The sequence below is a fragment of the Nocardia vinacea NBRC 16497 genome, from assembly GCF_000308835.1.
Taxonomy (GTDB): Bacteria; Actinomycetota; Actinomycetes; order Mycobacteriales; family Mycobacteriaceae; genus Nocardia; species Nocardia vinacea.
Window position 1 is genome coordinate 1 of record NZ_BAGN01000425.1, and the last position, 56,976, is coordinate 56,976.

Below are 56,976 nucleotides of genomic sequence, written 5' to 3' on the forward strand. Positions count from 1 at the left end.
GCATCCGTTCGGAGGGCACCTGCGATCTGATCGCCACCGCACGGGTCGCGGGCGCGAAACGCTTTCTCGCCCAGAGCATTGCATGGATGCGCATCGACCTCGTCGCGAGCGATGGTGCTGAAACCCGGACCCGCACATATGGTTCGCCGATCGTACCGACGAAATGACAAGGGTGAGTGGGCATGAGCGTTGTCGCGAATAGTTCGGAGTTGGTGCAGGAGCTGACCGCGCGCACCGCCGCCGCGGTCCGCGGTTGGGCACCCGGCGCGACCGTAGTGGGTGTCGAACCACTCACCGGCGGAACGTCGAGCCTGACGTACGTGGCCGAATTATTCGGTGCCCCAGCCGGATACGAGCGTGTTGTGCTGAAGGTCGCGCCCCCGGGCCTGGCGCCGGTCCGCAACCGAGATGTCCGGCGCCAGGCCCGGATCATGGAAGCGCTGGCGGATCGGCCAGGGGTGCGGGTGCCGACGGTCCTGTTCCACGATGCGGGCGCACCGCCGACGGTCCCGCCGTTCGTCGCCATGGACCTGGTGCCCGGCACCTGCGTCGAACCGGTGCTCGTGCCGCGCGGCACCGTGCCCGCCGACCAGGTCCGGACCCGAGCATTCGACGCGGCCGGAATGCTCGCCGATCTGCATCGAGTGAACCCGGAGCACACCGCGCTCGCGACCGAGCCGGCGGTTTCCCTCGACGCTGAGATCGACCGCTGGACAAGGGCTTTCACCACGGTATCGGATGATCTGCGCACCGGCTACGAGGCGGTCGCGGACCGCCTGCACGCCACCGTGCCCGCTGCCATGAAACCGGTCTTCACCCACGGTGACTACCGGCTCGGCAACACACTGTGCGAAGCAGACCGCATCACCTCGATCATCGACTGGGAAATCTGGTCCCTCGGCGACCCCAGAATCGATGTCAGCTGGCTGACCTTCTTCACCGACGAGGCCGCGCATCCGGCGTCGGTATCCGATGAGCCGACCGGCATGCCGGGTATGGCCGAACTGGTCGACGCCTACCAGGAGGCGCGTGGCGCCGCCCTGCGGGACCTGCCATGGTTCGAGGCGCTGACCAAATACAAGGAGTCCGCCGCGACTGCACTGCTGATCAAACGCGGCCGCAAGTCCGGCCAGTGGAACGATATGCACCAACGCATGCTGCCCGCCCTGCCGCTGCTGCTCGACGAGGCGATGGAACTGCTGGGCTGATGCCGATGTAGACGGGGGCCGATATGGATCGGGCGCGCCGATAGCCCGAACGCGGTGAGGCGCACCCCGGAACGTCGGTGACTATCGCCGCGTTCACAATGCGGGTCGGCGGCCTCGAAATATCCTCGGCAACTGTGTATTCCGTGGCTTTCGCTATCGTTGCGGCCAGCGCCGCCGTCGCCGTACGGCCATCGTGGGGGCCTGCGACGTAGGCAGCGAAGACCGCTGTCGGTGCGGTGGATCCGTCGGTTACTTTCGGGCGTGCCGGTACCGATCGACCAGCGCAGTTGTCGAGCTGTCGTGTGCACTCGACTGATTCGTGGTGAGTTCGGCGTAAATCTTTGTGGCGAGGACCTTTCCGAGTTCGACGCCCCATTGGTCGAAGGAGTTTATGCCCCAGATCCAGCCCTGGGTGAAGATCTTGTGCTCGTAGACGGCGATGAGCTGGCCGAGCGTGTACGGGGTGAGGTGGCGTAGCAAGAGGGTGTTGCTCGGCCGGTTTCCCGGGAAGTCGCGATGGCCCCGCAGTGGACCGGTGTCATCGGCGCTGCCGAAGGCCAGGGCTTCGGTCTGTGCGAAGAGGTTGGCCATGAGCAGGTCGTGGTGCTCGGTCAGATCGTGCCGCGGGCGCAGCACTCCGATGAAGTCGGCGGGCACGGTCGTGGTGCCCTGGTGCAGAAGTTGATAGAAGGCGTGTTGGCCGTTGGTACCCGGTTCGCCCCATACGATCGGCGCGGTGTCGTAGCCGAGCGGAAGGCCTTGGCGGTCGACGGATTTGCCGTTGCTCTCCATATCGAGCTGTTGCAGGTAGGCGGGCAGTCGCGACAGCCGCTGGTCGTAGGGGAGAACGGCGTGGGTATGGGCGTGCCAGAAGTTGCGGTACCAAATCCCGATGAGCCCGAGCAGTATCGGAATGTTCTGTCGCGGTGGGGCGGTGCGGAAGTGCTCGTCGATCGAATGCGCTCCGGCGAGCATGCCGCGGAAGTTGTCCGGACCGATGGCGAGCATGAGCGATAGACCGATCGCCGAATGCAGCGAATACCGGCCGCCGACCCAGTCCCAGAACTCGAACATATTGGCCGGGTCGATACCGAACGCGGCGACCTGGCGGGCATTGGTCGATACCGCGACGAAATGCCGGGCGATGGCGGCCGGGTCGTCGAGCGCGGCCAGTAGCCATTCGCGGGCGGTGCGGGCGTTGGTCAGGGTTTCGATCGTGGTGAAGGTTTTCGACGACACCACGAACAGGGTGGTGGCCGGATCGAGGTGGTGCAGGGTGCGGGTGATGTCGTGGCCGTCGATATTGGCGACGAACCGGACATCCAATGTCTCGGAGGCGAATTCGCGTAGGGCCTGGTAGGCCATGGCGGGCCCGAGGTCGGACCCGCCGATGCCGATATTGACCACCGCCCGGATCGGCGCACCGGTGGCGCCGCGCCACTGCCCAGAGCGCACCCGCTCGGCGAATGCGCTCATCCGGTCCAGGACGGTTCGTACGTCGGTGACCACATTGCGTCCGCCGACCTCGATGCTGCGTGCCGCGGGCGCGCGCAGCGCGGTATGCAGTGCGGGACGCTGCTCGGTGGTGTTGATCGGCTCGCCGGTGAACATGGCGCGGATGCCGGTCCCGAGTTCGCGCTCATCGGCCAATTCGACGAGTAGGTCCAGGGTTTCGGCAGTGAGCAGATTTTTGGAGTAGTCCAGTACCAGGCCGCTGTGCTCGATGGTCATCGCCGGTCCGCGCCCCGGTTCCCGGTCGAACAATTCGCGCAGCCGGGTTTCGCGAAGGTCACGCTGATGGGTCCGGAGCTTGGTCCAGGCCGCGGTCTCGGCGAGATTCATGCGCTGATCGTGGACCTGTCGAGTAAGGCGAGTATCTCGTCGGTGGTACCGGTTTCGGCGATCTTGGGAAACACCTTGCGCAGCACGTAGTCGTGATCTTCCTGATCCAGATCGGTCACCGCGTCGGTGGCGATCGTGACGTTGAAGCCGTACTCGTGCGCACCACGCGCGGTCGATTCGACGCCCATACTGGTGGCGATACCGGTAACCACGACCTGGGTGACGTCGTGCTCGCGTAGCCACGCCGCGAGCGCGGGGTCGTGGAACGCGCCCCAGACCCGTTTTATCACGGTGTGATCACCCGGCCGCGGCCCCAACTCGGCCAGCAGCGCGACGGCCTCGGCCGCTGAACGCGCAGCCGCCGAGCTGGACTGTCGGCCCGCCCCGCCACCGCGGCTCGCCTCGGTGCGGCCGGGCGCGACACCGGCCGCCGTCACGATCACGACCGGGAGGTTGCGTTTACGGAAGGCGTCGGCCAGCCGGATCGACTGCTCGACAATCGACTTCGCGGAGTGCACGGTCGGCAGCGCTACCACCGCATCCTGCAGGTCGACGACGACCAGCGCGGTGTTCGCATCTATTTCGGTCAATGGCATGAGGTCACCTTTCGGTCCAAGATCAACATTATTCTCCACCGAGAATGTCAATTGCGCTCTCCGGTAATCGGATCAGCCCTCAGTACAATCCGCCGTCGACCCGGATCAGTGCGTCGGTGGTGTAGCTGGAGGCGTCGCTGGCGAGATACAGCGCGGTGCTGATGATCTCCGCCGGCTTACCCGGCCTGCCGAGCGCACTACGGGTGATATGTCGCTTCTCCTCCGCCCAGGCCTTGGAGATATCGGTGAGGAACGGCCCCGCCGAGATGGTGTTGACCCGCACCTTCGGACCGTACTCCTGGGCGAAGACGGTGGTCAGCACATTCAGGGCGGCCTTGGCTCCGGCGTAAGGGCCGAATCGCGGTTGCGGCAGCAGTGCTCCCGAGGAGGAGATATTGATGATCGAGCCGCCGTCGCCGTCGGCCATGCGCCGCCCGATCAGCGACGCGAGCCGGAACGGGCCCTTGAAATTGACCCCGATCACCTTGTCGAACAGCTCTTCGCTGGTCTCCTCCGAGGACGGCGCCAGCGGCGACATACCCGCATTGTTGACCAGGATGTCGACCTTGCCGAACTCCTCGTAGGCCGCGTCGGTGAGGCGGCCGAGGTCGTCCCAGTGGCCGACATGCGCGGCGAACGGCAGTGCGCGCCTGCCCAGTTCGCGGACCTCCTCGGCGGCCACCTCGCAGGCGTCGAGCTTGCGGCTGGTGATCACCACGTCCGCGCCCGCGGCGGCGAAGGCGCGCACCATTTCCAGACCGAGGCCCCGGCTGCCGCCGGTGACCAGCGCGACCTTGCCGGACAGATCGAACAGTTCCGCCGTCATGCGTTCACCCCGCCGCTGAGGCTGTCGTCATTGATGATGTGCGCGTAGCGCTTTCGCGCATCCTCGAGCTTCGGTGGGATGTGTTCGCTGGGGAACAGTCCCTCGGCGGGCCGGTACTTCTTCAGCATCTGCTTGGCGACCGTGGTGCGGTGCACCTCGGTCGGGCCATCGGCCAGGGCGAGATTCGGGGCGGCCATCCACCACTTCGCCAGCGGCAGTTCATTGGTGGTGCCGAGCGAGCCGTGCAGGTGCAGCGCGCGCTGGATGATGTCGTGCAGCACCTTCGCCATGGCGACCTTGCACATCGCGATCTGCGTGCGGGCGGCGCCGTGCGGCTGGGTGTCGATGATCCAAGCGGTGTTCAGCACCAGCAATCGGTACTGCTGCAATTCGATCCAGGAGTCCGCGATGAACTGCTGTACCGCCTGCTTATCGGCGAGCAGGGTGCCCTGGGTGCGGCGCGAGATCGCGCGCTCGCACATCATGTCGAAGGCGCGGGTGCATTTGCCCACGGTGCGCATGGCGTGGTGGACGCGGCCGCCGCCGAGGCGGGCCTGGGCGACCTTGAAGCCCTCGCCGGGTGCGCCGAGCATGGCGTCGAGCGGGACCCGGACCTGGTGGTAGCGGATATAGCCGTGGATGCCCTCGTCGAGGGCGTCGCGTTCATCCATGGTGCCGACATTGCGCTTGATCTCGATGCCGGGCGTCTCGGCGGGCACGATCAGCATCGACATGCGGGCGTGCGGCGGCGCATCCGGATCGGTGACGGCCATCACGATGAGGAATGACGCGTACCGGGCGTTGGAGGAGAACCACTTCTCACCGTCGATCACCCATTCGTCCCCGTCGCGCCAGGCGCGACATACGAACTCCTTGGGGTCCGCGCCCGCCTGCGGCTCGGTCATCGAGAAGGTGGAGACGATCTCGCCGTCGAGCAGCGGCTGCAGGTAGCGGGCCTTCTGCTCCTCGGTGCCGAACATGGCCAGGATCTCCGCATTACCGGTGTCCGGTGCGGCGGTGCCGAAAACCGTTGGCGCCCAATAGGACCGGCCCAGAATCTCGTTGAGGTAGGCGAGCTTGACCTGACCGTAGCCCGGCCCGCCCAGTTCCGGTCCGAGGTGACAGGCCCACAGGCCCTGCGCTCGGACCTGTTCCTGCAACGGCCGCAGGATCGCGCGGGCCTTTTCGTTACCGGTGTCGTACGGGTCGCCGCCGTGCGGGAACAGCAGGTCGAGCGGCTCGACCTCCTTGCGCACGAACTCCGCGGCCCAGTCCAGCTTGGCCTGGAACTCGGGTTCGATCGTGAAATCCAGCATCGGTCCTCCGAAAGGGATCAGTGGGTGAGGTAGGTGCGGGCGGCCATGAGCAACGGCGGGATGCCGTGGCGCATCCGTTCCACCCGCTCGGTGACCTGGCCGCGGCGCTCGGCGTTCTTGACCAGCAGCGCGGATGCGGCGGCCTGTTTGTAGCGGACCAGGGCGTCGAACCAGCCGAGGTCCGCGACCGGTGTGCCGCGCGCCGTCTCGTACGCGGCGAGCAGTTCGTCGGGTTCGAGCGTCGGGGCCGCGGGCGCGACGGCCGTCGGATGGGCGGGATCGGACATCAGTCGCAGCCACGCCAGGTCCAGGCGCGGATCGCCGACCGACCAGATCTCCCAGTCGATCACCGCCCGGATCTCGGTCCCGACGCATTGCATATTGCCCAGCCGCCAGTCGCCGTGCAGTAGCGCGGGCGGCAGTGGCTTCGGAATCGCCGCGGTGAGCAGAGTCCGGCACTTGACTTCGTCGAGCTCCGCGTCCGGTTCGAGCGCACAGGTGGCGAAGGCCCGCTGCCACCGCTCGACCTCGGTGTCGAGGGCGACCGCGGGTTCGTCGATGCCCAATTCGGCGGGCCCGACGGTGTGCAGGGCTGCCAGCATGCGGGCGGCCGCCGCGGCCCGCGCGCGCACCTCGTTCGGAGCGGGGCGACGTTCGAGCGCGATATGGCGGGGTTCGTAACCTTCGCCGTCCGCGAAAGACATGACGAACAGCGGCGGGATCTCCGGCGGTGCGCCGACGTCGGAACCGAGCACCTTCGGCACGGCCACATCGGGCACCTCGGCGAGTGCGGTGAGTGCGCGGGCTTGGCGCAGCACATCCCGGTTCCGGACGGGTTCGAGACCCGGCGGGGCGACCTTGACCACGACGCGAACCCGCTCGTCGGTCACGGCCGAGTAGGTGAGGCTCGAGGTACCTCCGGTCAGCTGCGTCAGGTCGTGCAGTGGACGGCCGATCGCCGCGGCCGCGCGACGCGCGATATCGGCGGGATCGGCAATGCCCACTTTCGGTCCTACCACCTGTGACCCGTCGGCCATGCCCACTCCGTTCGACAGAACGCCATACCACCGTGCAAGAAAACGATTCTGGTGAATCGGTATTCGAACAGTACACTCTTTTATATGACGAGTCCACACGTCGAGGACGACCCGGTCGGTGGCGAATCCCTGGTGGCCCGGGCGGTGCGGCGGCGTACGGGGGATCGGTACGCGATTGCGCGGGATGAAGTGCGCCGCCTGCTCGACGCCGGCATGGAGCTGATGCGGGCCGATCCGAACGGGAATCCGCGAATCGTCGAGATCGTCCGCCGGGCAAGGGTTTCCAACGACGCCTTCTACCGGGCATTCCGGAGCAAGGACGATCTCATGGCCGCGATCGCCGACGACGGGGCCAGGCGATTGCTCGGCCATATCCGGCGCCGCTGCGCTCGGCACACCGACCCGGTCGACCAGGTCAGGGCCTGTGTTCAGGTGGTTTTCAAGCAGGCGGCCGATCCGGAGGTAGCCGCGACGACCCGTGCGGTGCTGCGGAATACCTCCCGCGACGGCCGGTCGGCCTTCGGCGGTGTTGAGCTGCGCCGTCAGATCGCCGAACTGCTCGCGGTGCCACTCGGTGCGGGTGGAAGCCCGGATCCGGACCGTGACGCCATGGTCGCCGCCTGTGCGATCTTCGCCGTCATGGAGCAGTTCCTGTGGACCGAACAGGTGCCGACGGCCGCGGATGTCGAGCATCTCGTGGCCTGGATAGTGCCACCGAAACCAGGGGTGACCGATGCGGTCTGACCCTGCACAACCTTGTGGTGTCCGTTGAATAGCGGATACTCTTCTTCAAATACCGACGCTAAGAGGAGCTGGTTCGATGCACAAACCGATGCAGGGCGTGCGCGTACTCGAGGTCGCGCAATTCACCTTCGTCCCGGCGGCGGGTGCGGTGCTCGCGGACTGGGGCGCCGACGTGATCAAGATCGAGCACGCGGAACGCGGTGATGCCCAGCGCGGACTGGTCCGGGTGCTCGGTTACGAGGCGAACAGTGCCGGGTCGTCCTTCTTTCCGATCATGGAGGGGCCGAACCGAGGCAAACGCAGTGTCGGTCTCGCACTGGAGAAGCCGTCCGCGCGCCGGGTGTTGGAGGAGTTGATCCGCAGCAGCGACGTATTCCTCACGAACTTCCTGCCGGAGGCGCGAGCGAAACTGCGGATCGATCTCGAGGACGTGCGCGCGATCAATCCGGATATCATCTACGTGCGGGGCAGCGGCTTCGGTGTGCGCGGCGCGGAGGCGACCAAGGGCGGCTACGACAGCACGGCATTCTGGGCGCGCGGCGGCAGCGCCGCCGGGGTGACCCCGCCCGGCGCCGACCGGATGACCCGGATGCCCGCGGGCGCCTACGGCGATTCGATCGGTGGCATGACCATTGCCGGTGGTATCGCGGCTGCGCTCTACTCGCGCAAGATGACGGGGGAGCCGTCGGTGGTGGACGTCTCGCTGCTCGGCGTCGGCGCCTGGGCCACACAGTTCACGGTCAATCTCGCATTGATGAACGGTGGTCCGCTGCCGGTGAATTCGCCGCCGCGGCACGGTTCGGCCACGAATCCGCTCATCGGGGCGTACCGCACCTCGGACCAGCGCTGGCTCGAATTGTCGATGCTGCAGCCCGGCCGCTACTGGCCCGAGTTCTGCAGGCTGGCCGGTCGCGAGGAATTGGCCGCCGACGAACGCTTCGACAACACCGAGAAGCTGATGGCCAATGCGGCACAGGCCGCCGAGCTCGTCGCCGAGATCATCGCGGCGCGGCCGTTCGCCGAGTGGGTCGAGATCCTGGGCAGTGGGGAAGGGCAGTGGGCGGCGGTGCAGAACGCGTGGGAGGTCGGCCAGGATCCGGCGCTGCGTGCCAACGATCTGATCGCCTCGGTCGTCGATGCCGACGGCGTCGATCGTGAACTGGTCGCCAACCCGGTCCAGTTCGACGAGACGCCGGTAACTCTCACGCGGGCACCGCAATTCGCCGAACACACCGACGAGGTCCTGCTCGAGATCGGTCTCACCGAGGAGGAGCTGATCGCGCTGAAGATCGACGGCGCGGTCACCTGATCGCTTCCGCATCGCAGGCATGCGGAAGTAAAAGTGTCCTCTTCGAAGCTGAACGTCCATCCCATGGGATAGCGCCCAGACTCGTATCTGCCATCAAATAGGCTGCTAATTGCGAGTTGTTTCAGAGGGTGACGAGCAAGAGTTCGTCGACGCTAGGCAAAAGAGGTTACGAAATAAGGGCTGGCCGGTATATTGGACCAGCACGACGAGTCGAGGCATGCCGGGTCACGGTATGCGCATGACGTACTACGAGGCTGCGACGCGGCACGGGTGCGGTCGTAACGCCCACCGGCCCGCGGAGACGCGAATACAGCGCCCGGCGCGGCGGCCTTCCAGAGAGGATCAGCGATGAGCGAGCGAGCAATAGGCACAGCCACGTCAGTGGTCATGACGGAGCCGAGCGACAGCGAGGCGCAGTTATGAGCACTGCGCTCGAGCCCGAGGGCACCTACGAGGGTGTCCCCGCCTATCACTTCGACAACCGGCTCGGCGGTCCGGTCCTGAGTCATCAGCAGCGATGGGATGAAGTCGCCCGCACCCATTCCGGATTCCGCAGCACCATCGCGCGCGGATACTGGGTCGTCACGGACGGCCGGGCGGTGCAGGAGGCGCTGCAGGACTGGCGAACCTTCTCGAACACCTCGGTGACCGCGCTCGAGCCGAATCCCCGTTTCCTGTGGATTCCGGAGATGCTCGATCCGCCCGTGCACACGAAATGGCGGCGACTGCTCGGCAATGACTTCTCCCCGAAGACCATCGCCGCCCGTGAGGAGGAGATCCGGCAGGTCGCGATCGAGCTGATCGATCAGCTGAAGGACAGCGGCAGTGCCGATGTCCTGGACGAATTCGCCCGCCGGTTCCCGACCATCATCTTCATGCGGCTGGTCGGCCTGCCCGAGGCGGATCTGCCCATATTCCTGGACTGGGTGCACGACATGCTGCACCTGCCCTATGACGAGGATCCGGAGGGGACCAGACAACTCGCCGCGATGCGCGCCGTGTCGGACTATTTCGAGGAGCAGATCGCACTGCGGCGCGAGGCCCCGCGCGACGATCTGCTCTCGCGTGCACTGGATTACGAGATCGATGGCGAGCCGATCAGCGATGCGGATATGCACGCATTCTGCATTCTGCTGTTCCAGGCGGGCTTCGATACGGTCCCGATCTCCATCGGCTGGGCCCTTTATCACTTCGCCACCCATCCGGAGCAGCGCGACGCGATCATCGCCGACCCGTCGCTGATCGCGACGAGCGTCGAGGAGATCCTGCGCGTCTACTCTTTCGTGGTCCCCGCGCGGAAAGCTATGCAGGACACCGAGATCGGTGGCTGCCCGGTCAAGGCGGGCGAGATGGTGATGCTGCCGCTGGCGGTCACCAATCGCGATCCCGAGCGGTTCGAGAATCCGCTGGAGGTTGATCTGCACCGCACCGCGACCAACCACATCGCCTTCGGCTCGGGTCCGCACCGTTGCCTCGGCTCGCATCTGGCGCGCTTGGAGCTCAATGTCGCGGTCGAGGAGTGGCACAAGCGGATTCCGGAGTATCGGATCGTGGACGGACAGGAGCTCTCGCAGCACGGCAATATGTACGGCATCCAGTCGCTGCGATTGGAGTGGTGACCGCCATGGCGAATTCCACTGTGACACAAATACTTCGCGCGGCGGATCTCTACCACACCGGGATCGTGGTGCCGGACATCGAGGCATGGAAGACGCAGATGACCGAGCTCGCGGGCTACCGGTGGACCGCGACCCAGACCGCCGAGGTGCCGGTCCGGCTGGCCGACGGCGAGCGGGTGATGCAGCTCAGCTTCACGTATTCGCTCGACGCCCCGCACATCGAACTGGTGCAGGAGATCCCAGGGACACCGTGGACGGCGGCGCCGCCGCACGTCGCGACGCACCATCTCGGTTACTTCTGCGATGACGTCGCGACCACATCGAAACGGTTGGTGGCGGCGGGGTTCGCCCTGGAAGCCTGCGCGGTGGTCGACGGCGAGCCGTCGATCTTCGCCTATCACCTGTCGCCTTCGGGTGTGCGGCTCGAGATCGTTGACCGGTCGCGGATGCCCGATTTCGACGTCTACCTGCGCTCGAAGCTGCAGTGATGGCTTTCTCTTTCACGGCGGAGCAGGAAGAACTCCGCGCTACCGTGCGCAGATTCCTGGCGGACAAATCGCCGAGCGCGGCGGTGCGGCACTGGATGGAAACCGAACCCGGTCACGATCCCGCGGTGTGGCAGCAGATGGCCGAGCAACTCGGCCTGCACGGCCTGGCACTGCCGGAGGAGTACGGCGGTTCCGACGGCGGACCGGTCGAGCTGGGCATCGTGCTCGAGGAGATGGGGCGAGCGCTGCTGCCGTCGCCGTATTTCGCGACGGTCGCACTCGCCGGTCAGGCGCTCGCCACTTGCGGTGACGAGGCGGCCAAGGCGCGCTGGCTGCCCGCGCTCGCCGACGGGTCGCTGACCGCGACACTGGCGCTGGCCGAGGAGAGCGGCTCGTGGCGGCTCGCGGACGTCAGCACCGTGGCGACGCGGGTGGGCGAGGCCTGGACCGTGTCCGGCACCAAAATGTTCGTCGTCGACGGCGACTCGGCCGACCTGCTGCTCGTCGTGGCAGGCGGCGAGGCCGGAGTCGGACTGTTCGCCGTGAACGGAACTGCGGCCGGGGTGACCAGAACCCGGTTGGAGACACTCGATCCGACCCGCCGGCTGGCCAAGATCGACCTGAACGATGCTGTGGCGCAACGGATCAGCCCACCCACTGATGCGTCGGCATACCTGCAGGGCGTGCTCGATCTCGCGGTCGTCGCGCTGGCCGCCGAGCAGGTCGGTGTGGCGCAGGCATGTCTGGACGCCGCGGTCGAATACGCCAAGATCCGGGTTCAGTTCGACCGGCCGATCGGCTCGTTCCAGGCCGTCAAACACAAGTGTGCGGACATGCTGCTCGAGGTGGAGGCCGCACGCTCGGCCGCCTACCATGCCGCGACCGTGGCGGCCGCCGGTTCGACCGAGCTGTCGACGGCCGCGGCATTGGCGGCGGCGTACTGCTCGCAGGTCGGCACCCATGCGGCCAAGGAGAACATCCAGATCCACGGCGGCATCGGATACACCTGGGAGCATGACGCGCACCTGTATCTGAAGCGCGCGAAGTCGTCCGAGCAGTTGTTCGGCGGCCCGGCTTCGCATCGGGCGCGGCTGGCCGACCTCGTCGGAATTTGAGCGGTTCGGGCCGGGGGACGTCGACGGCGTTCGCCCGGCCTGGAATCCGCACTGCGCCAAGTCTTCTCGTAGCGACTCGCAGGTGGACATCGGCGAAATGATCGGTCGCCCGCCATATCGGTGCCCTGAAATAGATCGCTGAGCGATAGCGTGTTGGTGTATCGCATCAGTTCGCCGCCATCCGATCTGGCGTTGCGATTGACTGAACAATGCTCGAATCGTGTAGCGCAGAGGCGAGATTTTGTCGCCTGCATCCGCATGTTCACACCACGGATGTGATCTATCAGGCTCCCCGGTTGTCTGTTCGATCCAATAAATCAGTGTACTCTTATCTCGACGGTGAGCTCGTGGACTCGATCTCCGCGCACACGGAGTGGTCCGAGCAACGCACCCGATGCGGCGTTATCGCACGGAGTCGAACACCATGACCGACGTTCTCGCCGAGCAGGTGCTCGGCCTTCCGAAAGGCTGATCACATGGGAATTCGCGACCGACTGTCCCTGTTGCTCGCCGAGGCGCCCGCCGATGCCGAGGCCATCGAGCACGAGGAGCGGTGGTGGACCTGGGGCATGGTCCAGGAGACGGCGCGGGCGGTGAACGGTGCCCTCGATGCCGCGGGTCTGCATCCCGACGCCCGCGTCGGCGTGGTGCTCGAGAACCGGCCCGAACACGTCGCGGTGGTCGCCGCCGTGATCGCCTCCGGGCGCTGTGTGGTGATGCTCAGTCCGCTGCAGCCCGCAGCCCGACTCGCGGCCGATATCGCCCGCTGCGAGGTCCCCGTCGTTATCGCCGGGGCGGAGGCGCTGGCCCGTGCGGGCGTACTCGCCGCGGTGACCGCGCACGGCCTCGCTGTGGAACTCGGCACCGACGGTGCACTGCGTCCTGCGGGTGGTACCGCCGCACCCGACGCGCCCGGCAATCCGGGCGTGGCCGTCGAAATGCTCACCTCCGGCACGACCGGTCCGCCGAAGCGGGTGCACCTGCGGGTCGGACAGCTCGACCAGGCGCTCGCTTCGGGCGGGCAGACGCCGAAGCCGGGTCGGCTGCTGACGCGGTCGGCGGCACTGGTATCCGCGCCGCTGGTGCATATCGGCGGACTGTGGCGCGCGTTGGCCTGCCTGGCCACCGGCCGTCGCATGATCCTCATGTCCAAATTCGCCCTGGAGCCGTGGCTGCGTGCGGTGGAACGCCACGAACTGCGAGCGGTGAGTTTGGTGCCCGCGGCCCTGCGCACCGTGCTGGAGGCCGATGTGCCGAAGCAGCGGTTGGCGAGCCTGCAGGTGGTCACCTCCGGCACCGCGCCCTGCCCGCCCGAACTCGCCGACGCGTTCTTTCAGAAATACGGTCTGCGCGTCCTGATGACATATGGCGCAACCGAATTCGCCGGTGCGGTCGCCGGGTGGACGCTGCCGATGCACGAGCAGTGGTGGGATCGCAAGGTCGGCAGTACCGGGCGCGCCCTGGACGGCGTCGAGCTCCGGGTGACAGACGAGAACGGCAGTGAACTGCCGACCGGGCAGACCGGACGGCTCGAGGTCCGCACCGAGCAGACCGCGCAGGGCGGCACGGTGTGGGTGCGCACCAGTGATCTGGCCCGGATCGACGCGGACGGCTTCCTGTGGATCGAGGGGCGCGCCGATGACGCCATCATCCGCGGCGGCTTCAAGGTGCAGCCGGAGACGGTCCAGCGCGTGCTCGAAGCGCACGACGCGGTGCGGGAGGCAGCCGTCGCCGGTCTGCCCGATCCGCGGCTCGGCGCGGTGCCGGTGGCGGCGGTCGAAGTCGAACCCGGACGCACGCCGCCCGCGGTGGCCGAACTCGTCGCCCTCTGCCGTACTCAGCTGATGCCCTACGAAGTGCCCGCGCACATCCTCGTGCTCGACGCATTGCCGCGTACACCGTCGAGCAAGGTGAGCCGCGTGGAGCTACTGGACATCGTGCGAGCCCAGCTCGCCGAACGCACGACGGCCTGACCGCAACGATCGAGGAGGATCTGTGACGAGCACCGAGGACAAGCCCGCTGAACAGTTCGGTGTGCTGACCGACCAGGCGATCGAGCGGTCCCGCCGCCGTCTCGGCATACCGAATCCGCAGCGCAATCCGCCGCACAACTACCAGGTGACCTGGGATGGCGTGCGCCACTTCGCATTCGGCTACGGCGACGACAATCCGCTGTACTGCGATCCGGACTACGCGGCGCAGACCCGCTGGGGTTCGCTGATCGCGCCGCCGACCTTCCTCTACACGATGGGCGAGGATGCCGCGCCGAAGCCGGACGCCGAAACCAAGGCACTGCTGAAGGGTGACCCCTTCGCCGGGCTGGGCTCCTATCAGGCGGTAATGGAATTCGAGTGGTGGCAGCCGCTGCGCCTCGGTGACCGCAGCCGGGTGCTGCAGACCCAGGTCGGCGTCCAGCCCAAGCACAGCAGCTTCGGCGGCCGCACCGCGCACGTCACCCAGGATTACCTGTACACCAACGGATCCGGTGAGATGCACGCTGTGCGGCGCGGCACCTGGATCAATGCCGAGCGGCACACCTCGAGTAAGCGGGCCAAAGAGAAACTGGAGCAAACCCCTTATACACCAGCACAACTCGCCGAAATCGACGCGGCGTACGCGGCCGAGACCAGGTGCGGCGCCGAACCGCGCTACTGGGAGGACGTGGCGGTCGGCGAGGTGGTGCAGCCCAAGGTGAAAGGGCCGCTGACCACCACCGATGTGGTCGTCTGGCATCTGGGCTGGGGTATGCAGCTCACCCCGCCGGGCGCATTCAAGATCGCCGCGAATATCCGGCGCAAAGCCCCGGGCCTGTACCCGGCCAACGGGTTGAACATTCCGGATACCGTGCAGCGCCTGCACTGGGAACCCGCGCGGGCACAGGAACTCGGGCTGCCGAACTCCTACGACTACGGCGGCATGCGCGAGACCTGGCTGTGCCATCTGCTCACCGACTGGGTCGGCGACGACGGCTGGCTGTGGAAACTGCGCTGCGAGCACCGCAAATTCAATTACATCGGCGACACCACCTGGGTGCGCGGCACGGTCGTCGACAAGCGACAGGTGGACGGGCGCAACGAGATTCACCTCGAGGTGCGCTGCGAGAACCAGCGGGGTGAGATCACCACACCCGGTACCGCCGTCGTGCTGTTGCCGACGCGGGACCGCGCCGTCGAACTGCCCGCACCACCTGCCCCGGATCTGGACGGCATGGTGGCCCACGAACTGGCCCGGTTCAGCGTCAGCGGTTGATCCGGACCCGGCGGCCGGGACGCGGACAACGGAGTGGATAGCGTCCCGGCCGCCGAAACTTCAGTGGCGCTGCGGAATTCGGTCCGGCTGGAGGGTTCAGTGCCACCAAGGAGCGAGTGCGTCGAGGTGGCGGCGCATGCGGTGCCGGGCGATTCCGGCATCGCCCTGGACGATCGCGTCGAGGATGAGCTGGTGCACGTGCTCGACCTCCTCGGCGGCGGTGTCGCCGGGCAGCGGCTGATCATGTCCGGCCGCATGGCGGCGGAACAGTTCGGTGATGATCGACAGGAACAGCGAAAGTACCGGATTGCCTGCCATATCGGCCAACTCGGTGTGGAAGAGGTCGGCCTTGCGCGGGTCGTCGGCCGGACCCTCGGTCGGCCACCGGACCGCCGCCGCGAGACGTTGCGCCACTTCGTTATCGCCGTCGGCGTAGCGGGCGGTCACCCGGGCGACGATGCCGAGTTCGATGGCATTGCGGACGATTCGCAGATCGTCGGCGGTGACGCCTTCGTATTCGAGGAACAGCGCCATCGTGTCGATGCTGGCCTGCGGTTCGGGCTCGGTGACGACCAGTCCACCGCCCGGTCCGCGGCGCATCTGGGCGACCGCGTGGTATTCGAGTAGACGGACGGCCTCGCGCAGCACCGCTCGGCTGATCCCGTAGCGGGCGAGCATATCGGTCTCCGAGCCGAGCACCATACCGACCTGCCAGCCGCGCGCAGCGATATCGTCGTGGATCCTGGCGGCGACCACTTCGGCCAGCTTTGCCCGCGGCCCCTCGACCATTTCGGGCTCGATCACATTGCCCGCGACCCGCGGACCGCGACGCACCCGGTGCTTTTCGATCCAGGCGGCCACCGACTCCAGATGTGCGGTCAGATCCGTCTGCGCCCGCGCGCCGTCGCCATCGATGACCGCATCGATGATGGCCCGGTGCGCGATGCGTGAGGTCTCCTTGGAGCTCAGGATCTCTGCCTTCGAGAGCCTGCGTGAGGTATTCGCATATCGTGCGGTGAGGCGGGTCAGCACGTCGATGAACAAGTGCAGCACCGGATTTCCGGATAATTCGCCGAGCATGGGATGCAGCGGATCCTGGGACTGAACCCCGGGTTCGTCGGCGTGCCGGACCTCGTATTCGAGGGCCGTTCGCAAGGTATCGATACCCTCTTCGGTGATCCGTTCCGCGGCCAGCCCCGCCGCGATCGGCTCGAGCAATAACCGGGCCTGCAGCAGGTCCGACACACTGGTGCCGACGTACTCGAGGTAGATCACCATGGCTCGCGTCGCCGGGCCCGCATCAGGAGCGCAGACGAACAGGCCGCCATTGGGACCGCGCCGCATCTTGGCGACCTGGTGATGTTCGACCAGCCGCACCGCCTCGCGCAGCACCGCGCGGCTGACCCCGAAGCGTTCGCGCAGGTCCACCTCGGACCCCAAGGACTCACCGACCGGCCAGCCGCGGCGCATCACATCCGCCTCGATACGATGGGCGATCTGGGCCGCGAGTTTGCCGACCGGTGCGCCGGTCTCGACGGTGGTGAGGTCGGAGTCCTGCTCGCTGTCGGCGGGCTCGACGTCGACGGCAGTCACTATGGGCCAACTCCTCAATGCGGACTTTGCGGATCCTCAGTCTACTGGCCGGTTGGCCAAAAGTGCGTGCGACGTGCGGGGGAAAGTGGGTGAGTGACGAGATTAGGGCCACTGTTTGTCACTCACTCACCGGGCATCAAGCGCCCAGCATCTGCAATCCACCGCTGACCGCGATCAACTGGCCGGTCATATAGCGCGATCCCGGTCCGGCCAGGAATACCATGACCGGCCCGAGGTCGGCGTACGGATCACCGAGTTCGCCGCGCAGCGGGATGGTCTCCCGCAGGCGTTCGGCGAGCGCGGCCGAACCCGCGGGGCCGAGATGCTCCCGAAAGCGGTCGGTGCCGGGAGTCTCGACCGCTGGTGCGAGTGCGTTCACCGTGACGTCGAACCTTCCCCACGCCGCGGCCGCGGACCTGGTCCACGCCTGCACACCGGCCTTCGCGGCCGCGTAGTGCGGCGCGAGCGGATTTCCGCGAATCGCCTCGCCCGAACCGAGATTGATGATTCGCCCACCGGCGTCGCGCATGCGCTCGAACGCCGCCTGGTTGGTGAGGATCGTGGTCCGGAGATTGGCGTCGAGGACGAAATCGAACTCGTCCTCGGTCAGCTTCTCCGGGGTGCTGGGCTGCCAGACGCCCGCCGCGTTCAGCAGGATGTCGAGTCCGCCGAGGATCGCGGTCGCCGATTCGAAGGCGGCGTCGACGGAAGCGCGGTCGCGCGCATCGCAGGACAACCAGTCGCAGCGCCCCTTCAACTCGTCCGGCGGCGGCGTGTGGTGGAAGAGACCGACGACACTGGCGCCGGCGTCCAGGAATGCGGCAACGGCCGCGGCGCCGACTCCGGTGGCCGCACCGGTCACCACGGCGCGGCGGCCGGTGAGTGGGCGGCCCGCCGATACCTGCTCGGGCTCGAGGGTCGTACTCATCGCGGATCCTTTCATTTGATAAGGAGTATACTCTTTTGAGTGTTCGATCAAGATGTATCGCGGAGAATGGCGCGAATCCTAGGTTGAACAGTGGGTTAGAGTGGCCCCATCGCGAGGTCGTGGTGCCCGACGATGAGGAGTAGATAGCGATGCAGCTGGAGTCCACGCCGGAACTCGAAGCGTTCCGGAAGAAGGTGCGGGCATTCGTCGCCGAGCACGCGCCGGGAATCAAGACCCACACCGGTGTGCGCGCGCCCGAACCCGAACTCATGCCCGCCATCCGCGAGTGGACCGCGAAGCTGTTCGACGCGGGCTTCCTCGGCATCAACTGGCCCGCCGAATACGGTGGTCGGCCCGACGCGCATCCGCTCGAACCGTTCATCGTCGTCGAGGAGATCACCCGCGCCCGCACCTGGCAGCCGATCGGCGCGGCCGCGCTCGCCTCGGCCGCGGTGATCGACTTCGGCACCGACGAGCAGCGGGCGCGCTTCCTGCCCCGCATCCGCACCGGCGAAGACGTATGGTGCCAGCTGTTCAGTGAGCCGGGTGCGGGCAGTGATCTGGCGGCATTGCAGACGCGGGCGCGGCTCGAGGGTGAAGGCGATGACGCGGTATTCGTCATCGACGGCCAGAAGGTCTGGACCACCAACGGGCAGCACGCCGATATGGGATATCTGCTCGCGCGCACCGACCGCGATGCACCGAAACACAAGGGCATCACGGCATTTGCGCTCGATATGCGCAGTCCGGGCGTCGACATCCGGCCGCTGCGCGAGATCACCGGTACCACCGATTTCAACGAGGTATTCCTCGACGGTGTCCGGATTCCGGTGGCGAATGTGATCGGTCGGGTGGACGACGGCTGGCGAGTGGCGATGAGCAGCCTCGGACACGAGCGCTCCGGCGTGGCCGCGCGCGGGGTGGAGTTGTTCGCCGCGCTCGACGATCTGTTGCGGCTGGCCGGGGCGACATCGGTCGGCGGCGGGCCCGCACTGGAGGATTCCGCCACGCGGCAGGCGATCGGTGAGCTCGCCACGCGGGTGTATGTCAACGCGGCAATGGTCGGCCTCGCCCAATCCCGGATGCTGCATCACACCGAACAGCCCGCCGACGCCCCGATCGGGAAGATCTTCTTCAGCGAACTCAATTACGACCTGGTCGAATTCGGGATGCGGCTGCAGGGCACGGACGGGCTACTGACCGAGGCCGACCCGGATGCGGTGGCGGCGGGCTGGTGGCAGGACGCGCACCTGTATTCGCGTGCCTACACGATCGCCGGTGGTGCGAACGAGATCCTGCGGACACAGGTCGCGGAGCGGGGATTGGGGCTACCCCGGGAATCCCGGTGACAACCAGCGAGATCCGGACGCTGATTTCGGAGATCGAGCGCGGCGCCGCCGAGCACGGGGGAGTGCCGGTGGTTTTCGCCGGAACCGAGCGGACGGTTTCGACGACACTCTGTGCGTTGGTCTCCGACGCGACGCGGGTGGCGGGTGCGCTGCAGGGGCTCGGGGTGGGGCCGGGCGACATCGTCGCGGTGCAGCTGCCGAACTGGTACGAGGGCGCGGTCGCGCAGACAGCCGTCACACTGTGCGGTGCGGTGCTGCTGCCGATCGTATTGAGTTACCGCACAAGGGAACTCGGCTTCATACTCCGGTGGTCCGGGGCGTGTGTACTCGTGGTGCCCGGTGTCCGTCGCGGTCGCGATCATGCGGCAATGATCGCGAGCCTCGGAGAACTGCCTGGGCTACGTGTTGTCGTGGTGGATGAGCAGGCGGCGGAGGGGATGATCCCGTTCGGTGATCTCACCGACCACCCCTACCTGCGCCCCGAGGTGCGCCCGTCGGATCGTGCGTTGCTCGTCTTCACATCGGGGACGACGGCCGATCCGAAGGGCGTACAGCACTCGCATGCGTCACTACTGGCCGAGCTGGATTCGCAACTGACACTGCGTGAAAGCGGGCACGCGGCACGGCATCTGGCGTTGTTCCCCGCCGGACACGTCGCCGGACTGCTCGGGCTACTGCGCATCGTGATCCACGGCGACGAGACCGTCGTACTCGATGCCTGGCAGGCCGCCCGGGCAGCCGCGCTGGTCGACGAATACGCCCTGACGTCCGGTGTCGGCGCACCGATATACCTTTCCGGACTGCTCGACGAACGCGACCGCGGCACCGCCTCCCTCACGACATTGCGTGAGTTCCTCGTCGGCGCCGCCGGGGTAGCGCCCGCGCTCATAACCCGTGCCGATCGCGCCGGTATCGCCGCATTCCGTTCCTACGGTTCCAGCGAGCATCCCACCATCAGTTCGGGGCGACCGTCGGATCCGCTGATCAAGCGGGCCAACACCGACGGCCGCGTGACCCATGGCAACCAGGTGCGCCTCGTGGACGCGGACGGCATGGATGTGCCGGAGGGGGAGATCGTCACCCGTGGCGGCGAGCTGTTCCTCGGCTACACCGACCCGGAACTGGACGCCGCGGCGTTCCTGCCGGGCGGCTGGTTCCGCACCGGCGATATCGGCCGCCTCGACGCCGACGGCTATCTGACGATCACCGACCGCAAGAAGGACATCATCGTTCGCGGCGGGGAGAACATCTCCGCGAAGGAGGTCGAGGACGTCCTCGCACAGCATCCGGCGGTGGCCGAGGCGGTCGCGGTGGGCTTACCGGATGAGCGCTACGGCGAGCGGGTCTGTGCCGTTGTCGTGCTGCGCGCGGATTGCGCACTGGATCTCGACGAAATCGGAAGGCATTTCGCCCGAACCGGTTCGGCACGGCAGAAGACACCCGAGCGGCTCGTCATCGTCGACGAACTGCCTCGAACGGCCGCGGGCAAGGTGCAGAAGTTCGTGCTGCGCGAACGGATGCGCGGCCAGCGGTAGCCGCGCATCCGCCCGCCATCAGCTGGTGGCGTCAGAACGAGTACGGGCCGAACCGGCCCCACGCGATCACGGCGGCAAGTACGAACAGCACCACGCTGGGCGCGATTTCGGCCCATTCGCTGCGGCGCGCGTGCGTCAGGGCGGCGCCGATCATGATGATCGCGACGCCGACCGCGGCGATCGGGGTGAGTACCGGGACGATTCCGGTGAGCGCTGGCAGCACGAGGCCGAGTCCGCCCACCACCTCGACCGCGCCGATCGCCTTCACCTGCTGGTCGGTGAAGCTTTCGACCCAGGACATTTTGGCGGCGAGTTTTTCGCGCGGCTGGGCGAGTTTCGTGGCGCCGGCGGCCACCAAGACCACGGCCAACAGGCCCTGGAGGATCCAGAGGAAGACGTTCATCGAGAACTCCTAGTCCAATCGCTCGACCGGAGGGCGGTGAGCGGGCAAACGCGAACAGAATCAAAAGCGGACTTTACCCCGCTTTCATTCCCGGCGGTAACTTGGAACTCGTGGAACCGACTGCGCTACACCTCGGCCTGCCGCGTAACGAACGCGGCGATGCCGCACGTAATCGACGACATCTGCTGGATGTGGCGCGCCAATTGGTCGACGAACTCGGCGTCGAAAAAGTCACGATGGATGGATTGGCCGAACGTGCCGGACTCGGCAAGGGAACGGTATTCCGCCGATTCCGGACCAAGGCGGGCATCTTCCACGCCCTGATGGACGAGGACGAAAAAGCCTTCCAGCAATCGGTACTGTCGGGCCCACCGCCACTGGGCCCCGGCGCCGACCCGATCCAGCGATTGATCGCCTACGGCCGAGCTCGCCTGGACTTCCTGTTCGACCATATCGCGATCGCCCGCGCATCCCTGGACGCCAACCAGCCGATCCCGGTCGGCGCGGCCACCATCTCCCAATTCCACGTCCGCATGCTGCTGAACCAGGCGCGCGTGGACAGTCCGGACACCGATGTCCTCGCCATTCAGTTGACTGCGGCTTTGGAAGCCCCCGTCCTGCTCTACCTGCACGCCACGACCGCGGCCGATACCGCCCATGCGCGAAAGCAATTGGCTGATGGTTGGGAGCGACTGGTCGAACGGATCGTCACCCGAACCCGGTGGACGCCAGGGTGATTCGATAGCCGACTCGCTCGGAGAACCTCTCCGCGTTCCGGTAGACCGTTCGATCAGTTGCCGCGCGGATTCCGGCGATCCTTGATCCGAAGCGTCGATTAAGGATACTCTAATTTCGCAGGTGGCGAGCCGCGCGGTGCTGACGCACTACGAAACCACTGCACCGCAGGTAATTCCGGTCGGACTTCGTCGCACCGGTGGCGAAACTACTGTCGCACGATATCGACTGCCGGGTCCAGGTGACCATGCTGGATCAAGGGTGCGGCAAAGCTGAACCGGGACAACGGAACCGAACAATCAGGAGCGAGCGATGCGGCTCACAACACTGGCGGCGGAGCTGGCGGACAAGCCCGCGATCATCATGGGCGGTTCGGGTGCCGCACTCACCTACCGCGACCTCGAGGCCAGGTCCAACCGGATCGCGCGGATGTTCAGGGCGCGCGGTTTGCGCACCGGCGATCACATCGCCTTGCTGTTCGACAACACGATCGACATGTTCCCGATCGTGTTCGCCGCGCAGCGGTCGGGCCTGTTCTACACCCCGGTGAATTGGCATCTGTCCGAGTCCGAGGCGATCTACATCGTCGAGAATTGCGAAGCCCGCGTTCTGCTTTCCGCGCCGGCCCTGGAGGATTCGGCCGCGGCAATCGGCCGTGCGCTGCCCGGTCTCGAGCGGATCGTCACCGGCGACATATCCGGGGTGCGGAGCCTCGACAACGCGATCGCGGGCTGTCCCGTCGACCCGATCGAGGACGAGACCGAGGGCTACTACATGTTTTACTCGTCCGGCACGACCGGCCGCCCGAAGGGCGGCCTGCCCGAGATCTCCGGGCTGCCCTTCGGCGCGGGATTGCCGATCGACCACCGGATGGCCGCCGCCTTCGGCTTCGACCGGGACACCGTCTATCTCAGTCCCGGCCCGCTCTATCACGCCGCGCCGCTCGCGTGGACTATCGGCACCATTCGCAATGGCGGAACAGCCGTGGTGATGGAGAAATTCGACGCCGAGCACGCACTGCGGTTGATCGAACGGCACGGCGTAACCCACGGCCAGTTCGTGCCGACCATGTTCGTGCGCATGCTCAAACTCCCCGAAACGGTGCGAGCGCGCTACGACGTATCCGGTCTGCGCGCGGTCGTGCACTCCGCTGCCCAATGCCCGGTCGAGGTGAAAGAGCGGATGATCGACTGGTTCGGTCCGAAGCTGGTGGAGTTCTACGGTGGCACCGAGGGCACCGGATTCTGCATGATCGACACCCCGACCTGGCTGACCCACAAGGGCTCGGTCGGCAAACCACTGCGCGGCATCCCGCACATCTGCGACGACGGCGGCAACGAACTGAAGCCTGGCGAGATCGGAACGATCTGGTTCAGCGACGCCGGGCAATTCTCCTACCACCGCGACCCGGACAAGACGGCGAGCGCATACAACGACAAAGGCTGGAATACCCTCGGCGACCTCGGATACGTAGACGAGGAGGGCTACCTCTACCTTTCCGGCCGCCGCACAGACCTGATCCTCTCCGGCGGCGTCAACATCTACCCCCGAGAAATCGAAGACGTACTGACCCTGCACCCCGCAGTCGACGACGTAGCCGTAATCGGCATCCCCGACACCGAATTCGGCCAACGCGTCCACGCCGTCGTCCAACCCGCCGCCCCAGCCACCCCGGGCCCGGACCTCGCCGCAGCCCTGATCGCCTACTGCCGCGAACATCTCGGCCACTACAAATGCCCGAAATCGGTCTCGTTCGAACTCGTCCCCCGCCTCCCCAGCGGCAAGATCCTGCGCCGCGAACTGATGAAGGCGTATGAGAAGGGGGCGAAGTCCTAGCCTCGGCGCTGGTCGTACATCGCCCGAAACCCTTACGCGCGTTGGGCGATCCGGGCACCGTCATTGCCGGTCGATGGCATGTGAACCTCTGACAGCAACGACGCTCGAGCGGAGGTGACCAACGACGGTGCTGACGGCCGCCAATTCGTCGACTATGCCCGTTTCAGCAGCATCGCCCCGGAAGGGACACCGCCTCCTGCGGTTACCACCGCAACTCGCGCGTCATCGACCTGACGGCCATGGGCGGCGCCGCGCAGTTGCAGCATTGCCTCGCGGACGAACCCGTAGCCATGGAGGCGGCCGGCCGAGAGTTGTCCGCCGTGGGGGTTGAGGGGGAGGGGGCCGTCGAGGGCGATGGTTTTGCCGCCCGCGATGAAATCGGTTGCCTCGCCGGGGCCGCAGAAGCCGAGACCCTCGATCCAGGACAGGGCGTTGAAGGTGAAGCCGTCGTAGAGGAGGGCGACGTCTACGTCGGCGGGGGTGAGGTCGGTGCGGGTCCAGAGGTGGGCCGACGGGCCGCGGGACTGCGGGGTGTGGGTCAGGGTGTCCTGGTCCCAGCTGAGCCGCTCCAGGATCGCGGTGCCGACGGCCTCGACCAGCACTGGTGGGTGCGGGCGGTCATCGGTGGTCTCGATGGCCGAGACCACCACCGCGATGGCGCCGTCGCACGGGATATCGCAGTCGTAGAGACCGAAGGGGGTGGTCACCATGCGGGCATCGAAGTAGTCGTCGATGGTCAGCGGGTCGCGGTAGAGGGCCTCCGGGTTGCGCACCGCGCCCGCGCGTGCGGTGACCGCGATGGCACCGAGCGCTTCGCGCCCGACGCCGTAGCGGTGCAGGTAGTGCGAGGCGTTGCAGCCGATCCACTGGGCAGCCGACATGGCACCGAAGGGCGCTCGAAACTCCATCATTCCGCTCGCACGGCCACCGTCTGGATGCCACTCACCAGACCGCAGCAGCGCGCTGTGCGACGCCTCCCAGACCGTGCGGAAGCACAGCACATGCCGACACAGCCCGGCCGCGACCGCGAGCATGGCGGCGGTGATCGAGCCGATCTGCCCCGGTACCTCGCGCGCACCGTTGACCCAGGTCGGAGTCAGCTGCAGCGCCTCGGTGAGGGCCGTGATGCCGCCTTCGCTCATACCGCCGGGGACCGCTCCCGGATAGGTGGACAGCCCGTCGATCTCGCTCAGGTCGAGTCCGGCGTCCGCCACCGCGGCCAGGCAGGCGTCGACGGTCAGTGAGATCGGGTCGACCATGAGTCGTCGGCCCACTTGCGACTGCCCGACCCCGGTGAGTGCGACCTTGTCCTCGTACTTGCGTGGGGAAGCCATGGGCCGCAGCGCATTTCGGACCTCGCGCGGCTCGGGTAACGGCCCCGGCCCTTCGGCCGCTTCGGTTTCTGCGTCCGGTTCGAACAGGGGAAGGTACAGATCATCGACCTGTTCGAAACGCGCCCGCACCCGCATTCCGATGTGCACTTCGTCCGGCTCGCAACCGACGATATTGGTGGTCAGCCGCGCCCGATCGTCCTCGGCGAGCGCGACCACCGCTACTACGTACGGCGGCGGGAACTTCGGCAACCACGTCTGGTGGTTCACGCTGAACCCGACGACCACCGCCTTCCCGGAGGTCGGCGCGAGCGACACCGCCCGCCCGCGACAGGACGGGCACACCGGCATCGGTGGATGGAAGAACCGCCCGCAGTCGGCGCAGTGCGAAATCCTGAGGACGCCGTCGGCACCGGATCGCCAGAACTCGGCGCTCGCGAGTGTCGGTTGCGGTAGCGGGCGATCCGGGGCGGACATGATGTGGGATACCTCGAATTTCAGCGGAGCAGTTCGATAATGGTCGCGTTGGCGGTGCCGCCGCCCTCGCACATGGTCTGCAGTCCGTACTGCAGGTTCTCGCGCCGCAGCTGCGCGAGCAGCCGCGTCATCAGGATGGCACCCGAGCCACCGAGCGGGTGGCCGACACCGATCGCACCGCCGAGCGGGTTGAGCCGTTTGGCGTCGGCACCGGTTTCGGCGAGCCAGGCCAGCGGCACCGGCGCGAACGCCTCGTTGACCTCGAACGCACCGATATCGTCGATGGACAGTCCGGCCTTGCGCAGCACCTTCTCCGTCGCCGGGATCGGCCCGGTCAGCATCAGGATCGGGTCCGCGCCGCTCACCGCACCGGAGTGATAGCGCGCGATCGGTGTCAGACCGAGTTCGCGTGCCCGTTCGGTGGTCGTAATGAGCAGTGCGGCCGCACCGTCGGCGATCTGGGACGAATTGCCCGCGTGGATCGCGCCGTCGGGTTTGAACGACGGTTTCAGCCCGGCCAGCTTCTCTGCGGTGGTGCCACGGCGCAGTCCTTCGTCCACGGTGAACTTGGTCCCGTCGACCTCGATCGGCACGATGTGGTCGTCGAAGACGCCTTCGTCGATCGCCGCGGCCGCCTTGGCGTGCGAGCTCGCCGCGAACTCGTCGAGCTGGGTGCGGGTGAAGCCCCACCGTTCGACCATCAACTCGGCGCTGATGCCCTGGTTGAAGTCGAAGTTGTCATAGCGGGCCAGCACGGCGGGTCCGTACGGCTGCCCTGTGGTCCGGTGCGACCCGAGCGGAACGCGGGTCATCGTTTCCACACCACCGGCGACCACCAGGTCGTATTGCCCGGCCATGACGGCGTGCGCCGCGGAGTCGACGGCCTGCTGGCTGGAGCCGCAGGCGCGGTTGATCGTCACTCCGGGCACATGTTCCGGCCATCCGGCCGCGAGAACCGCGAACCGGCCGATATTGCTCGACTGGTCGCCGATCTGAGTGACACAGCCCCAGACCACATCGTCCACGGTGGCGGGATCGATCCCGTTGCGCTCCACCAGCGCATTGAGCACCTTCGCGGACAGATCGGCCGCGTGTACCGGCCCGAGCGTGCCGTTGCGCTTACCGATCGGGGTGCGGACCGCATCAACGATGACGGCGTCTCTCATATGGACCTCCTCAGTCCTGCGGGTCGGCACGGTGGCGACCCGGTCTGGTGTTGGTTGCCTCTTGGCTCGCCTGCCTGGCGGCACCGCTGTGCACGAGTTCGTCGCCGCTGCCGATACCCCAATCCTGGAATACCGCGCGGGTGTCGGCGCCGATGGCCGGCGCGGTCGCGCCGAGTCGCGCCGGGGTGGCCGAAAACCGCGGTGCCGCAGCGGGTTGGACCACACCGTCTCGGGTGACAACACTGCCGCGTGCGGCCAGATGCGGATGGGCTGCCGCCTCGGTGAGGCCGAGGATAGGAGCGACGCAGGCGTCGGTCCCTTCGAACAACTGAGCCCATTCGTCGCGGGTGCGCTCGGCGAATCGTTCGGCCAACATAATTCGCAGCTTCGGCCAGGTCGATCGGTCGTGCTGTTGTTCCGGGTCGATGTCGAGGTCGAGCAGCTCGATCAGCTGCCGGTAGAACTTTGCCTCCAGCGCACCGACCGCCATGTGCCGACCGTCTTTGGTCTCGTAGACGGAATAGAACGGCCAACCGCCGTCCAATTGATTGACCCCACGCTCGTCGGTCCACGCACCACGCGCGAGTTTGGCGAAGGTGCTCGCGAGCAGATGCGCGGTGCCGTCCACGATGGCCGCGTCGACTACCTGGCCGCGGCCGGTCCGCTCGACGGCGTACAGCGCGGCAAGCACCCCGATCACCAGATAGCAACCGCCGCCTCCGAAATCGCCGACCAGATTGAGTGGGATCTGCGGTGGTCCGCCCGCGGACCCGATCGCACTCAGCGCCCCCGTGAGGGCGATATAACCGATATCGTGCCCGGCCGCGGCGGCCAGCGGGCCGTCCTGACCCCAACCGGTCATCCGGCCGTACACCAGCCGGGGGTTGCGAGCCAGGCATTCGTGCGGCCCGATACCGAGACGTTCGGTGACGCCGGGACGAAATCCTTCGATCAATACGTCGGCACGCTCGATCAGGTCGAGCAGTGCGGCCGGACCCGACGGGTGCTTGAGATCGAGCACCACCGACCGCTTCCCGCGATCGGTCACATTGGTCGGGCCGCTCGCGTCCGGCTCATCGGCGCGTTCCGGCCGATCCACCCGGACGACCTCGGCCCCGAGATCGGCGAGGAACATCCCGGCGAAGGGACCGGGGCCGATGCCGCCGAGCTCGACGACCCGGCAGCCCGCCAGCGGTCCGCCGGACATCAGCGACCTTTCCAGATCGGTGCCCTCTTTTCCGCAAAGGCGGTGGCACCTTCGACGGCGTCGGCGGAGGAGAACACCGGCTGTGCGATGTCGACCTGCTTGGCCCAGCCCTCCTCCAGGGTCCAGTCGGCACTGGAACGGGCGATCTCTTTGGTCGCCGCGACGGCCAAAGGTCCGTTCGCCGTAATCGTTTCGGCGAGCGCCAATGCGCCCTCGAGCGCGCCGCCGTCCTCGGTGAGCCGGTTGACCAGGCCGACCTCGGCCGCCCGCTCGGCGCTGATCGGATCACCGGTCAGCAGCAACTCCAATGCGATCGCGAACGGCACCCGCCGCGGCAGCAGCAGCGCGGCACCGCCACGCGCGACCAGCGACCGCTTCACCTCGGGCACCCCGACGCGCGCGGTGCGGGCCGCGACCACGAGATCGCAGGCCAGCAGCAGTTCGAAGCCGCCGGCGACGGCCCAACCCTCGACCGCGGCGATCAGCGGTTTGCGCGGCGGCGTCATCGTGATCCCGCACAGGCCGCGGCCCTCGATCGCGGGACTCTCACCGCGCAGCCACGCCTTCAAATCCATACCGGACGAGAATGTCCCCCCGGCGCCGGTGAGCACGCCCGCCCATAACTCGTCCGACTGGTCGAGCTCGTCGACCGCGGCGGCCACCCCGGCCGCGACGCCGGCATTGAGCGCGTTCTTCGCCGTCGGGCGATTGATCGTTATGACCTGGACCGCGCCACGGCGCTCCACAAGCACTTCGTCCGACACATCTTCTCCTTCGCACTGGCCGTCGATCGGCGCCGCTCTCGGGCCGTTCGATTCAGAACAGTATACTTAATTTGGCTAATTTTCCGAATGAATGCGTATACTGAATTCGTCGCGGCGGCCCTTGGCGGCTATGGCGACGCGCTCGCTACGAGGAGGTAACCGGATGCGCCGGACGCTGTTCACCCAGGACCATGAGGACTTCCGTCTTCTGGTCCGCGACTACCTCGCCCGCGAGGTGGTCCCGGAGTACGAGCAGTGGCGCGACGCGGGCCTGGTGCCCCGTGAACTGTTCACCTCGCTGGGCAAACTCGGCATCATCGGCACCGCCATTGCGGAGGAATACGGCGGCGGGGGTCAGGACGACTACCGCTACAACGTGGTGCTCCAGGAGGAGTGCGCGCGGGCGGGCGTGACGCTCGGTGGCCTGCGCACCCACCTCGACATCGTCGTCCCGTACTTCCTGGGCTTGGCCGACGACGCCCAGCGGTCCCGCTGGTTCCCCGGACTGGCCTCGGGGGAGCTCTACACCGCGATCGCCATGAGCGAACCGGGTACCGGTTCGGATCTGGCGGGTGTCGCGACCAAGGCGGTTCGCGACGGCGACCACTACGTACTCAACGGAGCCAAGACCTTCATCACCGGTGGCTACCACGCCGACCTGGTCATCGTCGTCGCACGGACCAGCACCGATCCGGACAATCGCCGCGCAGGCCTTTCCCTGCTGGTGGTGCAGAAGGGTATGCCGGGCTTCACCGTCGGACGCAAACTCGACAAACTCGGTCTCACCGTGCAGGACACCGTCGAGCTGTCCTTCGCCGATGTGCGCGTCCCCGTCGCCAATCTGCTCGGCGCGGAAGGTGAGGCATTCTCCTACCTCGGCCGCAATCTGGCGCAGGAGCGGCTGGCCATCTCGGTCGGCGCGGTCGCGCAGGCCAGGGCCGCGCTCGAGATGACCATCACCTACGTCCGGGACCGGACCGTATTCGGTAAACCGGTCGCGCACTTCCAGAACACCAAATTCGAACTCGCGGCCATCGCCGCCGAGGTCGAGGCCGCCCAGACCATGCTCGACGCGGCCATCACGGCATTGGTCGCCGGCGAGTTGAGTCCCGTCGACGCGGCCAAGACCAAGCTGTTCTGCACCGAGATGCAGGGCCGTGTGGTCGACCGCTGCCTGCAATTGCACGGCGGCTACGGCTACATCCTCGAATCTCCGATCGCCCGGCTCTACGCCGACGCGCGGGTGAGCCGCATCTACGGCGGCACCAGCGAGGTCATGAAGACCATCATCAGTAAATCCCTTGGCTTATAAGGAGTTTGGTATGCACATCGACGGTTCCTCGGCACTGGTCACCGGCGGCGCCTCCGGGCTCGGTCTGGCCACCGCGCGTCGGATCATCGACCGTGGCGGGCGCGTCGTCCTCGCCGACATCTCCGAGGAGCAGGGCGCCAAGGCCGTCGCCGAACTCGGCGACGCGGCACAGTTCGTTCGCGCGGACGTGACCGACGAGGCCGAGATCTCCGCCGCCCTCGATGCCGCCGAAAAGAGCGGTCCGTTGCGTTTCGTCGTGCACTGCGCCGGCCGCGGCGGCGACCGGGTCCGGATCATCGACCGCGACCGCACCCCTGGTGACTTGGCGACCTTCGCCGAGGTCGTGCGGATCAATCTGATCGGCACCTACAACGTGCTGCGCCTGGCCGCCGCCCGCATGGCGGCGAACGAAATCGTCGACGGCGACCGCGGTTCCATCGTTCTCACCGCATCGGTCGCCGCATTCGACGGCCAGATCGGGCAGACCTCCTACACCGCCTCCAAGGCGGGCGTGCACGGTATCACCTTGGTCGGGGCCCGGGATCTGGCCAGCTGGCAGATTCGGGTGAACACCATCGCGCCGGGCATTATGGACACCCCGATGCTCGCCCGGCTGCGCCAGGACATCCGCGAAAGCCTGGCCGCCACCGTGCCGCATCCCAAGCGTCTCGGTGAGGGCGACGACTACGCCCGTCTCGCCGTCGAGATGCTGGAGAACCCCTACCTCAACGGCCAGACCATCCGGCTCGACGGCGCCATCCGCATGGCCCCGCGCTGACCGCCGCATCGATCGCAACCATGGAGGAGCCAGGTGACTCTCACGTTCACCGAGGAGCAGGTCGAGACCGATGAGGAGTTCCGTGCACGCCTGCGGGCGTTCCTGACCGACCATCATCCCGGCCGTCGGCCCAAGGATCCGGCCGCGCGGCCGGCCTGGCAGAAGGCGTGGCTGGCAACGCTTTTCGACGCCGGATACGCCGGTCCGAGCTGGCCGCGGGAATACGGTGGGATGGGCCTGAGCTTCGGCCGTCAGGTGATCTATCAGGAGGAGTACGCGCGGGCCCGGGTCCCGGGTCCGCTGGGGACCGGGCTCGGCATCGCCGCACCGACGATCATCAAATACGGCACGGCCGAGCAGAAGCAGCGCTTCCTGGCTCCGATGTTGCGCGGCGACATGGTTTGGGCGCAGGGCTATTCCGAGCCGGGCGCCGGATCGGATCTGCCCGCGCTGCGCACCTCGGCGCGGCTCGAGGGCGGCGGCCCCGATGATCCCGACGCGGCATATGTGGTCAACGGGCAGAAGGTGTGGAACAGCGCGGCCGATATCGCCGACATCATCTTCACCCTGGTCCGCACCGGTCCGCCGGGCTCGCGGCAGGAGGGGATCAGCTATCTGCTGATCGATGCGCATGCGCCCGGCGTGAGTGTGCGGCCGCTGCGAGACCTGACCGGAGACGCGCATTTCTGCGAGATCTTCTTCAGTGATGTGCGGGTGCCGGTCGCCAACCGGATCGGCACGGAGAACGGCGGGTGGCCGCTGGTGCGCACCAGCCTGGGCCATGAGCGCGCGGCCGGGGCGATGAACCAGGCGGCGATGTATCGCCGGGTACTCGACGAGCTGATCGAGCTGGCGCACGAGCGCGGGGCGACCGCGGACCCCCTGGTGCGTGATCGATTGGCGGACTTCGAGATCCGGGTATCGATCATGCGGCTGACGGGCATGCGCACGATCGCCGACATCATGGCCAAGGGGGAGCCCGGGCCCGCGTCGTCCACATCGCGGTTGTTCATCGTGACCTTCGAACAGGACCTGCACGAATTCGCCGTCGATATGCTCGGCGCCTACGGTGTGCTCGGTCGGCGCGATCCGCACGCCGTGCAGCGTGGCCGCTGGGTGTGGGGCTTTCTGCGCACCCGGGCCTCGACGATCGGTGCGGGAACCGCGGAGATCCAACGCAATACCATCGCCGAACAGGTGCTCGGCCTGCCACGCGATCCGGCGATGCCGTCGGTTGGGCGGACCCGATGAGGGCGGCGCGCTGCACCGAATACGGTGCGCCCGGCGGACTCTCGGTCGTCGAGCTCGACGATCCCCAGCCCGGTCCCGGCGAAGTCTTGATCCGGGTGCATGCCGCCGCGGTCAACTACCCGGATGTGCTGGTCATCGCGAACAAATATCAGGTATCGGCACCGCTGCCTTTCACACCCGGCAGTGAATTCGCCGGTGTCATAACGGCTTTGGGGCCAGGTGTGACGGGTCCGCCGGTGGGTTCGCCGGTGGCCGGAGCCGCGTTCACCGGTGCGTTCGCCGAACAGATCGTGGTGCCCGCCGCGGGTTTGCGCCCGATTCCGGACGGTCTCGATATGGTCCACGCCGCCGCATTCCACGTCACCTACGCCACCGCTTACCACTCGCTGGTCACCATCGGCGAGGGAAAAGCGGGGGAGTGGGCGGTCGTGCTCGGCGCCGCGGGCGGGGTCGGCTCGGCCACGGTCGATGTCGGCACCCGGCTGGGGTTGCATATCGTCGCGGCCGCGTCGAGCGAGGATCGGCTCGTGGTCGCGCGCAAACTCGGTGCCGAGGCCGGAATCGATTATGTCCGTGAGGATCTGAAGAAGCGGTTGCGCGAAGTGACCGGCGGCGAAGGTGTCCATCTGGTGATCGATCCGGTCGGCGGTGACTACTCGGAGGCCGCCCTGCGCGGACTGCGGCGCGGTGGCCGGTTCGTCACGGTCGGTTACGCCGACGGGAAGATTCCCAGCATTCCGCTGAATCTCGTACTGCTCAAAGAAGCGACCGTGCGGGGTTTCGAGATTCGGATGTTGCGGCAGTACGCCAAAGATGCTGTGGCAGAGGGTGATCGCGCGCTCGCCGCGATGGTGCGCGACGGGATGCGTCCACTCGTCTCCCACGTCCATCCACTCACCGATATCGCCACCGCGTTGACCGACGTGGCCGAACGCCGCACCACCGGAAAGATCGTGCTCGATATGACCGCTGGCTGAACTGCATCGCACAGGGGGTGGCACCACCGTGCCACCCCCTGTCGAAGCGGTCACGCCGTGCGGGCGTCGGCGCGGGTTTCCACGATGTCGGCCAGAGCATTCATCGCATGACCCGCGACGATGCCGCCGTCGACCGGCAATACCGTGCCGGTGATATAGCCGGACCGATCACCGGCGAGGAAGACGGTGGCCTCGGCGATATCGGTGGCCGAGCCGTCCCGTCGCAGCGGCCGGATGGTCTTGATGGCCTCGCGCAACTGCTGGGTCATATCCTCGCCGCCGACGAGATGGGCGAGTGTGCTGCCCATGATCGGGGTCGGAATCGCCCCCGGCGCAATGCAATTCACCCTGATTCCATAACCGGCGAGGTCGATGGCGGCGCATTTGGTGAAGTGGATGACTCCGGCCTTCGCCGCGCGATAGGTCGCCTCGCCCGCGCCCGCTCGGATGCCGCCGATGGAGGTGGTATTGATGATCGAGCCGCCGCCGTTGGCGGCCATATGCCGGGCCGCGTGCTGGGTGCCGAGCATGACGCCGAGCAGGTCGACCGCCATCACACGGTGGAATTCGTCGAGCGGATCGTCGAGGAAGTGCGGGTACATAGCAGTCGGAACGCCCGCGTTGTTCAGCATGATGTGCAGTCCGCCGAATTGCGCCACGGTGTCGGCGATCAGCTCTTCGAGCTGCGCGGAATCCGCGACGTCGGTCTGCTTGAACAGCACCTCCGGCCCGTACTCTGCGGCCACGGCGGCACCCTGTTCGGAGTTGATATCGGCGATGACGACGCGGGCGCCCTCTTCGACGAATTTGTCGACGGTCGTGCGCCCGATTCCCGATGCGCCGCCGGTGACGATGGCAACCTTGCCGGTGAGTTCATTTGTCATGGTGATCAATGCCTTTCGTGCGCTACCAGGTGACCGGTAGTGCGTGGACGCCGTGGGCGAAGTGGTCTTCTTTGAATTCGATGTCGTCGAAGGTGGCGGCCAGTCGCAGGGTGGGGATGCGGCGGTAGAGCGTGCCGTAGACGACCTGCAGTTCCACCCGGGCCAACTGCTGCCCGACGCACTGGTGGATGCCGAACCCGAAGGCGTGATGTTGGCGCGCCTGTCGGTGCAGGTCGAGCGATTCGGGTTCGGGGAAGACATCCGGATCCCAATTGGCTACCGGCAGCGGCACGACGATGCCGTCGCCTGCGCGGATGACCTCGCCGCCGACTTCGATGTCTGCCACCGCGATTCGACGCAAACCGTGCTGGGCGATGGACAGATAGCGCAGCATCTCCTCGACGCCGCCCGCGATGACCTTCGGATCGTCGCTGTCGCGGAATACCGCCAGCTGCTCCGGATTCTGCAGCAGCGCCAGGGTGCCGAGGGCGATCATATTCGCGCTGGTGTCGTGTCCGGCGATGAGCAGTACGACGCCCATCTGCGCGGCCTCGTGCACGGTGACCTCCCCGGCCGCGACCCGCTCGGCGAGCTCGGAGATCCAGCCTTCGCCGGGGGAATCCATGCGTGCGGTGATGAGCGCGGCGAGGTATTCCAAAATTTCCGTCGCCGAGCGCGCATTCTCTTCCGGCGTGGCATTGCGGTCGACGGCGACGCCCGCGTGCCGGTGGAAGAACTCCTTGTCTTCATAAGGGACGCCGAGCAATTCGCAGATCATCAGCGACGGCAGGGGCAGCGCGAGCGCGGTGACCAGATCGGTCGGGTTCGGGCCCGCCAACATATCGTCGATCAGATCATCGGTGATCTGCTGGATCGCCGGACGCAGCGCCTCGACCCGTTTGACGGTGAACGGGAAGGTCATCAGCCTGCGGAACCGGCTGTGTTCCGGGGCGTCGGAATTGAAGATGGTCAGCGGGCGATGGTCGACGGTTTCGGCCATGCCCTGGTTCTGATGGGGGAAGCCGGGACGACGCTCGTCGGCGCTGAACCGCGGGTCGGACAGGACCACCCGCTGTTCGGCGTGGCCGGTGACGAACCAGTGTGTGCTCCCGTCCCAGATCCGCACCCGGGACAGCGGTTTCGCGGCCTGCAGTTCGCGCTGCCGCTGTGGCGGCCCGAACGGGCAGCCAGCGGTCCGCGCCATCGGGAATTCGGGCAGGTCCGCGGCAATTATGGACTCGGACATGGGTTTTCCTTTCGCGGACGGCTATTCCTGGATGGTGATGACGAGTGCCGGGCAGACCGCGGCGGCCTCCCGGACGTCGGCGGCCTGGTCATCGGGCGGGTTCGCGTCGAGCAGGATGACGATCCCGTCCTCGTCGCGCTGGTCGAAGACATCGGGGGCGACGGCTACGCACTGCCCGCAGGCGACGCACTTGTCTTCGTCGATGGTGACTTTCATGGGATGCTCCTCGCTGTCAGTGCCGACTGGTCGCGACCGACCGGGCGTCGATGATTTCCTGCCTGCGCAGGCGGGTCTGTTTGGGCATGTTCCAGCCGACGACGCCGGTGACTCGGCCGTCGAGGGTGTAGCGGGCGACGAATCTGCGCGCGTCGGTGGAACCGTCCACGATCTGCACGTCCGCTCCGGTCGGGAGGGTGCCGTGGACCTGGATCTTGGTGTCGAACTGATCGGTCCAGAAGTAGGGGACCGGGGTGTAGCGCTGTTCGGCGCCGAGCAGATTGGCGGCGACCACGGCGGCCTGTTCGGTGGCGTTGGTGCGGTTCTCCATCCGGACCAAGCCGCCCACGTGGTCGTCATGCCAGCGGGCGACATCACCTGCGGCGTAAACGCCTTGGGCCGCACGGCAATAGGAGTCGCACACCACGCCGTTGTCCAGCGTCAGTCCGCTGTCGGTCAGCCAATCGGTCGCCGGGACCGCGCCGACCGCGACCACCACGACATCGGCGGGCAGTTCCTCGCCGGTGTCCAGCCGTACGCCACCGACCCGGGCGCCGTCGTGGATGAACCCGCTGACTCCGGTGCCGAGCCGCAACCGCACCCCGCGTTCGGTGTGCAGATCGCCGAGCAGGGGCGCGATCACCGGGCCGAGTTGTCCGGCCATCGGCGCCAACAGTGGGCCGACCACGGTGACGTCCAGGCCCATAGTCCTTGCGGTGGCGGCGATTTCGGAGCCGAGCACACCTTCGCCGACCACCACGAGCCGAGTGGCGCGCAGCAGGTCCACGCGCAGGGCGACTGCGTCTTCGAGGGTGCGCAGCACGTGTACACCGGCCAGGGCGTCCGCGCCGGGCAGGGTGCGGGCACGCACTCCGGTGGCGATCACGACGGCGTCGGCCTGTACGGACAGTCCGGATTCGGCGTGCACGATGTGGTTCACCGGGTCGAGGGCGACCGCGGTCTCGCCGAGGACCAGGTCCATCGGCATCGCGGCCAGATGAGTGGTGGGGCGCAGTTGCGCCTTCTCGGGTTCCCAGGCGCCGGCCAGAATCTGCTTGGACAGCGGCGGCCGGTCGTAGGGGAGTTCGGGTTCGGCGCCGAGGATGGTGATGCTGCCCTGATATCCGTTGCGCAGCAAGGCTTCCGCCGTGGACAGGCCGGCCGCCGAGGCGCCGACTACCAGTACGCTCTCGGGAACATGCATGGCTGACTCTCTTTCGTAGGTCTCGTGGTTCGGATCAGACGAGCTGCAGGCGCCTGCGCAGCAGGGCGGCGCCCGCACCCAGCGAGACCAGACCCATGCCGACGCTGGTGAATATCTGCTGGACACCTTCGAGGCCGAGGCTGTCGGCTACCGGTTCGAAGCCGACCGCCAGCGCGATGGCGAGGTTGAACAGGAACAGGAACCAGAGGGTGGGCTTCGCGGAAAGCAGCGTCTGTACGGACTTCATGGCGATTCCTTCGAGATCGGTTAACGTCTGGCGTCAACGATTCCGGCTGCCGCTCGCCGCAACGAGGGAGTGCGGTCCCGAAGTCGGGGTGTACCTGGCTACACCTCTCGGCGGTACCGCGCTACACCGTCAGCGGGCATCGCGTCGCATAGCCTGGTCACATGCGGAAAACGGTGCGATATGCGGCGCGGGCAACCGCGCAGCTGGCCAACGCCGCGGCGCTGGCCTTCGGCTCGTACCTGTTCATCTCGATGCTGTTGCTGACGTTGGCCGGTGCGCTGTCGCTGATCGGTATCGGGATGGTGCCGGTGACGGTACAGCTGGTGCGCCAGTTCGCGGGCAGTAAGCGGCGCCAGGTGGCGGCTTGGACGGGCCGCACCGTCCCCGAGGTGTATTCGCCGATCGGCGGCCCGCTACGGCAGAGCCTGCGCGCGGTCGTGCACGACCCGACGACGCTCGCCGACCTGCGCTGGATGCTGGCCTACTACTTCTACGGCGCCCTGGCCTATCTGGCGATACCGCTGTGGCTGATCGGCTTGCCCGTCGACGGGGTGTGGTGCGGTCTGCTCGGCCGAAAAGCGTTGGTACTCCCGCTGATCGGTCGACTGGCCGATCTGGACGCCAACTGGTCGCGGTCGCTGTTGCGACCCCCGCCCAAGGCATGGCTCGCGGCCCGGGTCGACGAGCTGACGCAGACCCGGTCCAGTGCGGTCGCCGCACACGGCGCCGAACTGCGCCGGATCGAACGCGATCTGCACGACGGCACGCAGGCGCGGTTGGTATCGCTGTCCATGCGGATCGGTCTGGCGAAACGCGCGATGGACCGCGATCCCGCGAACGCGCGCAAGCTGCTCGACGAGGCGCAGCAACTGACCGAGGAAGCGCTGACCGAACTGCGTCACATCGTGCGGGTGATCCACCCGCCGATCCTCACCGACCGCGGCCTCGCCGGAGCCATCCTGGCACTCGCGACCGACAGCGGTCTCGACGTCACAGTGGACGTGGACGAGGTGTCGCAGGGGCCGCGCGCCCCGGCGGCGGTGGAGGCGGCGGCATATTTCGTCGTCGCGGAGGCATTGACCAATGTGGCCAAACACAGCGGATCCGAACGGGCCGCGGTCCGAATAATGCGGATACACAACGGTTTACGCGTATCGGTGCGTGACGAGGGCCGGGGCGGAGTCGAGGATATGTTGCGGGGCAACGGTTCCCACGCGGCGGGGTCCGGTGTGCTCGGAATGCAGCGTCGGGTCGCCGCGCTCGACGGAACCTTTACTGTGACAAGCCCTGTCGGGGGCCCTACCGAAATCGAGGTGGAATTGCCGTGCGCGTGGTGATGGCCGAGGACAATGCCCTGCTACGGGAAGGGCTCGTCCTGTTGCTGACCTCGGCCGGACACGAGGTCGTGGCCGTGGCGGGCAGTGGGCCGGAGATTCTGCCCGCATTGCTCACCCACCGCCCGGATATCGCCGTACTCGATGTCCGGCTGCCACCGGCCTTCCGGGACGAGGGGCTGCGGGCCGCGCTGGCCGCGCGCAAGGAACTGCCCGGATTGCCGGTGCTCGTGCTCTCGCAGTACGTCGAGGAGTCCTATGCCGCCGAATTGCTCGGCGGCGGGGCCAGCGGGGTCGGCTATCTGCTCAAGGATCGGGTGGGGCGCGTCGACGAATTCCTGGAGGCACTGGACCGGGTCGCGGCCGGCGGTACCGCACTCGATCCGGAGGTGGTGAGCCAACTGCTCACCCGCCGCCGGAATTCGCCCCTGGACTCGCTGACTCCGCGCGAGCGCGAGGTGCTGGAATTGATGGCGGCCGGGCACGACAACGCGACCATCGCCGAAACACTCGTCGTCACCGAACGTGCGGTGAGCAAGCACATCGGCAATGTCTTCCAGAAGCTCGGCCTGCCGACGACAGATAGCGGACATCGCCGGGTGCTGGCGGTACTCGCGTACCTCAACAACGCCTAGGGGCCGACAGTCGAGCACGAGCGCCCCGTCCAGAGACCTGCGGCAGGTTCTCGACGGGGCGCTGAGATGGGAACGGTGTCATTCGATGGTGATGGCGCGCTCCGGACAGGCCATCTCGCCCTCGCGTGCGGCATCCTCGAGATCCGCGGGCACCTCACCTGCGAAAGGCAGGGCGTAACCGTCGTCATCGAGTTCGAACAACTCCGGTGCCGCGGCCGCGCACCGAGCGTGTCCGGAACACAGCGAACTGTCGATCGTGATCTTCATCGAACAACTCCGTTCTCGAGAGTAGAGATTTCGCCGAGATTCATCGGCCCGGCGTAGGCGATGGCCAGTAGTTCCGAGAGGTCGACGCCCATTTCAGCCGCGATCTGCCGGCAGGCCACCAGATCCTTGCGCAGGAAAGGGCTGACGGTTTCGGCATACTGATCAGGACTGCCGACGGCGGCGATATGACGCCCCGCATTGCTGCCACCGGCGCTGACCGCGAGGGCTTCGAGCAAGGCGCTGTCCTCGATACCCACCGATCGACCGGCCGCGAGACCACGCAATGTCACCTGCGAGATCGTCGCGAACAGCAGATTGTTGAGCAGCTTCACCAGCATCGCCGTACCGCGCGGGCCCGTCGTGATGACAGGCTCGGCATAGGCGCGCACCACCTGACGTGCCGTCGCCACATGTTCGGGCTCGCCGCCGAGGTAGACCACGAGCCGTCCGGCACGCGCCGAATCCGCTGTGCCGCTGAACGGTCCGTCCACGATCGCGGCCTTGCCGGTAGGTGCGAACTCGTCGAGGCGACTCAGCGTGGTCGGCGTCCCAGTGGTGTGCGATATCAGAATCGCGTCCGCGCGCATGGCTGCCACGACTTCGGGCAGTACCTCGAGCACCTGGGCATCGCTGAACAGACAGCTGACGACGACGTCGGCGTCCGCGATATCACGAACCCGGTCGACGAGTTCGGCTCCGGCTCCGGCGAGCCGGTCGCCGACCTCCGCGCGCCGGGTATACAGGCGGACCCGGTGACCAGCCGTGAGCAAGTGCTGCGCCATCGGTTCACCGATACGGCCCGCCCCCAGGAATCCGATCGTCGGGAGCGCGCTCATAACCGCGTCTCGCTGCCGCTCGGCTCCGTCATGACAACGAACGTGGCTGTGTCTATTGTTCGCTCGCTCACGGCTTCGTGGTCGACCCCGCGTCGACGGTGAACTGAAGTCCCGTCACGTACCGCGCTTCGTCGGAAGCGAGGAACAGCACGGCATTCGAGATATCCCGCGGCTCGACGTGCGTGTGCAGCGTATTCATCGCGGCCAGCGCGAACAGCGGCTCGCGTTCCTTCAGCTCCTCCATCGGCACGCCCACCGTGATGCCGGTGTCGCTGACGCCGGTGGGATGCACGGTGTTCACCCGGATCCGGTGCTTGGCGAGTTCATTGGACAGCGCCTTCATCAGGCCGACCACACCGTGCTTGCTCGCCACGTAATGTGCGTAGGGCACATGGCCCCGGATACCCGCGGCCGAGCTTGTGATGATGATCGATCCGCCCGCATCGGCGGCGATCATGCCGGGCACCGCGGCACGCACGGTATTCCACACGCCTTTGAGGTTGACGTCCATGGTGACGTCCCACTCCTCCTCGGACAATTCCCAGGCGCGACCGGCACTCATCACTCCGGCATTGGCGACAATCGTGTCGAGGTGACCGAATTCGTCCGTCGCCGCGTCGACCGCGGCGCGCATATCGCTGAGCGAGCGCACATCGGCCTGGAGGGTGACGCACCGGCCGCCGACCGCCTCGACCAGTTTCGCGGTCTCCTCCAGCTGTTCCTTCGTCGCCAGCGGATAGGGCAGCGCCTGGCTGATCTCCTGGCAGACATCGGTGATCACGACGGCGGCCCCCTCTTCCGCCAGCCGCACCGCATGCGAGCGACCCTGGCCGCGCCCAGCTCCGGTGATGAGTGCGACTTTGCCCTCTACACGCCCCATACCAACCTCAGTTCCTTTGTTGTGCAATGCTTTCCGCGTACCTGACCGACCTGGCCGGTCAGGAGCCGAGCAGGTCGGCGGCGGCCTCGCGCAGCGCGCGCAGCCGGGATTCGAGCAGCTCACGCTCGGCGGCGTCGGCCGCACCGAGTTCGGGCAGCCGCGCCTCCACCTCGCCGATCTCCTCCTGCAGGCGGCCGTAGGCCTCCTCGCGGGTCAGCAGGTCCAGTTCCGTCCAGTCGGAGCGTTCCGACTCGGGCTTGCGACTCATGCTGTTCCTATTGTTCGTTCGCTGCGCTCGCTCATGCCGGAAGGTTATAGAGCCGACGGGTGTTCAGTTCGACCATCTGGTGCACTTCGTCGTCCGGTACGTCGGCGAGCACTTCGGCCGCGTAGGCACGGCTCTTGGGCCAGTACGAGTCGGAGTGCGGGTAGTCGCATTCCCAGGTGATGCGCTCGACGCCGATGTGGTGGCGCACCTCGATGCCGAACCGGTCGTCGATGAAGCAGCCGTGGAAATGCTTCTTGAACAGGTCCGACGGCCGCACATCCTGATTGATGTTCTGGTAGAAGCGGTGCCGCTCCCACGTTCCGTCCATCCGCTCCAACATGTACGGCATCCAGCCGATGCCGCCTTCGGACAAACCGACCTTCAGCTTGGGGTGCCGGTGGAACACCGGCGAGAACAACAGGTCGGCGGTGGCGAACATGGAGTTGCAGCCGAACAGTGAGATGGTCACCGCGAACGGGGCCTCCTCGGAGGTCTTCGGCGGTTTGCCCGAGGTGCCGAAGTGCAGGCACAGCGGCATATCGGTCTCCTCGAGCGCGGAGAACATCGGATCCCAGTGATCGCTGTAGAACGACGGCAATCCCAATGGCGCCGGATTCTCCGGGAAAGAGATCGCCTTCGAGCCCTTGGCGGCCACTCGGTGGATCTCCGCGACGCACGCCTGCACGTCCCACAGCGGCAGAATGCTCAGCGGGATGAGGCGGTCGGCCGGACCGGCCGTGCACCACTCGTCGAGCACGAAGTCGTTCCACGCCCGTACACACAGCAGCGCGAGTTCCTTGTCCTGGCCCTCGAGGAATACCGTGCCCGCGAAGCGCGGGAACGACGGGAAGCACAGCGCGCCCCAGACCCCGTCGAGGTCCATATCGCGCAGCCGGGCCTTCGGGTCGTAGCAGCCCGGAATCATTTCGTCGTAGCGGGTCGGCTCGGTGCCGAACTCCTCGGGCTTCTTACCCGCGACGGCATTCAGGCCGATGTACGGATAGACGCGACCCTCATAGGTCCACACCTCCGCGGGTGCGGCGCTGCCCTCCCGAGCCTGCTCCACGATCCGCGGACCGGCCTCCCGGTACTTCGCGGGCAACCGGTCCACCCACAGCCGCGGGGGCTCGATCAGGTGGTCATCGGTCGACAGCAGCTTCATCCATGGCTGCAATGGCATCGTTGTGCTCCCTCGTCCAGATCGCGGCGCGCCGGGGGAACCGCCTCCCGCAGGGGGCCTGCTCCGCCCTCGCACACGCAGTGCAGAGCCGAAAGCCAGCTGTGTGCTGGCCCACAAACTCTATATCACTCAGTTTATTGTGTACACCTGATTACTTCTCACTCAGCGGAAACTGTGCCTTTGTCAACTAATCAGTCGATATTCAGTCTACCCATTTCCGGCTGAACTCACTATGCTCATGGCACCAGCTCGCCGGGAACGTGCGGCCGCGCCGTGTCCACGGCAGCGCCGGAGTAGATCCGCGCCCGCATTCGAGGAGTCCCGCCGCGCTGCGAGAGCCGATGGAAGGAAAACCCACGATGGGTCGAGTACAGGACAAAGTCGTCTTCATTACCGGAGCCGCCCGCGGCCAGGGGCGCGCACACGCGCTGCGGTTGGCGGAAGAGGGCGCCGACATCATCGCCGTGGATCTGTGCGAGAACATCGCCACCAACGGCTACGCATTGGCGAGTCAGGACGATCTCGATGAAACCGCCCGCCTGGTGGACAAGCTCGGGCGACGCATCGTCGCCCGCAAGGCCGACGTGCGCGACCCCGCCGCGCTGAAGGCGGCGGTGGCCGAGGGCGTGGCCAAGTTCGGTCGGCTCGACGGCGTGGTCGCACAAGCCGGGATCGCCCCGTTGGGGCCGCAGGACAGTGCGCTCGCCTTCATCGATGCCATCACCGTCGACTTCAACGGCGTGGTCCATGCCGTCGAGGCCGCCCTGCCGCATCTGCAGGCCGGTGCCTCGATCGTCGCGACCGGATCGATCGCGGCACTGATTCCCGCGAGCGTCGACAACCCGGCCAACGGTCCCGGGGGTCTCGGTTACTCCTTCGCCAAGCGCACCGTCGCCGCCTTCATCCACGATCTCGCGACTGTGCTCGCATCCCGGCGGATCAGGGCGAATGCGGTGCACCCGACGAACGTCAATACCGACATGCTCAACAACGAGCTGATGTACCGCTCGTTCCGGCCCGATCTGGAGAATCCGACGCGCGAGGACGCCTTGGTTTCCTTCCCCGCGACCACCGGCATGGGTAACCCCTACGTCGAGCCGGAGGATATCGCCGACGCGGTGCTCTTTCTGATTTCCGAGGAATCCCGCTGGGTCACCGGCATGCAGATGCGCGTCGACGCGGGTGGTTACGTCAAGAAGCGCCCCCAATTGCCGACTTTCTGACCGGGTGGGTGGGCAGTGGTCGGCTGCCCACCCACTGCTTTCAGGCGCGCGCCGAGCGCGCCACATACCGCGCGATCACATTGCGCTGAATCTCGTTGGTGCCCTCGCCGATTTCGAGGATCTTGGCATCGGCATAGAAGCGCGAAATCTTCGACTCGCGCATATAGCCGTACCCGCCGTGGATCTGGACGCTGGCGCTGGCCGCACGATTGGCCACCTCGGAGGCGTACAACTTGGCCATGGCCGCCGCCTGGCCGAACGGCCTGCCCTGGTCGGCGAGCCACGCGGCGCGATAGACGAGGGCGCGGGCCGCTTCGACTTCGGTGGCCATATCGGCGAGCTTGTGCTGTACCGCCTGGAACGCCGAGAGCGTCTTGCCGAACTGTTCGCGCTGGGACGCGTGGGTGGCCGCGAGATCGAGCGCCTCTTGGGCCAGTGACAGTGCCAATGCGGCAACGCTGATGCGGCCGCCGTCGAGTACATCGAGGAACTGTCGCAGCCCGTTGCCCTCGTCGCCGATCAGGTTCTCGCCCGGAATCCAGCAATCGTCGAAGATCAACTCTCGCGAATCCATCGCATGCCAGCCGAGCTTCTTCATCGGATGCCCGGCGGTGTAGCCCGGTGTGCCGGTCGGCACGAAAAACGTTCCGTACCTTCTGGTTCCGTCATCGTCGGTACCGGTCACCGCGAGGATCGTGACACCGAGGCTGATCTCGGTGCCCGCATTGGTGATGAACATTTTGGTGCCGTTGATGAGCCATCCGTCACCGTCACGCTTTGCGGTGGTCCGGATTCCGGCCGCATCCGAGCCCGCGGTCGGTTCCGTCAATCCGAAGGCGCCGATATGGGTCCCGCTCGCGAGCGGCGTCAGCCATTTCGCCTTCTGTTCCGCGGTGCCGAAGGTGGCCAGGGGGAGTGAGGCGATGGTGGAGTGGGCGTTCCAGCAAGCGGCCAGTGACTGATCCGCCGCGCCGATCATTTCCATGGCGGCCACGTAGGAGACGAACCCGGCGTCGGTGCCGCCGTACTCCGGTGCGACGAGCAGCCCGGTGAGGTCCAACTCACCCATTTTCAAGAAGACCTCGGACGGGAATCGTTCCTGCTCCGACCAGGACTCGGCGTGTGGCTCGATCTCCCGCTCGGCGAAGTCACGGCACAGCTTCTGTAACTCGATCGCCTCGGCGGGCAGGTCTAGATCCATAACGAGTCCGTCCTGTCATCTGGTCGCCAACAGCGACTCTTGTTTTTTCGAACACTCGGTATAATATTGACTATCGGTGCCGCGCGTCAACAGTCGCACCGGGTGCGAGGCCGTCGAGCGATCGGTGAGAAATCCATGACAATGACTGAATCCAACTTGCGGACAACGGACTCGGGGAGTGCGGCGACGCTGACCGAGATGTACCGGAGAATGCTGACGATTCGGCGGTTCGAAGAGCACGCCGCCCGGCTTTACCGCGACAGCCGGATACCCGGATTCCTGCACCTTTCCATCGGGCAGGAGGCATCCGCGGTCGGTGCCTGCTGGCCACTGGACGACCGGGATGTGGTGACCTCGACCCATCGCGGGCACGGGCACTGCATCGCCAAGGGCCTCGATGTCGACGGCATGTTCGCCGAGTTGATGGGCAAGGGGACCGGAACCTGTAAGGGCCGCGGCGGGTCCATGCACATCGCGGATCCGCGCAAGGGGATCTTCGGTGCGAACGGCATTGTGGGCGCGGGCCTCCCGATCGCGGTCGGCGCCGGTACCGCCGCCCAGCTGCGCCGGGGCGGCGGCGTGGTCGTCGCCTTCTTCGGCGACGGCGCCATCGCACAGGGCGTGTTCCATGAATCGGTCAATCTGGCCGCGGTGTGGGATCTGCCCGTCATCTTCTTCTGCGAGAACAACGGCTACTCCGAATTCTCCGCGGCGGCCGACCAGCACCGGGCGACCCTGCGCGAGCGCTCGGCGGGCTACGGCGTCGAATACCACGGGGTGGACGGCAACGATGTCGTGCAGGTCGCGGCGCTACAGCGCGAGCTGGTCGCTCGGCTGCGCGCCGGCGCGGGCCCGATGATCGTCGAGGCCACCACCTACCGCTGGCATGGGCACTACGAGGGCGATCCCGAAAGCTACCGGGACGCCGAAGAACTCGCCGAATGGAAGAAGCGCGATCCGCTGATCCTGCTCGCCGACACCATGCGCGGGCGCGGCCTGGCCGAGCAACTGGCTGTCGTCGAGCGCGAGGTCGATGCCGTGATCGAGCACGCGATCGAGCAGGCCACCGCCGCACCGTATCCCGCTGCCGAAACGGTCGGCGATTTCGTCACCACGCCACGTGCCGAAATACCGGAACCGGTGACCCCGACCGGCGGAACGCTGAAGATCATGCATGCGATCACCAATGCACTGACCCGCGAGCTCGAAGAAGATCCGACCGTCTTCCTGGCGGGTATCGATGTCGGAAAAGGTGGCAATGTCTACGGTTTGACTCGCGGTCTGGCCGACCGATTCCCGGGCCGTGTCCGCGACACCCCGATTTCCGAAAGCGCGATCATGGGGACCGCGGTGGGCGCGGCGATGGCGGGCTACCGCCCGGTCGTCGAACTGATGTACTTCGACTTCATCGGCGTCTGCCTGGATCAATTGATGAACCAGGCGGCCAAATTGCGCTTCATGACCGGCGGCGCGGTGACCATGCCCTTGGTCGTGCGCACCCAGTTCGGCGCGGGCAAATCCTCCGGCAGTCAGCATTCCCAGAGCCTGGAGGGTCTGCTCGCCCATATCCCCGGGTTGACGGTGGTGATGCCGTCGACTCCGGCCGACACCTATGGCTTGCTGCGGGCCGCGATCCAGGATCCCAATCCGGTGATCTTCATCGAGAACCGGCTGCTGTACGGCAAGAAGGGGCCCGAGCCGTCGGCGGATCACCTCGTGCCGCTCGGCAAGGCGATCGTGCGACGTCCGGGTGTGGATGCGACCGTGGTGTCGTACTCGAAGATGATGTACGACTGCCTTGCCGTCGCCGATCGCCTGTCCGCCGAGGGCATCGAGGTCGAGGTCATCGACCTGCGGACCATCAGTCCGCTGGACTTCGATACCGTCCTGACCTCGCTGCGCAAGACGAATCGTCTGGTGGTCGTGCACCAGGCCGTCGGCGAATTCGGTGTCGGCGCCGAACTGGCCGCCCGCGCCGTCCGCGAGGGATTCTGGTACCTGGACGCGCCGGTGATCCGGGTGACCGCCGGAGCGACACCCGCGCCGTACACTCCGGCGCTGGAGCAGATCTGGCTGCCCGACGAGGCGCGCATCGAGGCCGCGATTCGCGAATCCCTGGACGCCCACCCATGACAGACACCGATCCGGAAGTTTCTACCGACCGTTCACTCCGCGTATACTCACTTCGCATGCGACCGCGGGAGGGATGAGATGGCTCGACCACCAGGACACGGACCTGCCTACGAGGTCAAGCGGCAGGAAATCATCGATACGGCCGCGGCGCTATTCGCGAAAAAGGGCTATGCGGCGACCGGGATCATCGAGATCGGTGACACGGTCGGCTTGGCCAAGGGCGCGCTGTACTACTACATCGGCTCCAAGGAAAATCTGCTCGTCGAAATCCAGGGGCGGGTTCTCGACCCGTTGTTGGTCGTCGCCGCGCGTATCCAGGAGTTGGATGCGCCGCCACTGGTCAAACTTCGGTTGTTGTCCGAGGAATTGCTGAACGTCATCTTCGAGCGCCTGGACCATATCTGGGTGTACGAACACGACTATCGCCAACTGACCGGCGAGAATCTGTCCCGCATGCTCGAGAAGCGCAAAGAAGTCGAGCATGTCGTGCGGTCGCTGCTGGTCGACGCGATGGACGACGGAACGCTGCGCAAGGCCGATCCGACCCTGGCCATGCTGCAGTTTCTCAATATGCACAACCGCACCTATCAGTGGCTGGATCCGGATAAGCGATGGGATGCGAAATTCCTGTCGAAGTCCTACTGCCACACGCTCTTCAATGGCTTCGCCGACGGCAAATGCGATCTCGAGGGGCTGGAGGCGCAGGTCGAGGCGCAGACAGCGGCGAGTACCACCTAGCACCTGATCGACCCGAACGCCGCGTTCGACAACCACGTGTTGTCCGACGCGGCGTTCGGCGTTTCCGGGCCGGCGCGAGACCTTGACAGATTTGCGGTTTTGGTTTTGTATACCGAGTGTTCTAATTAATTCACTGTCCCGACATGGGAGGCCGACATGGGTTCGAGGCTCGAAGGCAAGACCGCGGTGGTGACCGGCGCGGGTGGCGCGCTCGGCTCGGCGGTCGCGCTGCGCTGCGCCGAGGAGGGGGTTCGTGATCTCGTCCTCGCCGACCTGCGTGTCGATGCCATGGAATCGCTGGCAGATACCTTGCGCGACAAGGGAATTGCCGTGGCTACCGAACGGCTGGACGTCGCCGACGGCGACGAATTCGACGCGCTCATCGGGTCCGCCGTCGAGCGCAGCGGCACTGTCGATGTGCTGGTGAATACCGCAGGCATCGTGTCGCCGAACGCCCGCATCCATCATTTGTCCACCGAGGACTGGCAGCGCACGATGTCGGTCAACTTGACCGGCACGTTCCACGGCATCCGCGCCGTCGCCCGCGCATTGCGCAAGAAGGCGAATGTCTCCATAGTCAATATCGCCTCCGTCAGCGGGCTGACCGCCTGGGCGTATGCCGCGCCCTACTGTGCGTCGAAGGCCGGGGTGATCCACCTGACTCGGGTTGCCGCACTCGAATATGCCAAGGAGGGAATTCGGGTCAACGCCGTATGTCCCGGCACCTTTCCGACGGCCGTGCACGACGGCCTGCCCGCCGAGGCGATGAATGCGATCGAGGCCAAGCATCCGCTCGGATTCGGCGCGCCCGCCGATATCACCGGCGCGGTCGTCTATCTCGCCAGCGATGAATCCCGTTGGGTCACCGGGCATTCCCTGGTCGTCGACGGTGGCTACTCATTGCCGTGATATGGCGGAACCGTCGTCGATGGTTGTCTGCCGCGCCACAATTGATTAGTCTGACCGGTACAGAAAACTTTCAGCTTCCACTTCACAGCGAAGGTCCGTGAATGTACAACTTCGCCGCCGTGTTCGACCGGAACGCGCAACAATACGCAGCCGAAATCGCACTGTCCGAAGGCGATCGGGCCCTGACCTACGCCGAGCTGCGCACCCGAGTGCATGCGCTGGCCCTCACGCTGCGTGAACTGGGCGTCGATGCGGGCGATATCGTCGCCGTGCTGTTGTACAACCGGGTCGAATTCGTGGAAACCATGCTCGCGGCCAATCACATCGGCGCCGCGATCATGCCGCTCAACTATCGGTTGTCCCCGGCGGAATGGCAGTACATTCTCGAGCATTCGAACGTCGGCGCCATCGTGACGGAGTCCGAGTTCACGACCGGCATCGATGCACTGGCCTCATCCTTGCCGCAGTTGCGACACCGCGTGACGCTGGATGCCGCGCCGGATCCGTCGTGGCTGGAATACGACGCGCTGGTCGGACCGAATATCGGCCGGACGACCGAAGTCGTCGATGTGGAACCCGATGCGCTGCAACGACTTATGTACACCTCGGGCACGACCTCGCGCCCGAAGGGTGTGATGATCTCGCATCAGAATCTGACCTGGAAGAACCTCGCGCACATCCTCGAGTTCTCGCTGACCGCCGCGGACAACACCCTGGTGTGCGGTCCTCTCTACCACGTGGGCGGAATGGACCTGCCGGGTCTGGCCACCTTCCACGCCGGTGGCCGACTGAGCCTGATCCGCCGTTTCGACGCCGTCGCGGTGCTGGACGCGATCGAACAGCTGCGCCCGACCAATGTCTGGCTGGCGCCGTCGATGATGAACGGCCTGCTGCAACTGCCCGATATCGCCGATCGCGACACCTCATCGATCCGCTTCATCACCGGCGGTGGCGAGAAGATGCCCATCCCGCTGCTCGACCGGATCGCCGATGCGTTCCCGGGTGTCTGGTTCGCCGACGCGTACGGCCTCACCGAAACCGTCTCCGGCGATACCGTCAACGACGCCGAGCACATGCGAACGAAGGTCGGCTCCGTCGGGCGGCCGGTGGCCGATGTCGAGGTCGCCATTGTCGACGAGCGCGATACCCGGGTTCCGGCCGGACAACTCGGCGAGATCGTCATCCGCGGGCCCAAGGTGACCTCCGGCTACTGGCGGGACGAGGCCGCCACCCGCTCGGCCCTGCGCAACGGGTGGTTCCACACCGGAGATATCGGCCGCCTCGACGAAGACGGCTATCTCTACATCGAGGACCGCAAGAAGGACATGATCGTCTCGGGCGGGGAGAATATCGCCACCCCGGAGGTCGAGCGGGTGCTGTATGAAAACCCCGACATAGTCGAGGCGGCGGTCGTCGGCATGCCCCATCCGCGCTGGGGCGAGGTGCCGAAGGCATTCGTCGTGCTGCGTGCGGGCAGCCACTTCGACGCCGAGGCGCTGAAGGATTTCTGTCGCACCCGCTTGGCCAAATACAAAGTGCCCGCGGAGATCGAATGCATCGACACCTTGCCGAGAACCCCTTCCGGAAAGGTGCTCAAGCGCGTATTGCGCGACGGTCCTGCCTGAGTCGTTCACACGGCTGTCGCGATATCCCCGTCCACTTGCCCGGTGTCACCGATATGCCGCAGATGCCACCGGATGTAGCGGAGCAGGGTCATATCGTCGAATTCGAAATGCAGCGCTCGGTCGTACGTGGTCTGCCGGAACAGCTCGGCCCCCGACAGATAGGATCCATAGAAGCCCAGCCTGCTGTCGAAGGCCGAATCCAGTTCACCCAGTTGATCTTTCGTGGTGACGTACTCGGGTCGGGGCAGGCCGAGTTCGTCGAAGAGCAACCCGCGCCGCCCACGAATCCTGTTGCGCCGGTGACAGAATAGCCGGACACCGTCATCTCCTCACGTCGCGTGCCGCCCCGTCATCGCGCACACCGAACAGCATCTGGCAACGTCACCGCCGAGGACGTCTGTGCCGCGTTGAATATCTCCGAGCGCACCCTGCGCAGACGATTCCGCAGTGCCACCGGCATGACCTGGCGGGATTTCCTGGTTCAGCCAGGCTGATCCGAGCCATGGTCGCATTGGCGCAGCCGGGTGTGAACATCCTTATTGGTGTAGCCGGGTCCAGCTGCCAACCTTGATTGTACCGACCGATAGGTCTAACATTCGATTGTCGCCGGGCACGAGGCAGTCGAACGGGAGTCGTAGATGAGGTTTGTTCGCGAGGCAGTCGCATGACCGCGCCGGAACGGGTGCTGGTGGTCGGCGCGTCGGCGGCCGGACTGTCGACGGTGGAATCGCTGCGCCGCAAGGGCTTTCAAGGCCCGATAACGGTGCTCGGCGATGAGCCGCATGCGCCTTACGATCGGCCGCCGCTGTCCAAGCAGGTGCTTGCGGGCGCGTGGGAGCCGGATCGAGCCGCGCTGCGCAAGCAGGAGATGCTGGCGGCGTTGGATGCCGAATTCGTACTCGGGGCCGCGGCCACGGGGTTGGATCCGAGAACCCGAACCGTACGCACTGCTGCCGGACGCGAATTGCGGGCGGACGCGGTCGTACTCGCTACGGGGGTGCGGGCGCGGACATTGCCCGGACAGGATGACCTGATCGGTGTGCACGTATTGCGCACCCTCGACGACGCACTGGCGCTACGTGCGGACCTACTGATCAGCTCGCGGTTGGTCGTCGTCGGTGAGGGCGTCCTCGGTGCCGAAATCGCCGCCACCGCACGCACGCTCGGGCTGGACGTGACGATGACCGGTCCGCAGCCGGCCCCCATGGCATTGCAGGTCGGCCCGATGGTGTCGAAACTGTTGGCGGACTTGCACACCGAGTGCGGTGTGCGGCTGCGACTGGGTACCGGTGTCGTCGGCCTGGATGGTGCGGACGGTCGGGTTACCGGAGTGCGACTCGGCACCGGGGAGGTACTGCCCGCCGATGTGGTGGTCGTCGCGATCGGCGCGGTCCCAGCGACCGACTGGCTGAAAGACAGTGGGCTGCAGCTCGATAACGGTGTGGTCTGCGATTCCCGCTGCCGCGCTGCCGAGGGAATATACGCTGTCGGCGATCTGGCCCGGTGGCATCACGAGCAGTTCGGCGGGCTGATCCGTCTGGAGAACCGGACCAATGCCACCGAGCAGGCCGCGGCCGTCGCCGCTGTGATCATGGGGGAGGACCACCCCTATGTGCCGGTGCCCTACTTCTGGACCGATCAATTCGACGTGAAGATCCAGGTGCACGGCAGGCTTCCCATCGGCGCCGAAGTCGACATCGTCGACGGTGACCCGGCGGCCGGACGGTTCGTCGCGCGGTACCGCGACGCGGGTGTCGTCACCGGAGTCCTCGGCTGGAATATGCCCAAGCAGACTCGCCTGCGCCGACAGGAGATCGTCGATGCGCTCCCGAGTCTCGCGGCAACCAGCCCTCGCCCCTGATCGCCTTCAGCCCCAGCTCAATTCACCGAAAGACCAGGAGAGACCCCATGAAGGTTGTCATCGACGAAGACAAGTGCGTCGCGGCCGGACAATGCGTTGCCGCCGCCGTCGAGGTGTTCGACCAGCGTGACGAGGACGGCATCGTGGTGCTGCTGAACGAACACCCATCGGCCGAACAGGCCGAGGACGTCCGTCAGGCGGCGGCCGTCTGTCCCGCGATGGCGATCTCCATCGAGGAATGAAATGTCGACCCAAGGAGAGCCGATCATGACCGAGACCGTGGATATCCCCGAGTACCCGACGCCGCGAGATGCCAAGTGCCCGTTCCTGCCTCCGCCGGAATTGCGTGAGCTGCACACCGCCGGTCTCCCGCTCTCGCGGGTGCGTACCTGGGACGGTCGAACCCCGTGGCTCATCGCCTCACACGCCGCCCAGCGTCAGGTCATGGCCGACCCGCGGGTCAGCGCCAACGACCATCTGCCCGGATTTCCGTATATGACTCCGGCCATCGCCGAGACAATCCACGATCGGCCGAAGACGCTCTTCGACACCGATGGCCCCGAGCATGCGCGATTGCGCCGGATGCTGACGAACTCGTTTACGCGCGGACGGATGGAGAAGGTTCGCCCGGCGATCCAGCGGGTCACCGATGACCTCATCGACAAGATGCTGGCGGGCCCGAATCCGACCGATCTGGTGGAGGCGCTCTCGCTGCCGCTGCCGTCGCTGATGATCTGCGAACTCCTCGGCGTGCCGTACGAGGATCACGACTTCTTCGAGGAACACGCCAAGATCACCAACGGTCGGGAGGTGACTCCGGAGGAGAACAATGCCTCGAATGCGGCCCTGGGCGCCTACCTGGGCAAGCTGATCGTGGCCAAGATGGAAAACCCCGAAGAGGACGTTGTCTCGGACCTCGCGGCGCGGGTCAAGGCGGGCGAGCTGGATATGCCCGGCGCCACCATCATGAGCATGATCATGCTCATCGCCGGTCACGAGACCAGCGCGAATATGATCACGCTCGCGACCGCGCTGCTGCTGGAGAATCCGGACCAGCTGGCACTGCTGCGCGAAACCGAGGATAAGAAGGTCATCGCGGGCGCGGTCGAGGAACTGCTGCGCTATCTGACCATCCCGCATCTGCTTCAGCGGCGCATCGCCACCGAAGATATCGAGGTCGAAGGACAGACGATCCGCGCGGGGGAGGGCATCATCAGTTCGTTGCCCGCGGCCAACTTCGACCCGGTGGCCTTCCCCGAGCCCGAGAAGCTGGATCTCCTGCGCGAGGCGCGCCACCATCATGCGTTCGGCTGGGGTCCACACCAGTGCATCGGCCAGCAGCTCGCGCGCATCGAACTCGAGGTCGTATTCGGCACCCTCTACCGTCGCATCCCGACGCTGCGGCTGGGAGTCGACTTCGACCAGTTGCGGTTCAAGGGTGATTCGCTCGCCTACGGCATCTACGAACTGCCCGTTGCCTGGTAGCGATTAGTACCCTCATTTTCAAGACTGGACCGACCGGTACAAGTAACCTTGGGTGCGGATCCCTGAACCGATTGCCACCAGCGCATCGAGGGACGAGAGAGGTACCGCATGTTCAAGGAGTTCGTCGCCTCCGGTGACTCGCACATCATCGAACCGGTCGACCTGTTCAAAACCCGGCTGCCCGTACATCTTCGGGAACGGGCGCTCTGGGAAGAGGAATTCACGCTCGACGAGCCGATCGTGCCGGGTGGACACACCGAGTTCAAGAAACTGCACACGATCGGCTTCGACGGCTGGACTATTTCGAAGTACCGGCAGTCCGCCGGACCGACTCCGGATGGCGAGCCGGAGCACATCCTGCGGGATATGAATATCGATGGCGTCGACGCCGCCGTCATGTTCCCGAATCTGTCGCTGTTCGTGTTGTTCACCGATGACCACGAATTGTCGATGGCGCATGCGCGCGTCTACAACGATTACATTGTCGAGCGCTACCTCCGGTACAAGGACCGGATGCGCCCGACCGCTGCCATCCCCGTCACCGATGTCCCGGACGCGGTCGCCGAGATCGAGCGCTGCGCCCGCGCCGGACTCGGGGCCATCCTGCTGCCGGAATTGCCGCCGGTGCCGTACTGGTCACGGCATTACGACCCGATCTGGGCGGCCGCGCAGGCGAACGGAATGCCGGTGTTCTTCCATGTCGCCACCGGCGGAGTTTCGGTCAAGGAAGAAACCTCGGAGACGGCGATCACCGTCAAGGGTCTGATGATGGCCGTCAATATGGGCAAGGGCCAGCTCACCGACGATATGGTGGCGGGCCGGACCATGGGCGGCGGCAACACCGCCTCCGCGATCCCGCAGGGCATCATCGCCGACCTGGTCGGCGGCGGGGTCTGTGAACGCTTTCCGAATCTGCACTTCAACCTGGTCGAGTACAGCGCGGGCTGGCTGGTTTCGTACCTGGGCATGATGGACCGGTCGTGGCGGACGGGCACCGGCCAGGACCCGGACTGGTGGCTCGGCTTCTGGGACGACACTCGCTCGCCGAAGGATCAGCCGACCATGGGACGGCTGTTCAATATCAATGCGAAGTGGCCGTGGCCGCTGAAGCCGAGTGAGTATGTGCAGCGCCAGATCCACGTCCAGTTCGCCGATGACCCGACCGCGGTCAAGGCCCGGCACATCACCGGATTGACGACCATCATGTGGGGCAACGACTACCCGCATGCGGAGGGAACTTTCCGCGGCAGCGCCGAATGCATTGCCGAGAATTTCGAAGGGGTTCCCGACGAGGATCGCGCGGCCATCCTGGGCGGCACCCTCGCCGACATCGTCGGTTTCGACAAGTCCAAGAAGCTCGCGGAGGTCCCGGAGGGCGTCTGACCCGCGCTCGCGTGCCCGGAGCGCAGCCGCTGCGGGCACGTCGCGTTGTCAGCCGGATTCGCCTCCAGATCCACATCATCGGGGACCACCACCGGCGCCGTTGCCGGGGAGCGGGACTGTCGAGCACTCCGACCTGGAGGCGAATTCATCCGGCCGCGAACCCGGCTTCATCAGCGGATCGGGTTGTCAGAACAGGTAGCGTCCGCCGTTCACGCTGAGCGTCTGTCCCGTGACGTAACCGGCTTCGTCGGAGGCGAGATAGGCGACCGCATGGCCGATGTCCTCCGGCTGTCCGGCCCGTTTCATTGGCATATGCGCCGCCGCCGCTTCCACGTCGATGGTCTGGCGGGTCAACGGAGTGTCGATGAAACCGGGCGGAACGTGGTTGACGGTGATTCCCTGTTCGATGAACTCGACCGCCAACGCCTTCGTCAGGCCGATCACGCCGCCCTTGGAGGCCGCGTAGTGGGCCATCCCCGGGGCTCCGGTCTGCGCGGAGGACGAGGAGATATTGATGATCCGGCCCCATCCGGCCGCGAGCATGTCCGGGACCAGCGCCTTCGTTACCAGGAAGGGGCCCTTGAGATTGATCCCGATCATGCGGTCCCAGGAATCCTCGGCCAAGCTCACGAACGGCTCGTACGAGGTGATTCCGGCATTGTTGACCAGCACGGTGACCGGTCCGAGCTCGGCACGGGTGCGGGCCGCCGACGCGGCGACGGCACCGGCGTCGGCCGCATCGCCCGCGATCGCGATCGCCGTGCCGCCCGCCTCGCGGATCGCGGCGACGGTCTTCTCGGAGTTCTCCAGATTCAGATCCCAGATCGCGACGGCGGCGCCCTTGGCCGCGAGTACGGTCGCGATGGACTGGCCGATCCCGCTACCGCCGCCGGTGACGACGGCGATCTTGCCTGCGAGTGACATATTCGTTCCTTTGCGTCGAAATCGGTTGCCGGGCTGGGTTATTCGCCTGGTGCCGATTCACCCAGCGCGGCCCGGGCGGCGGTGCGTGCCGCGGTCGCGCGCGGGAATCCGGCATAACCGCTGGCGTGGTAGATGACCTCGGCGATCTCGTCCTTGGTCAGTCCGTTGGTCAAGCCGATTCGGACGTGGTGGCCGAACTCGGTCTCGGACCCGAGCGCGATCAGGATGCCGAGCGTGACCAGGCTGCGATCGCGTGGGGTGAGTCCCTCCCGCCCCCACAGCTGGGCCCACACACTGACCAGGCCGATCTCGACGAGATCTTCACCGAGCTGACCGTCGCGCAGGTCGATATCGCCCTCGGGAAAGACGCCGGGCAGGGCCGCGCGCATCGCCGCGAGACCCTCGGTGCGCAAGTCGGTGTCCTTGGTTGTCATCAGCGACTCCCATCGCATTCCGTTGTGCTGCTGGTTGCCGGCAATCTTAGAACAATCGGTCGGTACAATCAATGAGTAGGCGGCGTCTCTGCGAGCGAAATGTTCGGACGGGGGCGCTGTTGATTCCGATCGGATTCGGCTCTAGTCTCGTGACCAACGTCATAGACCGACCGGTCGAAACATCTTTGGCGTCGTGCGGCAGGCGACCCATTCGAGATTGGAGAACATATGAGTGGATCGGCGAACGTCGCTGGTACGACGGCCGACGCGGTCGACGTCCTGGTGGTCGGCGCGGGCGTGACGGGCATCTATCAGCTGTACCGGGCCCGCGAGGAGGGTTTCTCGGTGCAGTTGCTCGAGGCGGGCGACGGCGTCGGCGGGACGTGGTACTGGAACCGCTATCCCGAGGCGCGTTTCGACTCCGAGAGCTACACCTACGGCTACCTGTTCTCCAAGGAACTGTGGGAAGAGTGGGAGTGGTCCGAGCGGTTCACCGGCCAGCCGGAGAACGAACGCTACTTCAACTTCGTTGTCGACCGATTCGATCTGCGCCGCCACATCCGGTTCGGCGTCCGGGTGATCGCCGCGGAATTCGACGAGTCGGCCGGTATCTGGACGGTGCGCACGGATGACGGCGCCGAGCATCGCGCACGCTTCCTCGTCGCCGCCACCGGGGTGCTCTCGGTGCCGTTCATTCCGGAGGTGTCCGGACGCGAATTGTTCGGTGGCGAACAGCATCACACCGGCCGCTGGCCGAAGACCCCGATCGATTTCACCGGTAAGCGCGTCGCCATCATCGGGACCGGATCCAGTGGCGTGCAGATCGTTCCGGCCATCGCCGACCAGGTCGCCTCGTTGACGGTGTACCAGCG

General features: G+C 66.3%; 54 protein-coding genes (1 of these 54 only partly in view). 28 read left to right on the forward strand and 26 right to left on the reverse strand.

Features of this window, described 5'->3' with window-relative positions; genetic code table 11:
• Positions 1-182: 182 nt before the first annotated feature.
• Positions 183-1,208, forward strand: a complete 1,026-nt coding sequence (locus tag ON44_RS44025; RefSeq protein WP_040701250.1) for a phosphotransferase family protein — start codon at positions 183-185, stop codon at positions 1,206-1,208.
• A 249-nt stretch (positions 1,209-1,457) separates the two neighbouring features.
• Here ON44_RS44025 and pgi read toward each other — a convergent pair whose 3' ends face one another.
• The 5 genes from pgi to ON44_RS44050 all read right to left on the reverse strand — a co-directional run bounded on the left by pgi (position 1,458) and on the right by ON44_RS44050 (position 6,825).
• The gene (gene pgi / locus ON44_RS44030) at positions 1,458-3,050 is read right to left on the reverse strand and encodes a glucose-6-phosphate isomerase (protein WP_040701253.1); all 1,593 of its coding nucleotides are present in this window, start codon (positions 3,048-3,050) and stop codon (positions 1,458-1,460) included.
• Positions 3,047-3,646 (reverse strand): cysteine hydrolase family protein, encoded by a 600-nt coding sequence (locus tag ON44_RS44035; RefSeq protein ID WP_040701255.1) that lies wholly within the window; start codon positions 3,644-3,646, stop codon positions 3,047-3,049. The genes pgi and ON44_RS44035 overlap by 4 nt, the downstream gene beginning before the upstream one ends.
• 79 nt (positions 3,647-3,725) lie before the next feature.
• A complete protein-coding gene (locus tag ON44_RS44040) occupies positions 3,726-4,472 on the reverse strand; it encodes an SDR family NAD(P)-dependent oxidoreductase (RefSeq protein ID WP_040701257.1) in 747 nt (248 codons plus the stop codon).
• A complete protein-coding gene (locus ON44_RS44045; protein ID WP_040701259.1) occupies positions 4,469-5,788 on the reverse strand; it encodes an acyl-CoA dehydrogenase family protein in 1,320 nt (439 codons plus the stop codon). The genes ON44_RS44040 and ON44_RS44045 overlap by 4 nt, the downstream gene beginning before the upstream one ends.
• A 17-nt stretch (positions 5,789-5,805) precedes the next feature.
• On the reverse strand, positions 5,806-6,825 hold the full coding sequence (locus ON44_RS44050) for a phosphotransferase family protein (RefSeq protein WP_040701261.1): 1,020 nt from the start codon (positions 6,823-6,825) through the stop codon (positions 5,806-5,808).
• 84 nt (positions 6,826-6,909) lie between these two features.
• Here ON44_RS44050 and ON44_RS44055 point away from each other — a divergent pair, with 84 nt between their 5' ends.
• The 7 genes from ON44_RS44055 to ON44_RS44085 all read left to right on the forward strand — a co-directional run bounded on the left by ON44_RS44055 (position 6,910) and on the right by ON44_RS44085 (position 15,349).
• Positions 6,910-7,569 carry a TetR/AcrR family transcriptional regulator gene (locus ON44_RS44055; RefSeq protein WP_051183373.1) on the forward strand — a complete coding sequence of 220 codons (660 nt, stop codon included), beginning with the start codon at positions 6,910-6,912 and terminating at the stop codon, positions 7,567-7,569.
• Between the two features lie 76 nt (positions 7,570-7,645).
• Positions 7,646-8,878 (forward strand): CaiB/BaiF CoA transferase family protein, encoded by a 1,233-nt coding sequence (locus tag ON44_RS44060; RefSeq protein ID WP_040701263.1) that lies wholly within the window; start codon positions 7,646-7,648, stop codon positions 8,876-8,878.
• A 419-nt stretch (positions 8,879-9,297) separates the two neighbouring features.
• Entirely contained in the window at positions 9,298-10,497 is a 1,200-nt protein-coding gene (locus ON44_RS44065; protein ID WP_040701265.1) for a cytochrome P450, read from the forward strand.
• A gap of 5 nt (positions 10,498-10,502) precedes the next feature.
• A complete protein-coding gene (locus tag ON44_RS44070; protein ID WP_040701344.1) occupies positions 10,503-10,985 on the forward strand; it encodes a VOC family protein in 483 nt (160 codons plus the stop codon).
• Entirely contained in the window at positions 10,985-12,100 is a 1,116-nt protein-coding gene (locus ON44_RS44075; protein WP_040701267.1) for an acyl-CoA dehydrogenase family protein, read from the forward strand. The genes ON44_RS44070 and ON44_RS44075 overlap by 1 nt, the downstream gene beginning before the upstream one ends.
• Positions 12,101-12,576: 476 nt before the next feature.
• Complete coding sequence (locus ON44_RS44080) at positions 12,577-14,073, forward strand: class I adenylate-forming enzyme family protein (protein WP_040701271.1); 1,497 nt, start codon at positions 12,577-12,579, stop codon at positions 14,071-14,073.
• Positions 14,074-14,095: 22 nt separating this feature from the next.
• On the forward strand, positions 14,096-15,349 hold the full coding sequence (locus tag ON44_RS44085) for an FAS1-like dehydratase domain-containing protein (protein ID WP_040701272.1): 1,254 nt from the start codon (positions 14,096-14,098) through the stop codon (positions 15,347-15,349).
• 96 nt (positions 15,350-15,445) lie between these two features.
• Here the strand turns inward: ON44_RS44085 and ON44_RS44090 are convergent, their stop codons facing one another.
• Complete coding sequence (locus ON44_RS44090) at positions 15,446-16,846, reverse strand: FadR/GntR family transcriptional regulator (RefSeq protein WP_245567564.1); 1,401 nt, start codon at positions 16,844-16,846, stop codon at positions 15,446-15,448.
• A gap of 232 nt (positions 16,847-17,078) precedes the next feature.
• A complete protein-coding gene (locus ON44_RS44095; protein ID WP_051183383.1) occupies positions 17,079-17,870 on the reverse strand; it encodes an SDR family NAD(P)-dependent oxidoreductase in 792 nt (263 codons plus the stop codon).
• A 149-nt stretch (positions 17,871-18,019) separates the two neighbouring features.
• On the opposite strand from ON44_RS44095, the gene ON44_RS44100 reads away from it, so the two are divergent.
• Positions 18,020-19,219, forward strand: a complete 1,200-nt coding sequence (locus ON44_RS44100; RefSeq protein ID WP_040701273.1) for an acyl-CoA dehydrogenase family protein — start codon at positions 18,020-18,022, stop codon at positions 19,217-19,219.
• Positions 19,216-20,754, forward strand: a complete 1,539-nt coding sequence (locus ON44_RS44105) for an AMP-binding protein (protein ID WP_245567563.1) — start codon at positions 19,216-19,218, stop codon at positions 20,752-20,754. The genes ON44_RS44100 and ON44_RS44105 overlap by 4 nt, the downstream gene beginning before the upstream one ends.
• A 31-nt stretch (positions 20,755-20,785) precedes the next feature.
• On the opposite strand, the gene ON44_RS44110 is transcribed toward ON44_RS44105, so the two are convergent.
• Positions 20,786-21,157, reverse strand: coding sequence for a DoxX family protein (locus ON44_RS44110; protein WP_040701274.1), 372 nt, complete (start codon positions 21,155-21,157; stop codon positions 20,786-20,788).
• A gap of 110 nt (positions 21,158-21,267) precedes the next feature.
• On the opposite strand from ON44_RS44110, the gene ON44_RS44115 reads away from it, so the two are divergent.
• Together ON44_RS44115 and ON44_RS44120 are read left to right on the forward strand one after the other, a co-directional pair.
• Positions 21,268-21,894, forward strand: coding sequence for a TetR/AcrR family transcriptional regulator (locus ON44_RS44115; RefSeq protein WP_040701354.1), 627 nt, complete (start codon positions 21,268-21,270; stop codon positions 21,892-21,894).
• 310 nt (positions 21,895-22,204) lie between these two features.
• Entirely contained in the window at positions 22,205-23,728 is a 1,524-nt protein-coding gene (locus ON44_RS44120) for an acyl-CoA synthetase (protein WP_040701275.1), read from the forward strand.
• Between the two features lie 152 nt (positions 23,729-23,880).
• Here ON44_RS44120 and ON44_RS44125 read toward each other — a convergent pair whose 3' ends face one another.
• The 4 genes from ON44_RS44125 to ON44_RS44140 are packed head-to-tail and all read right to left on the reverse strand — an operon-like array spanning position 23,881 to position 28,673.
• A complete protein-coding gene (locus ON44_RS44125; protein WP_040701276.1) occupies positions 23,881-25,536 on the reverse strand; it encodes a thiolase C-terminal domain-containing protein in 1,656 nt (551 codons plus the stop codon).
• 20 nt (positions 25,537-25,556) lie between these two features.
• The gene (locus tag ON44_RS44130) at positions 25,557-26,702 is read right to left on the reverse strand and encodes a thiolase family protein (protein ID WP_040701277.1); all 1,146 of its coding nucleotides are present in this window, start codon (positions 26,700-26,702) and stop codon (positions 25,557-25,559) included.
• 10 nt (positions 26,703-26,712) lie between these two features.
• The gene (locus ON44_RS44135; RefSeq protein WP_051183374.1) at positions 26,713-27,909 is read right to left on the reverse strand and encodes a CaiB/BaiF CoA transferase family protein; all 1,197 of its coding nucleotides are present in this window, start codon (positions 27,907-27,909) and stop codon (positions 26,713-26,715) included.
• Entirely contained in the window at positions 27,909-28,673 is a 765-nt protein-coding gene (locus tag ON44_RS44140) for a crotonase/enoyl-CoA hydratase family protein (protein WP_040701278.1), read from the reverse strand. Before ON44_RS44140 ends, ON44_RS44135 begins: the two co-directional genes overlap by 1 nt.
• A 163-nt stretch (positions 28,674-28,836) precedes the next feature.
• Between ON44_RS44140 and ON44_RS44145 the strand changes: the two genes are divergently transcribed.
• The 4 genes from ON44_RS44145 to ON44_RS44160 are packed head-to-tail and all read left to right on the forward strand — an operon-like array spanning position 28,837 to position 32,991.
• Entirely contained in the window at positions 28,837-29,985 is a 1,149-nt protein-coding gene (locus ON44_RS44145) for an acyl-CoA dehydrogenase family protein (RefSeq protein ID WP_040701279.1), read from the forward strand.
• A 10-nt stretch (positions 29,986-29,995) separates the two neighbouring features.
• Positions 29,996-30,763 carry an SDR family NAD(P)-dependent oxidoreductase gene (locus tag ON44_RS44150; RefSeq protein ID WP_040701280.1) on the forward strand — a complete coding sequence of 256 codons (768 nt, stop codon included), beginning with the start codon at positions 29,996-29,998 and terminating at the stop codon, positions 30,761-30,763.
• A 33-nt stretch (positions 30,764-30,796) separates the two neighbouring features.
• Positions 30,797-32,014 carry an acyl-CoA dehydrogenase family protein gene (locus tag ON44_RS44155; protein ID WP_051183375.1) on the forward strand — a complete coding sequence of 406 codons (1,218 nt, stop codon included), beginning with the start codon at positions 30,797-30,799 and terminating at the stop codon, positions 32,012-32,014.
• Positions 32,011-32,991, forward strand: a complete 981-nt coding sequence (locus ON44_RS44160) for an NADPH:quinone oxidoreductase family protein (RefSeq protein ID WP_040701281.1) — start codon at positions 32,011-32,013, stop codon at positions 32,989-32,991. Before ON44_RS44155 ends, ON44_RS44160 begins: the two co-directional genes overlap by 4 nt.
• Positions 32,992-33,041: 50 nt before the next feature.
• Here ON44_RS44160 and ON44_RS44165 read toward each other — a convergent pair whose 3' ends face one another.
• Genes ON44_RS44165 through ON44_RS44185 form a run of 5 tightly spaced genes read right to left on the reverse strand, consistent with a single transcriptional unit; the run spans position 33,042 to position 36,788 of the window.
• Positions 33,042-33,875, reverse strand: a complete 834-nt coding sequence (locus ON44_RS44165; RefSeq protein WP_040701282.1) for an SDR family NAD(P)-dependent oxidoreductase — start codon at positions 33,873-33,875, stop codon at positions 33,042-33,044.
• A 22-nt stretch (positions 33,876-33,897) separates the two neighbouring features.
• Positions 33,898-35,121, reverse strand: coding sequence for a cytochrome P450 (locus ON44_RS44170; protein ID WP_040701283.1), 1,224 nt, complete (start codon positions 35,119-35,121; stop codon positions 33,898-33,900).
• A 21-nt stretch (positions 35,122-35,142) separates the two neighbouring features.
• Positions 35,143-35,337, reverse strand: coding sequence for a ferredoxin (locus ON44_RS44175; RefSeq protein ID WP_040701284.1), 195 nt, complete (start codon positions 35,335-35,337; stop codon positions 35,143-35,145).
• Positions 35,338-35,353: 16 nt separating this feature from the next.
• Complete coding sequence (locus ON44_RS44180; RefSeq protein WP_040701285.1) at positions 35,354-36,541, reverse strand: NAD(P)/FAD-dependent oxidoreductase; 1,188 nt, start codon at positions 36,539-36,541, stop codon at positions 35,354-35,356.
• Positions 36,542-36,575: 34 nt separating this feature from the next.
• Entirely contained in the window at positions 36,576-36,788 is a 213-nt protein-coding gene (locus ON44_RS44185) for a hypothetical protein (protein WP_040701286.1), read from the reverse strand.
• 161 nt (positions 36,789-36,949) lie between these two features.
• On the opposite strand from ON44_RS44185, the gene ON44_RS44190 reads away from it, so the two are divergent.
• Together ON44_RS44190 and ON44_RS44195 are read left to right on the forward strand one after the other, a co-directional pair.
• Positions 36,950-38,125, forward strand: a complete 1,176-nt coding sequence (locus tag ON44_RS44190; protein ID WP_040701287.1) for a sensor histidine kinase — start codon at positions 36,950-36,952, stop codon at positions 38,123-38,125.
• Positions 38,113-38,757 (forward strand): LuxR C-terminal-related transcriptional regulator, encoded by a 645-nt coding sequence (locus ON44_RS44195; RefSeq protein WP_040701288.1) that lies wholly within the window; start codon positions 38,113-38,115, stop codon positions 38,755-38,757. Before ON44_RS44190 ends, ON44_RS44195 begins: the two co-directional genes overlap by 13 nt.
• A gap of 78 nt (positions 38,758-38,835) precedes the next feature.
• Here the strand turns inward: ON44_RS44195 and ON44_RS44200 are convergent, their stop codons facing one another.
• The 5 genes from ON44_RS44200 to ON44_RS44220 all read right to left on the reverse strand — a co-directional run bounded on the left by ON44_RS44200 (position 38,836) and on the right by ON44_RS44220 (position 42,188).
• Positions 38,836-39,024 (reverse strand): ferredoxin, encoded by a 189-nt coding sequence (locus ON44_RS44200; RefSeq protein ID WP_040701289.1) that lies wholly within the window; start codon positions 39,022-39,024, stop codon positions 38,836-38,838.
• Positions 39,021-39,860, reverse strand: coding sequence for an NAD(P)-dependent oxidoreductase (locus ON44_RS44205; RefSeq protein WP_040701290.1), 840 nt, complete (start codon positions 39,858-39,860; stop codon positions 39,021-39,023). Before ON44_RS44205 ends, ON44_RS44200 begins: the two co-directional genes overlap by 4 nt.
• Before the next feature lie 67 nt (positions 39,861-39,927).
• Positions 39,928-40,740, reverse strand: a complete 813-nt coding sequence (locus tag ON44_RS44210) for a mycofactocin-coupled SDR family oxidoreductase (RefSeq protein ID WP_040701291.1) — start codon at positions 40,738-40,740, stop codon at positions 39,928-39,930.
• 58 nt (positions 40,741-40,798) lie between these two features.
• Entirely contained in the window at positions 40,799-41,008 is a 210-nt protein-coding gene (locus tag ON44_RS44215) for a hypothetical protein (RefSeq protein WP_040701292.1), read from the reverse strand.
• Between the two features lie 31 nt (positions 41,009-41,039).
• Positions 41,040-42,188: an amidohydrolase family protein gene (locus ON44_RS44220; RefSeq protein ID WP_085998739.1), complete on the reverse strand. Its 1,149-nt coding sequence runs from the start codon at positions 42,186-42,188 to the stop codon at positions 41,040-41,042.
• Between the two features lie 359 nt (positions 42,189-42,547).
• On the opposite strand from ON44_RS44220, the gene ON44_RS44225 reads away from it, so the two are divergent.
• Positions 42,548-43,411: a mycofactocin-coupled SDR family oxidoreductase gene (locus ON44_RS44225; RefSeq protein WP_040701360.1), complete on the forward strand. Its 864-nt coding sequence runs from the start codon at positions 42,548-42,550 to the stop codon at positions 43,409-43,411.
• 40 nt (positions 43,412-43,451) lie between these two features.
• On the opposite strand, the gene ON44_RS44230 is transcribed toward ON44_RS44225, so the two are convergent.
• A complete protein-coding gene (locus ON44_RS44230; RefSeq protein WP_040701294.1) occupies positions 43,452-44,612 on the reverse strand; it encodes an acyl-CoA dehydrogenase family protein in 1,161 nt (386 codons plus the stop codon).
• Between the two features lie 141 nt (positions 44,613-44,753).
• Between ON44_RS44230 and ON44_RS44235 the strand changes: the two genes are divergently transcribed.
• The 4 genes from ON44_RS44235 to ON44_RS44250 all read left to right on the forward strand — a co-directional run bounded on the left by ON44_RS44235 (position 44,754) and on the right by ON44_RS44250 (position 50,017).
• Positions 44,754-46,745, forward strand: a complete 1,992-nt coding sequence (locus ON44_RS44235; RefSeq protein WP_218007776.1) for an alpha-ketoacid dehydrogenase subunit alpha/beta — start codon at positions 44,754-44,756, stop codon at positions 46,743-46,745.
• Positions 46,746-46,823: 78 nt separating this feature from the next.
• Complete coding sequence (locus ON44_RS44240) at positions 46,824-47,483, forward strand: TetR/AcrR family transcriptional regulator (protein ID WP_040701295.1); 660 nt, start codon at positions 46,824-46,826, stop codon at positions 47,481-47,483.
• 156 nt (positions 47,484-47,639) lie between these two features.
• Positions 47,640-48,392 (forward strand): SDR family NAD(P)-dependent oxidoreductase, encoded by a 753-nt coding sequence (locus ON44_RS44245; protein WP_040701296.1) that lies wholly within the window; start codon positions 47,640-47,642, stop codon positions 48,390-48,392.
• A 101-nt stretch (positions 48,393-48,493) separates the two neighbouring features.
• Entirely contained in the window at positions 48,494-50,017 is a 1,524-nt protein-coding gene (locus ON44_RS44250; RefSeq protein WP_040701297.1) for an acyl-CoA synthetase, read from the forward strand.
• Positions 50,018-50,022: 5 nt separating this feature from the next.
• Here ON44_RS44250 and ON44_RS44255 read toward each other — a convergent pair whose 3' ends face one another.
• A complete protein-coding gene (locus ON44_RS44255) occupies positions 50,023-50,286 on the reverse strand; it encodes a hypothetical protein (RefSeq protein ID WP_040701298.1) in 264 nt (87 codons plus the stop codon).
• 395 nt (positions 50,287-50,681) lie between these two features.
• Between ON44_RS44255 and ON44_RS44260 the strand changes: the two genes are divergently transcribed.
• From ON44_RS44260 to ON44_RS44275, 4 genes are all read left to right on the forward strand, one after another.
• A complete protein-coding gene (locus tag ON44_RS44260) occupies positions 50,682-51,878 on the forward strand; it encodes an NAD(P)/FAD-dependent oxidoreductase (RefSeq protein WP_040701299.1) in 1,197 nt (398 codons plus the stop codon).
• A gap of 47 nt (positions 51,879-51,925) precedes the next feature.
• Positions 51,926-52,120, forward strand: coding sequence for a ferredoxin (locus tag ON44_RS44265; RefSeq protein WP_040701300.1), 195 nt, complete (start codon positions 51,926-51,928; stop codon positions 52,118-52,120).
• Between the two features lie 25 nt (positions 52,121-52,145).
• On the forward strand, positions 52,146-53,363 hold the full coding sequence (locus ON44_RS44270; protein ID WP_040701363.1) for a cytochrome P450: 1,218 nt from the start codon (positions 52,146-52,148) through the stop codon (positions 53,361-53,363).
• Positions 53,364-53,471: 108 nt separating this feature from the next.
• Positions 53,472-54,746 carry an amidohydrolase family protein gene (locus ON44_RS44275; protein ID WP_040701301.1) on the forward strand — a complete coding sequence of 425 codons (1,275 nt, stop codon included), beginning with the start codon at positions 53,472-53,474 and terminating at the stop codon, positions 54,744-54,746.
• Between the two features lie 186 nt (positions 54,747-54,932).
• Here ON44_RS44275 and ON44_RS44280 read toward each other — a convergent pair whose 3' ends face one another.
• Positions 54,933-55,670, reverse strand: coding sequence for an SDR family NAD(P)-dependent oxidoreductase (locus ON44_RS44280; RefSeq protein WP_040701302.1), 738 nt, complete (start codon positions 55,668-55,670; stop codon positions 54,933-54,935).
• A 38-nt stretch (positions 55,671-55,708) separates the two neighbouring features.
• Entirely contained in the window at positions 55,709-56,104 is a 396-nt protein-coding gene (locus ON44_RS44285; RefSeq protein ID WP_040701365.1) for a carboxymuconolactone decarboxylase family protein, read from the reverse strand.
• A gap of 228 nt (positions 56,105-56,332) precedes the next feature.
• Here ON44_RS44285 and ON44_RS44290 point away from each other — a divergent pair, with 228 nt between their 5' ends.
• Positions 56,333-56,976, forward strand: partial view of a flavin-containing monooxygenase gene (locus ON44_RS44290; protein ID WP_040701303.1) — the start only. 988 nt of this gene lie beyond the right edge of the window; 644 of the gene's 1,632 nt are visible here — the first part of the coding sequence; its start codon is at positions 56,333-56,335; the stop codon falls past the right edge of the window.

Excerpts from the sequence above, each read along its gene's own strand:
- ON44_RS44245 (WP_040701296.1), top strand. The coding sequence starts at position 47,640 with ATGGGTTCGAGGCTCGAAGGCAAGACCGCGGTGGTGACCGGCGCGGGT.
- ON44_RS44210 (WP_040701291.1), bottom strand. The coding sequence starts at position 40,740 with ATGGGGCGTGTAGAGGGCAAAGTCGCACTCATCACCGGAGCTGGGCGC.
- ON44_RS44185 (WP_040701286.1), bottom strand. The coding sequence starts at position 36,788 with ATGAAGTCCGTACAGACGCTGCTTTCCGCGAAGCCCACCCTCTGGTTC.
- ON44_RS44240 (WP_040701295.1), top strand. The coding sequence starts at position 46,824 with ATGGCTCGACCACCAGGACACGGACCTGCCTACGAGGTCAAGCGGCAG.
- ON44_RS44275 (WP_040701301.1), top strand. The coding sequence starts at position 53,472 with ATGTTCAAGGAGTTCGTCGCCTCCGGTGACTCGCACATCATCGAACCG.
- ON44_RS44180 (WP_040701285.1), bottom strand. The coding sequence starts at position 36,541 with ATGCATGTTCCCGAGAGCGTACTGGTAGTCGGCGCCTCGGCGGCCGGC.
- ON44_RS44065 (WP_040701265.1), top strand. The coding sequence starts at position 9,298 with ATGAGCACTGCGCTCGAGCCCGAGGGCACCTACGAGGGTGTCCCCGCC.
- ON44_RS44175 (WP_040701284.1), bottom strand. The coding sequence starts at position 35,337 with ATGAAAGTCACCATCGACGAAGACAAGTGCGTCGCCTGCGGGCAGTGC.
- ON44_RS44225 (WP_040701360.1), top strand. The coding sequence starts at position 42,548 with ATGGGTCGAGTACAGGACAAAGTCGTCTTCATTACCGGAGCCGCCCGC.
- ON44_RS44265 (WP_040701300.1), top strand. The coding sequence starts at position 51,926 with ATGAAGGTTGTCATCGACGAAGACAAGTGCGTCGCGGCCGGACAATGC.
- ON44_RS44220 (WP_085998739.1), bottom strand. The coding sequence starts at position 42,188 with ATGCCATTGCAGCCATGGATGAAGCTGCTGTCGACCGATGACCACCTG.
- ON44_RS44110 (WP_040701274.1), bottom strand. The coding sequence starts at position 21,157 with ATGAACGTCTTCCTCTGGATCCTCCAGGGCCTGTTGGCCGTGGTCTTG.
- ON44_RS44070 (WP_040701344.1), top strand. The coding sequence starts at position 10,503 with ATGGCGAATTCCACTGTGACACAAATACTTCGCGCGGCGGATCTCTAC.
- ON44_RS44270 (WP_040701363.1), top strand. The coding sequence starts at position 52,146 with ATGACCGAGACCGTGGATATCCCCGAGTACCCGACGCCGCGAGATGCC.
- ON44_RS44190 (WP_040701287.1), top strand. The coding sequence starts at position 36,950 with ATGCGGAAAACGGTGCGATATGCGGCGCGGGCAACCGCGCAGCTGGCC.
- ON44_RS44060 (WP_040701263.1), top strand. The coding sequence starts at position 7,646 with ATGCACAAACCGATGCAGGGCGTGCGCGTACTCGAGGTCGCGCAATTC.
- ON44_RS44285 (WP_040701365.1), bottom strand. The coding sequence starts at position 56,104 with ATGACAACCAAGGACACCGACTTGCGCACCGAGGGTCTCGCGGCGATG.
- ON44_RS44080 (WP_040701271.1), top strand. The coding sequence starts at position 12,577 with ATGGGAATTCGCGACCGACTGTCCCTGTTGCTCGCCGAGGCGCCCGCC.
- ON44_RS44150 (WP_040701280.1), top strand. The coding sequence starts at position 29,996 with ATGCACATCGACGGTTCCTCGGCACTGGTCACCGGCGGCGCCTCCGGG.
- ON44_RS44025 (WP_040701250.1), top strand. The coding sequence starts at position 183 with ATGAGCGTTGTCGCGAATAGTTCGGAGTTGGTGCAGGAGCTGACCGCG.
- ON44_RS44145 (WP_040701279.1), top strand. The coding sequence starts at position 28,837 with ATGCGCCGGACGCTGTTCACCCAGGACCATGAGGACTTCCGTCTTCTG.
- ON44_RS44260 (WP_040701299.1), top strand. The coding sequence starts at position 50,682 with ATGACCGCGCCGGAACGGGTGCTGGTGGTCGGCGCGTCGGCGGCCGGA.
- ON44_RS44215 (WP_040701292.1), bottom strand. The coding sequence starts at position 41,008 with ATGAGTCGCAAGCCCGAGTCGGAACGCTCCGACTGGACGGAACTGGAC.
- ON44_RS44050 (WP_040701261.1), bottom strand. The coding sequence starts at position 6,825 with ATGGCCGACGGGTCACAGGTGGTAGGACCGAAAGTGGGCATTGCCGAT.
- pgi (WP_040701253.1), bottom strand. The coding sequence starts at position 3,050 with ATGAATCTCGCCGAGACCGCGGCCTGGACCAAGCTCCGGACCCATCAG.
- ON44_RS44100 (WP_040701273.1), top strand. The coding sequence starts at position 18,020 with ATGCAGCTGGAGTCCACGCCGGAACTCGAAGCGTTCCGGAAGAAGGTG.
- ON44_RS44280 (WP_040701302.1), bottom strand. The coding sequence starts at position 55,670 with ATGTCACTCGCAGGCAAGATCGCCGTCGTCACCGGCGGCGGTAGCGGG.
- ON44_RS44205 (WP_040701290.1), bottom strand. The coding sequence starts at position 39,860 with ATGAGCGCGCTCCCGACGATCGGATTCCTGGGGGCGGGCCGTATCGGT.
- ON44_RS44170 (WP_040701283.1), bottom strand. The coding sequence starts at position 35,121 with ATGTCCGAGTCCATAATTGCCGCGGACCTGCCCGAATTCCCGATGGCG.
- ON44_RS44120 (WP_040701275.1), top strand. The coding sequence starts at position 22,205 with ATGCGGCTCACAACACTGGCGGCGGAGCTGGCGGACAAGCCCGCGATC.
- ON44_RS44055 (WP_051183373.1), top strand. The coding sequence starts at position 6,910 with ATGACGAGTCCACACGTCGAGGACGACCCGGTCGGTGGCGAATCCCTG.
- ON44_RS44200 (WP_040701289.1), bottom strand. The coding sequence starts at position 39,024 with ATGAAGATCACGATCGACAGTTCGCTGTGTTCCGGACACGCTCGGTGC.
- ON44_RS44160 (WP_040701281.1), top strand. The coding sequence starts at position 32,011 with ATGAGGGCGGCGCGCTGCACCGAATACGGTGCGCCCGGCGGACTCTCG.
- ON44_RS44130 (WP_040701277.1), bottom strand. The coding sequence starts at position 26,702 with ATGAGAGACGCCGTCATCGTTGATGCGGTCCGCACCCCGATCGGTAAG.
- ON44_RS44165 (WP_040701282.1), bottom strand. The coding sequence starts at position 33,875 with ATGACAAATGAACTCACCGGCAAGGTTGCCATCGTCACCGGCGGCGCA.
- ON44_RS44135 (WP_051183374.1), bottom strand. The coding sequence starts at position 27,909 with ATGTCCGGCGGACCGCTGGCGGGCTGCCGGGTCGTCGAGCTCGGCGGC.
- ON44_RS44230 (WP_040701294.1), bottom strand. The coding sequence starts at position 44,612 with ATGGATCTAGACCTGCCCGCCGAGGCGATCGAGTTACAGAAGCTGTGC.
- ON44_RS44045 (WP_040701259.1), bottom strand. The coding sequence starts at position 5,788 with ATGCTGGATTTCACGATCGAACCCGAGTTCCAGGCCAAGCTGGACTGG.
- ON44_RS44095 (WP_051183383.1), bottom strand. The coding sequence starts at position 17,870 with ATGAGTACGACCCTCGAGCCCGAGCAGGTATCGGCGGGCCGCCCACTC.
- ON44_RS44040 (WP_040701257.1), bottom strand. The coding sequence starts at position 4,472 with ATGACGGCGGAACTGTTCGATCTGTCCGGCAAGGTCGCGCTGGTCACC.
- ON44_RS44125 (WP_040701276.1), bottom strand. The coding sequence starts at position 25,536 with ATGTCCGCCCCGGATCGCCCGCTACCGCAACCGACACTCGCGAGCGCC.
- ON44_RS44235 (WP_218007776.1), top strand. The coding sequence starts at position 44,754 with ATGACTGAATCCAACTTGCGGACAACGGACTCGGGGAGTGCGGCGACG.
- ON44_RS44250 (WP_040701297.1), top strand. The coding sequence starts at position 48,494 with ATGTACAACTTCGCCGCCGTGTTCGACCGGAACGCGCAACAATACGCA.
- ON44_RS44075 (WP_040701267.1), top strand. The coding sequence starts at position 10,985 with ATGGCTTTCTCTTTCACGGCGGAGCAGGAAGAACTCCGCGCTACCGTG.
- ON44_RS44035 (WP_040701255.1), bottom strand. The coding sequence starts at position 3,646 with ATGCCATTGACCGAAATAGATGCGAACACCGCGCTGGTCGTCGTCGAC.